General features: G+C 64.1%; 52 protein-coding genes (1 of these 52 only partly in view). 13 read left to right on the forward strand and 39 right to left on the reverse strand.

The window, feature by feature from the left end; translation table 11 throughout:
- Window positions 1-154 precede the first annotated feature (154 nt).
- Window positions 155-1081 (forward strand): LysR family transcriptional regulator, encoded by a 927-nt coding sequence (locus IB256_RS22180; RefSeq protein WP_081517925.1) that lies wholly within the window; start codon window positions 155-157, stop codon window positions 1079-1081.
- Between the two features lie 115 nt (window positions 1082-1196).
- Here IB256_RS22180 and IB256_RS22185 read toward each other — a convergent pair whose 3' ends face one another.
- Together IB256_RS22185 and erdR are read right to left on the reverse strand one after the other, a co-directional pair.
- The gene (locus IB256_RS22185; RefSeq protein ID WP_024765290.1) at window positions 1197-1568 is read right to left on the reverse strand and encodes a diacylglycerol kinase; all 372 of its coding nucleotides are present in this window, start codon (window positions 1566-1568) and stop codon (window positions 1197-1199) included.
- A 108-nt stretch (window positions 1569-1676) separates the two neighbouring features.
- Window positions 1677-2327 (reverse strand): response regulator transcription factor ErdR, encoded by a 651-nt coding sequence (erdR, locus tag IB256_RS22190; protein ID WP_024765291.1) that lies wholly within the window; start codon window positions 2325-2327, stop codon window positions 1677-1679.
- 265 nt (window positions 2328-2592) lie between these two features.
- Between erdR and IB256_RS22195 the strand changes: the two genes are divergently transcribed.
- A complete protein-coding gene (locus IB256_RS22195) occupies window positions 2593-3477 on the forward strand; it encodes a DMT family transporter (RefSeq protein ID WP_081517924.1) in 885 nt (294 codons plus the stop codon).
- A gap of 67 nt (window positions 3478-3544) precedes the next feature.
- Here IB256_RS22195 and IB256_RS22200 read toward each other — a convergent pair whose 3' ends face one another.
- Together IB256_RS22200 and IB256_RS22205 are read right to left on the reverse strand one after the other, a co-directional pair.
- Window positions 3545-4261, reverse strand: a complete 717-nt coding sequence (locus IB256_RS22200) for a tRNA-uridine aminocarboxypropyltransferase (RefSeq protein WP_192404077.1) — start codon at window positions 4259-4261, stop codon at window positions 3545-3547.
- A 137-nt stretch (window positions 4262-4398) separates the two neighbouring features.
- Window positions 4399-6096, reverse strand: a complete 1698-nt coding sequence (locus tag IB256_RS22205; RefSeq protein WP_192404079.1) for an OmpP1/FadL family transporter — start codon at window positions 6094-6096, stop codon at window positions 4399-4401.
- Between the two features lie 331 nt (window positions 6097-6427).
- Here IB256_RS22205 and IB256_RS22210 point away from each other — a divergent pair, with 331 nt between their 5' ends.
- Together IB256_RS22210 and IB256_RS22215 are read left to right on the forward strand one after the other, a co-directional pair.
- Window positions 6428-6835 carry a quorum-sensing-regulated virulence factor family protein gene (locus IB256_RS22210; RefSeq protein WP_017518004.1) on the forward strand — a complete coding sequence of 136 codons (408 nt, stop codon included), beginning with the start codon at window positions 6428-6430 and terminating at the stop codon, window positions 6833-6835.
- A 9-nt stretch (window positions 6836-6844) separates the two neighbouring features.
- On the forward strand, window positions 6845-7060 hold the full coding sequence (locus IB256_RS22215) for a DUF3820 family protein (RefSeq protein WP_045210039.1): 216 nt from the start codon (window positions 6845-6847) through the stop codon (window positions 7058-7060).
- Window positions 7061-7100: 40 nt separating this feature from the next.
- Here IB256_RS22215 and IB256_RS22220 read toward each other — a convergent pair whose 3' ends face one another.
- Complete coding sequence (locus IB256_RS22220) at window positions 7101-9506, reverse strand: xylulose 5-phosphate 3-epimerase (RefSeq protein ID WP_192404080.1); 2406 nt, start codon at window positions 9504-9506, stop codon at window positions 7101-7103.
- Between the two features lie 125 nt (window positions 9507-9631).
- On the opposite strand from IB256_RS22220, the gene IB256_RS22225 reads away from it, so the two are divergent.
- Window positions 9632-11053, forward strand: a complete 1422-nt coding sequence (locus IB256_RS22225) for an MBL fold metallo-hydrolase RNA specificity domain-containing protein (protein WP_192289309.1) — start codon at window positions 9632-9634, stop codon at window positions 11051-11053.
- A gap of 167 nt (window positions 11054-11220) precedes the next feature.
- Window positions 11221-12294 (forward strand): TIGR00730 family Rossman fold protein, encoded by a 1074-nt coding sequence (locus tag IB256_RS22230; protein ID WP_192404081.1) that lies wholly within the window; start codon window positions 11221-11223, stop codon window positions 12292-12294.
- A 61-nt stretch (window positions 12295-12355) separates the two neighbouring features.
- On the opposite strand, the gene recX is transcribed toward IB256_RS22230, so the two are convergent.
- The 3 genes from recX to IB256_RS22245 form a co-directional block, all read right to left on the reverse strand.
- Window positions 12356-12820, reverse strand: a complete 465-nt coding sequence (recX, locus tag IB256_RS22235) for a recombination regulator RecX (protein WP_192289313.1) — start codon at window positions 12818-12820, stop codon at window positions 12356-12358.
- A gap of 5 nt (window positions 12821-12825) precedes the next feature.
- Window positions 12826-13881: a recombinase RecA gene (recA, locus tag IB256_RS22240; protein WP_081517917.1), complete on the reverse strand. Its 1056-nt coding sequence runs from the start codon at window positions 13879-13881 to the stop codon at window positions 12826-12828.
- A gap of 85 nt (window positions 13882-13966) precedes the next feature.
- On the reverse strand, window positions 13967-14479 hold the full coding sequence (locus IB256_RS22245; protein WP_192404082.1) for a CinA family protein: 513 nt from the start codon (window positions 14477-14479) through the stop codon (window positions 13967-13969).
- Window positions 14480-14561: 82 nt separating this feature from the next.
- Between IB256_RS22245 and mutS the strand changes: the two genes are divergently transcribed.
- Both mutS and fdxA read left to right on the forward strand, forming a co-directional pair.
- On the forward strand, window positions 14562-17135 hold the full coding sequence (gene mutS, locus IB256_RS22250; RefSeq protein WP_192404083.1) for a DNA mismatch repair protein MutS: 2574 nt from the start codon (window positions 14562-14564) through the stop codon (window positions 17133-17135).
- Between the two features lie 65 nt (window positions 17136-17200).
- Entirely contained in the window at window positions 17201-17524 is a 324-nt protein-coding gene (gene fdxA, locus IB256_RS22255; RefSeq protein ID WP_015476292.1) for a ferredoxin FdxA, read from the forward strand.
- Window positions 17525-17958: 434 nt separating this feature from the next.
- Here the strand turns inward: fdxA and rpoS are convergent, their stop codons facing one another.
- The 8 genes from rpoS to IB256_RS22295 form a co-directional block, all read right to left on the reverse strand.
- The gene (gene rpoS / locus IB256_RS22260) at window positions 17959-18963 is read right to left on the reverse strand and encodes an RNA polymerase sigma factor RpoS (RefSeq protein ID WP_045210031.1); all 1005 of its coding nucleotides are present in this window, start codon (window positions 18961-18963) and stop codon (window positions 17959-17961) included.
- A gap of 95 nt (window positions 18964-19058) precedes the next feature.
- Window positions 19059-19925: a peptidoglycan DD-metalloendopeptidase family protein gene (locus IB256_RS22265; RefSeq protein WP_192404084.1), complete on the reverse strand. Its 867-nt coding sequence runs from the start codon at window positions 19923-19925 to the stop codon at window positions 19059-19061.
- 56 nt (window positions 19926-19981) lie between these two features.
- Window positions 19982-20617 (reverse strand): protein-L-isoaspartate(D-aspartate) O-methyltransferase, encoded by a 636-nt coding sequence (locus tag IB256_RS22270; protein WP_139791561.1) that lies wholly within the window; start codon window positions 20615-20617, stop codon window positions 19982-19984.
- Between the two features lie 25 nt (window positions 20618-20642).
- Entirely contained in the window at window positions 20643-21401 is a 759-nt protein-coding gene (gene surE, locus IB256_RS22275; protein WP_192404085.1) for a 5'/3'-nucleotidase SurE, read from the reverse strand.
- Entirely contained in the window at window positions 21389-22447 is a 1059-nt protein-coding gene (gene truD / locus IB256_RS22280; RefSeq protein ID WP_081517911.1) for a tRNA pseudouridine(13) synthase TruD, read from the reverse strand. The genes surE and truD overlap by 13 nt, the downstream gene beginning before the upstream one ends.
- Window positions 22444-22917, reverse strand: coding sequence for a 2-C-methyl-D-erythritol 2,4-cyclodiphosphate synthase (gene ispF / locus IB256_RS22285; protein ID WP_081517910.1), 474 nt, complete (start codon window positions 22915-22917; stop codon window positions 22444-22446). The genes truD and ispF overlap by 4 nt, the downstream gene beginning before the upstream one ends.
- Before the next feature lie 59 nt (window positions 22918-22976).
- A complete protein-coding gene (fghA, locus tag IB256_RS22290; RefSeq protein ID WP_192404087.1) occupies window positions 22977-23828 on the reverse strand; it encodes an S-formylglutathione hydrolase in 852 nt (283 codons plus the stop codon).
- Window positions 23829-23873: 45 nt separating this feature from the next.
- Complete coding sequence (locus IB256_RS22295) at window positions 23874-24986, reverse strand: S-(hydroxymethyl)glutathione dehydrogenase/class III alcohol dehydrogenase (RefSeq protein ID WP_138522672.1); 1113 nt, start codon at window positions 24984-24986, stop codon at window positions 23874-23876.
- Between the two features lie 216 nt (window positions 24987-25202).
- Between IB256_RS22295 and IB256_RS22300 the strand changes: the two genes are divergently transcribed.
- The 3 genes from IB256_RS22300 (at window position 25203) to yedF (ending at window position 27605) form a co-directional block, all read left to right on the forward strand.
- Window positions 25203-26096: a LysR substrate-binding domain-containing protein gene (locus tag IB256_RS22300; RefSeq protein ID WP_192404089.1), complete on the forward strand. Its 894-nt coding sequence runs from the start codon at window positions 25203-25205 to the stop codon at window positions 26094-26096.
- 68 nt (window positions 26097-26164) lie between these two features.
- Window positions 26165-27391, forward strand: coding sequence for a selenium metabolism membrane protein YedE/FdhT (yedE, locus tag IB256_RS22305; protein WP_192289325.1), 1227 nt, complete (start codon window positions 26165-26167; stop codon window positions 27389-27391).
- Window positions 27357-27605: a sulfurtransferase-like selenium metabolism protein YedF gene (gene yedF, locus IB256_RS22310; protein ID WP_192289327.1), complete on the forward strand. Its 249-nt coding sequence runs from the start codon at window positions 27357-27359 to the stop codon at window positions 27603-27605. Before yedE ends, yedF begins: the two co-directional genes overlap by 35 nt.
- A 91-nt stretch (window positions 27606-27696) precedes the next feature.
- On the opposite strand, the gene ispD is transcribed toward yedF, so the two are convergent.
- From ispD to rpsB, 23 genes are all read right to left on the reverse strand, one after another.
- On the reverse strand, window positions 27697-28395 hold the full coding sequence (gene ispD / locus IB256_RS22315; protein WP_192289329.1) for a 2-C-methyl-D-erythritol 4-phosphate cytidylyltransferase: 699 nt from the start codon (window positions 28393-28395) through the stop codon (window positions 27697-27699).
- A complete protein-coding gene (gene ftsB, locus IB256_RS22320; protein ID WP_017521200.1) occupies window positions 28392-28676 on the reverse strand; it encodes a cell division protein FtsB in 285 nt (94 codons plus the stop codon). Before ftsB ends, ispD begins: the two co-directional genes overlap by 4 nt.
- A 75-nt stretch (window positions 28677-28751) precedes the next feature.
- Window positions 28752-30041 carry a phosphopyruvate hydratase gene (eno, locus tag IB256_RS22325; RefSeq protein WP_081517903.1) on the reverse strand — a complete coding sequence of 430 codons (1290 nt, stop codon included), beginning with the start codon at window positions 30039-30041 and terminating at the stop codon, window positions 28752-28754.
- Window positions 30042-30148: 107 nt separating this feature from the next.
- Complete coding sequence (gene kdsA / locus IB256_RS22330; RefSeq protein WP_192289331.1) at window positions 30149-30994, reverse strand: 3-deoxy-8-phosphooctulonate synthase; 846 nt, start codon at window positions 30992-30994, stop codon at window positions 30149-30151.
- A 2-nt stretch (window positions 30995-30996) separates the two neighbouring features.
- Window positions 30997-32625, reverse strand: coding sequence for a CTP synthase (locus tag IB256_RS22335; RefSeq protein WP_024766069.1), 1629 nt, complete (start codon window positions 32623-32625; stop codon window positions 30997-30999).
- A gap of 171 nt (window positions 32626-32796) precedes the next feature.
- Window positions 32797-34116: a tRNA lysidine(34) synthetase TilS gene (tilS, locus tag IB256_RS22340; protein WP_192404091.1), complete on the reverse strand. Its 1320-nt coding sequence runs from the start codon at window positions 34114-34116 to the stop codon at window positions 32797-32799.
- A 69-nt stretch (window positions 34117-34185) separates the two neighbouring features.
- Entirely contained in the window at window positions 34186-35136 is a 951-nt protein-coding gene (accA, locus tag IB256_RS22345) for an acetyl-CoA carboxylase carboxyl transferase subunit alpha (protein WP_081517900.1), read from the reverse strand.
- A 114-nt stretch (window positions 35137-35250) separates the two neighbouring features.
- Complete coding sequence (dnaE, locus tag IB256_RS22350) at window positions 35251-38781, reverse strand: DNA polymerase III subunit alpha (RefSeq protein ID WP_192289335.1); 3531 nt, start codon at window positions 38779-38781, stop codon at window positions 35251-35253.
- 154 nt (window positions 38782-38935) lie between these two features.
- A complete protein-coding gene (gene rnhB, locus IB256_RS22355) occupies window positions 38936-39547 on the reverse strand; it encodes a ribonuclease HII (protein ID WP_192289337.1) in 612 nt (203 codons plus the stop codon).
- The gene (lpxB, locus tag IB256_RS22360) at window positions 39547-40689 is read right to left on the reverse strand and encodes a lipid-A-disaccharide synthase (RefSeq protein ID WP_192404093.1); all 1143 of its coding nucleotides are present in this window, start codon (window positions 40687-40689) and stop codon (window positions 39547-39549) included. The genes rnhB and lpxB overlap by 1 nt, the downstream gene beginning before the upstream one ends.
- Before the next feature lie 2 nt (window positions 40690-40691).
- Window positions 40692-41468, reverse strand: a complete 777-nt coding sequence (gene lpxA, locus IB256_RS22365) for an acyl-ACP--UDP-N-acetylglucosamine O-acyltransferase (RefSeq protein WP_192404095.1) — start codon at window positions 41466-41468, stop codon at window positions 40692-40694.
- On the reverse strand, window positions 41465-41905 hold the full coding sequence (gene fabZ, locus IB256_RS22370; RefSeq protein ID WP_081517895.1) for a 3-hydroxyacyl-ACP dehydratase FabZ: 441 nt from the start codon (window positions 41903-41905) through the stop codon (window positions 41465-41467). Before fabZ ends, lpxA begins: the two co-directional genes overlap by 4 nt.
- Window positions 41906-41953: 48 nt before the next feature.
- Window positions 41954-43015, reverse strand: coding sequence for a UDP-3-O-(3-hydroxymyristoyl)glucosamine N-acyltransferase (gene lpxD / locus IB256_RS22375; protein ID WP_192289343.1), 1062 nt, complete (start codon window positions 43013-43015; stop codon window positions 41954-41956).
- On the reverse strand, window positions 43015-43518 hold the full coding sequence (locus IB256_RS22380) for an OmpH family outer membrane protein (RefSeq protein WP_081517893.1): 504 nt from the start codon (window positions 43516-43518) through the stop codon (window positions 43015-43017). The genes lpxD and IB256_RS22380 overlap by 1 nt, the downstream gene beginning before the upstream one ends.
- A gap of 48 nt (window positions 43519-43566) precedes the next feature.
- Window positions 43567-45957, reverse strand: a complete 2391-nt coding sequence (bamA, locus tag IB256_RS22385; RefSeq protein WP_192289345.1) for an outer membrane protein assembly factor BamA — start codon at window positions 45955-45957, stop codon at window positions 43567-43569.
- Between the two features lie 73 nt (window positions 45958-46030).
- Window positions 46031-47383: a sigma E protease regulator RseP gene (rseP, locus tag IB256_RS22390; protein ID WP_192404097.1), complete on the reverse strand. Its 1353-nt coding sequence runs from the start codon at window positions 47381-47383 to the stop codon at window positions 46031-46033.
- Between the two features lie 16 nt (window positions 47384-47399).
- Window positions 47400-48590, reverse strand: a complete 1191-nt coding sequence (gene ispC / locus IB256_RS22395; RefSeq protein WP_192289349.1) for a 1-deoxy-D-xylulose-5-phosphate reductoisomerase — start codon at window positions 48588-48590, stop codon at window positions 47400-47402.
- Entirely contained in the window at window positions 48587-49402 is an 816-nt protein-coding gene (locus tag IB256_RS22400) for a phosphatidate cytidylyltransferase (protein WP_192404099.1), read from the reverse strand. The genes ispC and IB256_RS22400 overlap by 4 nt, the downstream gene beginning before the upstream one ends.
- On the reverse strand, window positions 49396-50151 hold the full coding sequence (uppS, locus tag IB256_RS22405; RefSeq protein WP_192289353.1) for a polyprenyl diphosphate synthase: 756 nt from the start codon (window positions 50149-50151) through the stop codon (window positions 49396-49398). Before uppS ends, IB256_RS22400 begins: the two co-directional genes overlap by 7 nt.
- Window positions 50152-50167: 16 nt before the next feature.
- Window positions 50168-50725 carry a ribosome recycling factor gene (frr, locus tag IB256_RS22410; protein ID WP_045210004.1) on the reverse strand — a complete coding sequence of 186 codons (558 nt, stop codon included), beginning with the start codon at window positions 50723-50725 and terminating at the stop codon, window positions 50168-50170.
- 1 nt (window position 50726) lies between these two features.
- Window positions 50727-51464: a UMP kinase gene (gene pyrH / locus IB256_RS22415; protein ID WP_017521181.1), complete on the reverse strand. Its 738-nt coding sequence runs from the start codon at window positions 51462-51464 to the stop codon at window positions 50727-50729.
- A gap of 206 nt (window positions 51465-51670) precedes the next feature.
- Entirely contained in the window at window positions 51671-52540 is an 870-nt protein-coding gene (gene tsf, locus IB256_RS22420) for a translation elongation factor Ts (protein WP_017521180.1), read from the reverse strand.
- Window positions 52541-52665: 125 nt separating this feature from the next.
- Window positions 52666-53406 (reverse strand): 30S ribosomal protein S2, encoded by a 741-nt coding sequence (gene rpsB / locus IB256_RS22425; RefSeq protein ID WP_045210003.1) that lies wholly within the window; start codon window positions 53404-53406, stop codon window positions 52666-52668.
- A gap of 304 nt (window positions 53407-53710) precedes the next feature.
- On the opposite strand from rpsB, the gene map reads away from it, so the two are divergent.
- Both map and IB256_RS22435 read left to right on the forward strand, forming a co-directional pair.
- Entirely contained in the window at window positions 53711-54508 is a 798-nt protein-coding gene (gene map / locus IB256_RS22430) for a type I methionyl aminopeptidase (RefSeq protein ID WP_225594795.1), read from the forward strand.
- 143 nt (window positions 54509-54651) lie between these two features.
- Window positions 54652-57099, forward strand: partial view of a [protein-PII] uridylyltransferase gene (locus IB256_RS22435; protein ID WP_192210123.1) — the 5' portion only. Its footprint extends 252 nt past the window's final position; only the first 2448 of its 2700 coding nucleotides appear in the window; the start codon lies at window positions 54652-54654; the stop codon falls past the right edge of the window.

A 57099-nucleotide genomic window follows, 5' to 3' on the forward strand; every position in this document is an offset into this window, starting at 1 on the left:
TATAGGCGGCGACAATATCCGCAAAATAAATTATCTGGATATTGCTAATCCAAAACGCAGATAAGGCCGCCCAGTCGCCGCGAAAGGATACCGTCAGGTGCTTCCTACGCCGGGGTGACGAAATGTCGCGCAGCCTTCTCCGGAGCCCCACAGCATGAAGTTCACCCTGCGCCAGCTCGAAGTCTTCGTCGCCGTCGCCCAGCAGGAAAGCGTCTCCCGCGCGGCCGAAGCCCTGTCCATGTCGCAGTCGGCCACCAGTACCTCGCTGGGCGAGCTGGAGCGACAGTTCGACTGCAAATTGTTCGACCGCTCCGGCAAACGCCTGACGCTCAACGCCCTCGGCCGCCAGCTGCTGCCCCAGGCGGTGGCCCTGCTCGACCGCGGCAGCGAGATCGAGAACATGCTCAACGGCAAGAGCGCCTTCGGCTCGCTGGACCTGGGCGCCACCCTGACCATCGGCAACTACCTGGCGACGCTGCTGATCGGCACTTTCATGCAGCGCCAGCCGGACTGTCGGGTGCGTCTGCACGTGCATAACACCGCCCATGTGGTGCAGCGCGTGGCTCATTACGAGCTGGACCTGGGTCTGATCGAAGGCGACTGCCAGCACCCGGACATCGAGGTGCAGCCATGGATGGAAGATGAACTGGTGGTCTTCTGCGCGCCGCAGCACCCGCTCGCCCGTGAAGGCCGCGCGAGCCTGGAGCGGCTGACGGAGGAAGCGTGGATTCTGCGGGAACAGGGCTCAGGCACACGGCTGACCTTCGACCAGGCCATGCGCCATCACGTGGAGCCGTTGAACGTGCGACTGGAGCTGGAACACACCGAGGCGATCAAGCGTGCGGTGGAGTCGGGGCTGGGCATCGGCTGCATCTCGCGCCTGGCCCTGCGCGACGCTTTCCGCCGTGGCAGCCTGGTACCGGTGGAAACGCCGGATCTGGACCTGCGCCGGCAGTTCTACTTCATCTGGCACCGGCAGAAGTACCAGACCGCGACCATGCGCGAGTTCCTCGAACTGTGCCGCAGCGAAACCGCCGGGGTGACGCGCAGCGACGACATCGTCCTGCCGATGATCCCCTGACGCGAAACCGAACGCTGCGTAGGGCGAATAACCTGGAACAGGTTATCCGCCGGCTCTTGCTGGCGGATAACGCTGACGCGTTATTCGCCCTACGAAAGCCCCTGCAGAAAACCGTTTAGCCGAGCAGGATGCCCGCCCAGGTCACGGTGATGATGGTCAGCGCGACGAACTGGGCGGCGCTGCCCATGTCCTTGGCGTTCTTCGACAGCGGGTGACGCTCCAGGGAAACCCGGTCCACCACCGCCTCGATGGCGGAGTTGAGCAGCTCGACGATCAGCGCCAGCAGGCACACGGCGATCATCAGCGCGCGTTCGCCGCGGGTCACGTCGCAGAAGAACGACAGCGGAATCAGGATGACGTTGATCAGCACCAGCTGGCGGAAGGCCGCTTCACCCTTGAAGGCGGCGGCGAAGCCGGCCAGGGAGTAGCCGGCGGCGTTGAAGATGCGTTTCAGGCCGGTCTGGCCCTTGAAGGGGGAGGCGGACACGTGTGGTTCTCACAGGCAAAGGTCGCGGCACTCTATACCAGCGATCGTCAAAAAGGGGTCAAGGCCATTACAGAATGTGACGACCTCAGGGGCTGAGTGTGACGGGTCTCAGGCCCCCGGCACCGACTCCATCTGCGCCAGCAGCAACGCCGCCTGGGTACGGGTGCGCACATTCAGCTTGCGGAAGATCGCCGTCACGTGAGCCTTCACCGTGGCTTCGGAGACACTCAGCTCGAAGGCGATCTGCTTGTTCAGCAGACCTTCGCAGACCATGGTCAGCACACGGAACTGCTGCGGGGTGAGGCTGGCCAGACCGGCGCTGGCGGCGCGCACGTCGTCGCTCATCTCGGTCACGGCGTCCACCTGCGGCGGCCACCAGACATCGCCATCGAGCACCGCGCGTACAGCCTGCTGCAGCACGCTCAGCTCGCTGGACTTGGGAATGAAACCGCTGGCGCCAAACTCGCGTGAGCGCTGCACCACGGCGGCGTCTTCCTGGGCCGAGACCATCACCACCGGAATCTGCGGGTACTGCCCGCGCAGCAGCACCAGGCCGGAGAAGCCATAGGCGCCGGGCATGTTCAGGTCCAGCAGGACCAGGTCCCAGTCGGCCTTCTCGTTCAGGCGCGTCTCCAGCTCCGCGATACTCGCCGCCTCCGACAGCCGCGCCTCGGGGCCGAGACCGATGGTCAGGGCCTGGTGCAGGGCACTGCGGAACAGCGGGTGATCGTCAGCGATCAGGATCTCGTAGGAAGCCATGAATTTTCCTTGAAGGCCGCGCCGAAGTCCCGCCGCGGATAACAGCCAGACTTGCGCACGAAAGGTCGGAGCACGGATAGAGCACTACTTGTCACATTGTACGCAAAGAGCGGCTTCGCTGTCCGCCGCGAATACGTCCCTCGCAGTACATGCACAATGGCCTGAAAGCCCCTGCCACTGTGCCCGCCGGGAACCCTCTCCCCTTTCCAAAGGCCCGGCGTTACGGCAGAGTTCCGCTTTTTTTCCTGCCCGTTACGAGAACAAGATGAAAAGCCATGCGCTGCGCGCCGATTTCCTGATGCTGTTCACCGCGATGATCTGGGGGGTCTCCTTTGTCGCGCAACGCCTCGGGATGGATGCCATCGGTCCCTTCCTCTATACCGGCCTGCGCTTCACCCTCGGCGCCGTGGCACTGCTGCCCCTGCTGGCCTGGTCGAGCAAGCGCGGCGCCCAGCCGTTCAACCGCGGGCTGATCCTGGCGGGCCTGGCCATCGGCACCGCGCTGACCGTGGGGATCAACCTGCAGCAGGTCGGCTTGATGTTCACCAGCGTGACCAACTCCGGCTTCATCACCGGCCTGTACGTCATCATCGTGCCGCTGCTCGGCCTGCTGATCGGTCATCGCGCCGGCACGGGCACCTGGATCGGCGCGGCTCTGGCGGTGACCGGCATGGCGATGCTGAGCATCGGCCCGGACTTCCACGTCGCTTCCGGTGACTGGCTGCAACTGACCGGCGCCTTCGTCTGGGGCGGCCACGTCCTGCTGGTGGGCCTGTTCGCCAGCCGCTACGACCCGATCCGCCTGGCCTTCCTGCAGTTCGCCACCTGCGCGGTGGTGAGCATGATCCTGGCGCTGGTGTTCGAGGAGATTCACCTCGACGCCATCCTCCAGGCCGGCCCTGCCCTGCTCTACGGCGGCCTGTTCGGCGTCGCCACCGGCTTCACCCTGCAGGTCATCGCGCAGAAGCACGCCATCGCCTCCCACGCGGCGATCATCCTTTCGCTGGAAGCCGTGTTCGCCGCCATCGCCGGCGCGCTGTTCCTCAACGAAACCCTGCATGTACGCGGCTACTTCGGCTGCGCGCTGATGCTCGCCGGCATGCTGGTTGCTCAGCTTTGGCCGAAGAAGGCTGACGCCAAGGCGGCTTGAAACACCGAATCCCCCCTGCAGGCGCGGGCCTGGCCCGCGCCTGCAAAGGTTGCGTTGGCGAGTCAGGTTATCGCTGGGTAAACGGCCTCAACGCCTGATGCGCCGGACTCTGTTCGTCCAGCGGCTGCTGGCGCTTGGAGCCCAGGTAGCGTTCGCTGAACACATCCAGGTAGGCATCCAGCGCATCGCCGGCGCGGCGGTCGCCGGCCAGCCCCAGGCACAGCGCGGCAACCTCGGCGGTGCACAGGTGTTCGTCGAACTTGGAGCGGCGCAGGCGATAGCGCGACAGCGCATCGGGGGTGATGCTCAGCACCGGGAAACGGTCCAGGTAAGGGCTCTTGCGGAACATCTTGCGCGCCTCGTTCCAGGTGGCGTCGAGCAGGATGAACAGCGGGCGCTTGCCGTCCTGCGGCTCCACCGTGGTGACCACGCGCTCGGGCTGGACGAACTCGCCAGGGAACACCACGTACGGCTGCCACTGCGGATCGTCGAGCAGCGCCAGCAGCACCGGGTCGACCTCGATGCGCGACCAGCCGAAAGCCCAGGTCTCGGGCACGGTTTCGGCGATCAGCCAGCCGGTGTTGCTGGGCTTGAGCGGTTCGGTGTCGAACATCACCAGGCACATCGCCGAGTTGGACTCGACCTGCGGGCGCAGGCTGCACATGCAGTAGTTCGGCCGCAGGCGGCAGCCGGGGCAACGCGGCGAGCGTGAGCCACGGGCGAAGAACGGCTTGATGCAACGGGCCAGGCGTTCATCACGAAGGCGGGCAACGGCGTGGCTCATGCTGCAGCCACCGGGATGAGGAAAAGCGGACGGGACATCGAAGGCTCGAACGGGACGACGGTTGCGGACCGCCGATTGTACCAGAGCCGCCGCCCACCTCCCTGCGGACGGCGCGGTGGCTTCGAGATAAACGACCTTCAGAAGCTGTGGTTGAGCGCCAGGCCGATGAACTGGATCTGCTGCTTGTATTCGCCCTTGTAGTTGCCTCCGTTACCGGTGCAGCGCACGCCGCTGTCGACGTAGAGCCCTCCGGAACCGGGCGCCCAGCCAGCCGGCGAGCAGCCGTCGGCGTAGTCCATCTTGCCGCTGTCGAACTTCACAAAGCTGTAGGCCAGGTCCACCGAGGTGTCCTTGGTGAACTGGTAGTTGGCGCCCAGCGACAGCCACTTGCGATTGGCGTCGGGAAAGGCCGGGTGGCGCAGGCCATCACCGCTGACCGGGGTCTTGTCGTAGGCGATGCCGCTGCGCAGCAGCAGGTCGTCGTTGAACTGGTAGTTCATCCCCAGGGAGACCTTGTAGGTGTTCTTCCAGTCCTGCTTGACGCTCAGGTCCCCCTCGTTGACGCCATTGAAGTACGGGTAGCCCTGCACCTGGTCGATGCCGATATCCACCGAGTCCAGCCGCGAGTGGCGCGTCCAGGTCACGTCGGCCATCAGCGCGACCTTGTCGTTGAGCTGGTGGAAGCCGTTGATCGACAGCGATTCGGGCGTGTCGATGGTGACCTTGGCCTTGGAGTTGGGGTGCAGCCGGGTGGCGGCGAACTGGCCGGGGTTGACCCACTGGTCCGGGTCGAACAATTGCTGGATGGCGTCCTTGGGCGGCAGTTCGATGATGCCCAGGTCCAGGCCGCCGCTGAGGTCGGTATCCGGCGAGGGCACCGTACCCTGCACGTCGGAGAAGCTCCACTTGGTCTTGCCTTCCAGCTCATGCTTGATCCGCGAGCGGTAGGCGATACCAAAGCGCGTGCTCTCCGTGGGTTCCCACAGGTAGCCGAGGTTCCAGCCGTAGCCCCAGTCGTCGCCCTTCACGCGGAAGTAACCGTCGCCCTGGACGTTGTCGGAGAAGTTCTTCGCCACGCAGTCGACAAAGGCATCACCGCTCTGGCCGTTACAGCTGGTCACCTCCTCCGGCACCTGCACGCCGTAGACCAGCGGGATCACCGCCTGCCCCAGGGGCGAAGCGGCCAGTTCGGTGACATCCTGGTTCTCCTTGACGAACTGTCCGGCCAGTTGCCGCGAGGCGCCCTTCACGTCGGCCGCGCCGCGCTGGATGGAGCGGATGTACTGGGCCGAGACGCCGAAGCCGACGCTGTGGTGTTCGTTGAGGCGGAAGGAAATGCTCGGGTTGAAGGTGACGGTTTCCAGCGAGGCCGACTGGATACCGTAGCGGCCGCTCCAGTCCTTCTCGTAATCGAGCTTGGCGCCATAGGGTGTGAAGATGCCCAGTCCGATGTTGATGGTGTCGTTCACCTGGTGGGAGAAGTAGAAGTTCGGCGCGGCGGCCGCGTCCGGCAGGTAGGAGCCGGCGTCGCCGTCGCCCTCGCCGGTGCGGTTGCCGAACACGTCGGTGGAGCCGTCGTCATCGTACTCGCCCTTGGGCAACAGAATGGTCAGGCCCCCGGTGACCTGATTGCCGGGCAGGCGGGCCATGCCGGCGGGGTTGTAGAAGATGGTCGAGGCGTCGGCCGCTTCGGCGCCGTTGGCATGGGCCGTGCCCTGGGCGGACACTGACTGTGAGCCGAAGTGATAACCGGACGCCTCGGCCTGCTGCGCGGGAACCGCGATCAGGCACCAGGAGCCCAGGGCAAGCGGCCAGGGGCGCAATACTCTTGTCATTGTTCTTCTCCTGCGATGGGATGATTCGCCCGACGCATCGACAAGAGTCCGCCCTACCGCAGAAGCAGCATGAAAATGGCACCGCCTTGCGCGGCGGCTGGACCTCCCGATGGTCGACCCTCCCGCTTGGAGGGCAGAGGTTGTGACCGGAGAGCGGCGCCATCCTCCCCCCATCCTTTGACGGGGTTGGCCGCCCGGCGGCGCAGCCTGGGGTCTGAGGTAACAGTTCCTCGGCACGCGCGCCGTTTTAAGGGACAATAGGCGGCTTGAATGACCGTCGAACCCGGAAGGCTCGCCACGGTCGAATCGGCACCATTGTCAGGAGATGCCCATGCTGCGCCTCACCGCCCTCGCCCTCTGCCTCGTCATTCCCGTCGCGCACGCCGCGTCGAAGAAGGACTTCGAACTGACCCAGACCCTGGAAAAGGTCGCCAAGGAAAGCAGCGAAGGCACCCCGCGCGCCATCAACGAGGACATCCTCGACCAGGGCTACACCGTCGACGGCCCGCAGTTGATCAACCACCTGAGCGTGCGCGCCAGCCATGCCGAGCGCATGCGCGAGAACCCCGACAGCGTGCGCAGCCAGCTGGGCGACAGCGTCTGCAGCAACACCGCCTACCGCCAGTTGCTGGCCGAGGGCGCGATCCTCACTTACAGCTTCACCGAGTACAAGACCAACGCCCCGGTCGCCACCGAGCGCTTCGACGCTGGCAGCTGCAAGATCAAGCTGAAGAAGTAAGCCGCACCCATGCTCGACAAGGAAATGCTGCTGAAGATCGCGCGTACGCCGATGCCCTTCGGCAAGTACCAGGGTCGCATGCTGGTGGACCTGCCTGACGAGTACCTGCTGTGGTTCCACAAAAAGGGGCAGTTTCCGGCCGGCGAATTGGGCCGGCTGATGCAGCTGACCCTGGAACTGAAGATCGATGGCCTGGACGACCTGATCAAAGCGCTCAAGCGCTGAGGCCCGCGCAACCGCCCTGTGGCGGTTGCGCCAGCGCTTGTCAGCGCAGCACGGACGGATTCTCCTTGCCGGCCACCGCCGCCGCTTCGTCCGGCGCCAGCAAGGCGCTGCGCGGCACATCCAGCAACCGCGCGCAGGCCGCCAGCACGTGGGCCCAGCTGCAGCGGTTGGCAAACAGCATGCCCGCCTCGTCCAGCGTACCGCCCTGGTTGCGATAGCCCAGCACCGCCGTCTTCAAGGCGTCCGGCAGAATCGGCCAGAGGTGCCCGCGCGCCACTTCCGGACGCATGTGAGTGAGCAGCACGCGGCGCTGGTAATGGTCTGGGAACAAACGCATGGCCACGGACTCATCCGTCAGCGCCTGCAACTCCCAGTTGTCACGCGGCGCGCGGAAGCGCCCCGGCTCCTGCAGATAGACCAACCGATACGGATAACCGGCCTCCTCCAGCCGCAACGCGGCGCGACGCATCTCGGCCAGTTGGTAGCTGCCGTTGGCGATCAGCAGCAGCGGCTCGGCGCCGGGATGTTCGTCCATCAGGATCGCGCCATCGCGGGCCAGCTGTTCCGACTGGGCCTGGTTGAATACGGCCGGACGCTCGCGCTTGGGCGCCACGATACAGGCCAACTGCCCGCGACTGCGGTAGATGTCCGGCAGCAGAGCCAGGTGACTGTTGTGGTCGGCCGGGAAGACCACCCGAACCATGTCGCTCATCTCGCCCAGCAGCGCCTCGCAGAAGGTGGTGTCCTGGTGCGACTGCTGGTTCTTGCCGTTCTCCCAGGTATGCGAAGTCGCCACCAGCGGCCAGCCAAGCCAGCCAGCCGGGCGCCCGGCTTCCTTCTGCTGACGGGCGAAGATCAGCGTCTGGCGCACGGCCCCGAGCATCTTCACGCAGAAGGCTTCGTAGCTGGCCACCAGGTTCAGCCCGCCCTGGTTGGCCAGGCAGGCGGAAACCACCGCCTCCTCGTTGAGTGCGGTGATGATCCGGCCATCCACGGCCTCGAGATCGCTTTCCGGCTCGCTCACCCGGTGCCGCAGCGCCTTGAGCACGCCGCCCAGGCGGTTGCTCGCCAGCTCGTCCGGGTTGCCGACGCGAGCGCGCAGGTCCGGGTTGGCGCCGCACAGGTCAACGAAAAAGCGATCCAGCGCGGCCATGGGCGAGCATTCGTCGTTGCGGTAATGCAGCGGCGGGATCGAAGGTTCGATGGGCCGACGCACGGCCAGCGGGTTGTCCCGCTCCATTACGCGGCCGCTGCGCGAATCGGCAAACATCCGGCATGCTTCGGCCAGTTCTTCCGGCTCGACCCACAGCGGCGCCGCATGCTGGTTGAACAGCTCGCGCGCCTCGGCGTCCACGCTGGGGTTACCTGGCAGCGGCAGGTTGTGTGCGGCGTTGCTGCCGGCCCCGTAGAAGCCGTAACCCTTGGTCGTCTCGGCAATGCCATAGGGAATCGGCAGCGGATAGCGCAGGATGCCGCGCGCCTTCTCGTCGACGCGGTGTTGCAGGCGCTCTTCCATTTCCCACAGGGCGCAGACGAATGCCGCCGGGTCACGCCCATCGAAGCTGATCGGGTCGAAGCCACAGCGCCGCAGGTGCAGCTTGAAGCCTTCCAATCCTTCGTGGCTGCCCAGGTCGGTACGCTGCTCGATGCGCCGGCCGTTGGCGATCATCACCGGCAGCGCGGTGCCGCAATCCTCGGCGCGCCACCAGCGGGGAATCCAGTCGCTGCCGCGTTGCTCCTCGGCGGCGCCGTCGGAAAGGAAGGCCACCAGGGTTTCGCCCGGTAGCGGCATATGCGCATACATCAGCTCGGCGAAGCCGAGGTAGCCACCTTCGGCAATGCCGCCAGCGGTATGCGGGTTGACATGGCTGCCCAGCGGCGCGGCGACCTTGCCGTCCGGCTGCTGCGCGTAGCTGTAGAAGTCCTGCATCAGCCGATCCAGCCCAGCCGCGCCGCTTCCATAGGCGACAGCCTGATCCGGATGCAGGTTACCGGTGAGCACGTTGAGCGCGTCGATCGCTGCCACACAGTGCCCCTGCCCCATCAGCCAGCCGCGGGTCTTGCCGCTCAGGGCATTCAGGGCGAGGTAACCGGCGTAGGCTGGCACCATGTTCAGCGCGCCGCCGGTGTGACCTTCCGGCTGAGCCTTGAAATCCTCCACCTGCAACGGTGCGCCATCGAGGCGGACGCGCGTGGCATAGGTCATGTGCGCCACCAGCCAGAGGCCGGCGCAGGTCAGCCGGTCCAGCGCGCCGAACAGCCGGTAGATGCTGGGCAGATCAGGCTGCAAGCCGTACTGGACCAATTGATGAGCGACACGAAAGACCGCCGCCTGGGTCTGCGGGCTATGCTGAAGCGGTCCACGGCCTTGCCGCCAACGGGCAAACTCCGGCTCGGCTGCCGCGTGGCTGTCGAGTTCCTCGGGACTGGGCAGTATCTGTGGCATCTCGGCTCTCCCTTGGCTTTGCAGGAAAGTCTAGGTCGCCACGGATCGGACCGGCGCTGACATGTATCAACGAGCGCCCCGACCATTCGAGCAAGGCTGAAAGAGAATTCCCACAAGGAGACGACATGGCGCTTCTCACTTTCATCGGCGCGATCCAGGAAGTCACCGGTTCCTGCTACCTCCTGGAAACCCGCGACGGCGTCCGCGTGCTGCTCGAATGCGGGATGCGCCAGGGGCGCGGCGGCAACACGGGTACCCGCGAAAACGAAGCGACCAACCGCACGCCCTTCCCTTTCGACCCGAAGGAACTCGATGCCGTCGTCCTGTCCCACGCCCACCTGGACCACAGCGGCCTCCTGCCGCGCCTGGCGAAGGAAGGCTACAAGGGTCCGATCTACGCCACCGAATCCTGCTGCGACCTGCTGGAGCTGATGCTGATGGACTCGGCGCACCTCCAGGAGAAGGACGCCGAATGGGAGAACAAGTGGCGCGCGCGCCTGGGCAAGCCGCCCGTCAAGCCGCTGTACACCGTCGAAGACGCTTCCCGCGCCCTGAACCAGCGCCGCCGCGTCAGCTATGGCAGCACGGTAGACGTAGCGCGCGGCATCCGCGTGACCTTCCACAACGCCGGGCACATCCTCGGCTCGGCCATCGTCGAACTGGAAATCCATGAGTTCGGCTCGACCCGCCGCCTGGTGTTCTCCGGCGACCTGGGCAGCACCTGCTCGCCACTGATGCGCACGCCGACCCCGCTGACCCGCGCCGACGTGGTGCTACTGGAATCCACCTACGGCGACCGCGACCACCGCGACGCCAACGAAACTCTGCTGGAACTGGCCGGCATCCTGCAACGCGCGCAGAACGAAGGCGGCAACGTGCTGATCCCGTCGTTCGCCGTCGGCCGCACCCAGGACCTGATCTACTACCTCGGGCGCTTCTACCAGGAAGGTCGCCTGCCGCAGCAGGTGGTCTACCTCGACAGTCCCATGGCCGCCCGGGCCAACAACATCTACCTGCAACACATCGGCGAGATCGCCGACGTCGACCGCGAGTACATGCGCGGTACCGGCACGGCCAAGGTCGGCGAGTGGCTGCCGATCCTGCGCACCACCCAGAGCGCCGATGAATCCATGGCGCTGAACCGGATCAAGAGCGGGGCCATCATTATCGCCGGCAGCGGCATGTGCACCGGAGGGCGCATCGTCCACCACCTCAAGCACAACCTCTGGCGCGAGGAATGCCATATCGTCTTCCCTGGCTTCCAGGCCAAGGGCACGCTGGGCCGCGCCATCGTCGACGGCGCCCAGACGGTGCGCATCCTGCGCCAGCGCATCAGCGTGAAAGCGCAGATCCATACCCTCGGAGGGTTCTCCGCTCATGCGGGACAATCACAATTAATTCAGTGGGTTGGCCACTTCGAGAACAAACCCGAGCTATACCTGATACATGGCGAGCGGGAAAAGATGGATGTACTCAAGGGTGCACTCCAGGATCGCCTGAACTGGACGGCCAACATTCCGGAGCCCGGAGACCGGATCGCCATCTGAAATCGGGGCCTCACCGACTGTCACACCCCGCGTGCCAGACTGGGCAGGCCTCCTGCTGAACCCTGTGCGTGCGGCGAAGCGCCAATGCGTCAACGCCAGAGCCACCTTGCGTGGCCGGCGCCGCCCACGGACAGGCGATCAGGGGTTGATGAACAAGGAGTATCAACATGCCCTATGAGCCCGACGACTACCTCTCCAGACACTTCCAGACCAGCGGCACCGACCTCGCACAGAAGATCGAGGAACTGGCCGAACTGGCCGCCCCCGGCAACAGCCAGAACCTGCCGCTGTACCGCGAGATGCTCACCACCGTGGCCCGCATGGCCCAGGCCGACCGCAACCGCTGGGACGCCAAGATCATGCTGCAGACCCTGCGCGAGATGGAGCACGCCTTCAGCACCCTGGAGCAGTTCAAGCGTCGCCGCAAAGTCACGGTGTTCGGCTCGGCCCGTACACCGGCCGACCACCCCGTCTACGCTCTGGCCCGCGAGCTGGGCGAAACCCTTGCCCGCTACGACCTGATGGTCATCACCGGCGCTGGCGGCGGCATCATGGCCGCGGCCCACGAAGGCGCCGGGCTGGAAAACAGCCTTGGCTTCAATATCACGTTGCCCTTCGAACAGCACGCCAACCGCACCGTGGACGGCACCAGCAACCTGCTGTCCTTCCACTTCTTCTTCCTGCGCAAGCTGTTCTTCGTCAAGGAGGCCGATGCCCTGGTGCTCTGTCCGGGCGGCTTCGGCACGCTGGACGAAGCGCTCGAAGTACTGACGCTGATCCAGACCGGCAAGAGCCCGCTGGTACCGATCGTGCTGCTGGACCAACCGGGTGGACACTACTGGGACCACGCCCTGGAGTTCATCAAGGAACAGCTTGAAGACAACGGCTACATCCTGCCCAGCGACATGAACCTGATGAAACTGGTGCACACCGCCGAGGACGCCGCCGAGGAAATCGCCCAGTTCTACAGCAACTTCCACTCCAGCCGCTGGCTCAAGGATCGCTTCGTGATCCGCCTGAACCACCCGCTGAGCGTACGCGCATTGCAGTTGCTGGAGCGCGAGTTCGGGAGCCTGTGCGTCACCGATGGCTTCCACCAGCAGCCCTACAGCGAATCGGAACTGGACGAGCCGGAGTTCTCCCACCTGACCCGCCTGGCCTTCGCCTTCAATGGCCGTGACCAGGGGCGCCTGAGGGAATTGCTGAACTTCATCAACCAGCCGGAGAACTGGGAGCGCTGATTTCCTGGGCAACTTCCAGAGCAAGGAAACAAAAAAGGCACCCGGTGGGTGCCTTTTTCGTTCAATCATCTGATCGTCGACCGCTCAGAAGCCGGCTGATGGCTTCCATCGAGTAGCCCCGATAGCTCAGGAACCGGCCCTGCTGGGCTCGCTCGCGAGCGTCCTGCGGCAATCGGGCGAACTTGCGGCGCCAGACTTCACGCAGGTTTTCACTCCAGTCGACACCCGACTCGCTCAGCGCACCGTCGATCTCGCTACGAGGCAAACCACGTTGCGACAGCTCCTCGCGAATCCGCACCGGACCGTAACCGGCCCGCGCACGGCTGGCGATGTAGCTTTCCAGGTAGCGGCTTTCGTTGAGCAGCCCCTCCTCGGCCAAACGGTCGAGGGCTGGGTCGATCACGTCCTGCGTGGCACCGCGTTGCCGCAGCTTGCGCGAGAGCTCCGCCCGGCCATGCTCGCGTCTCGCCAGCAGGTCCATGGCGACCCGCCGCACCGCGACGGGGTTATCGAGCTCGACGGCCATGGCTATCAGTAGTCGGCTTCAGCTTCTGCTTCGGCTTCCGCCGCAGCGAGCTCAGCCTTGGTCGGCGGAGTCTGCTTGGACAACAGTTGGTCACGGATAGCCTTGTCCAAGGTGGTGCAGACCTCGGCGTTGTCTTCCAGGAACTTGGCGGCGTTCGCCTTGCCCTGGCCGATCTTGCTGCCCTGGTAGCTGTACCAGGCACCGGACTTCTCGATCAGCCCCAGCTGTACACCCAGGTCGATGATCTCGCCGGTACGGTAGATGCCGCGGCCGTACATGATCTGGAACTCGGCCTGACGGAACGGCGGAGCAACCTTGTTCTTCACGACCTTGACGCGGGTTTCGCTGCCGACCACCTCGTCACCTTCCTTCACCGCGCCGGTACGGCGGATGTCGAGACGGACGGAGGAGTAGAACTTCAGTGCGTTACCACCGGTGGTGGTTTCCGGGTTGCCGAACATCACGCCGATCTTCATGCGGATCTGGTTGATGAAGATAACCAGGCAGTTGGCGTTCTTGATGTTGCCGGTGATCTTGCGCAGCGCCTGGGACATCAGGCGGGCCTGCAGGCCGACGTGCTGATCGCCCATCTCGCCTTCGATTTCGGCTTTCGGTACCAGGGCGGCCACGGAGTCGACGATGATCACGTCAACGGCATTGGAGCGCACCAGCATGTCGGTGATCTCCAGAGCCTGTTCGCCGGTGTCCGGCTGGGAAACCAGCAGGTCGTCGACGTTGACGCCCAGCTTGCCGGCGTAGTCCGGGTCCAGGGCGTGTTCGGCGTCGACGAAGGCGCAGGTGGCGCCGATTTTCTGGGCCTGAGCGATGACCGACAGGGTCAGCGTGGTCTTACCCGAAGATTCCGGGCCATAGATCTCGACGATACGGCCACGCGGCAGACCACCAATGCCCAGCGCGATGTCCAGCCCCAGCGAGCCGGTGGAGATGGCGGGAATTGCCTGGCGCTCATGGTCGCCCATGCGCATGACAGCGCCCTTGCCGAATTGGCGTTCGATCTGTCCCAGGGCCGCGGCCAGGGCGCGCTTCTTGTTGTCGTCCATTGAAGTCCTCGCGAAGTCAGGCGGCCGGGCGGCCACGAACAACTGTATAAGTAGCCAGTATTATTCCACAGGGCAAGCCGCTCGCCTACCCCTGAATCGGATTTTCACCGTCCGCCAGTCGCAATAGTCCTTCCAGAGCGGTCGCCACGGTCTGCCGGCGAACAGCTTCCCGATCACCGACATACAAGCGGCGTGAGCTGAACACCTGTCCGCCCTTCATCCAGGCCAGCCAGACGGTGCCCACGGGTTTCTCGGCAGAACCACCATCCGGCCCCGCAATACCGCTGACTGCTACGGCAATATCCGCTCCACTTCGCGGCAGCGCGCCGGCGACCATCGCCTCGACCACTTCACGGCTCACCGCGCCGACTTGCGGGAACAGCTCGGCCGGCACATCCAGCTGACGAGTCTTCTGGCGGTTGGAGTACGTGACGTAGCCTGCCTCGAACCAGGCGGAGCTTCCGGCTATACGGGTGATCGCCTCGGCAATGCCGCCACCGGTGCAGGATTCGGCAGTCGTGACGCGCAATTTGTTGGCAGCCAGCCGCGCGCCAAGCAGGGAGGAGAGTTCAGTAATAAAGGAATCGGTAACGGGCACAGAGCGCTCCGGGGTTAAAGAAGGCCAGGCGGATACCGTACACTAGGCGCTTTTGCATGTTGAAGCCGGACAGCCAGAAGCCATGAGTCAGAGCGACCTTTCCGCCCACACACCGATGATGCAGCAGTACTGGAGGCTGAAGAACCAGCACCCGGACCAACTGATGTTCTACCGCATGGGCGACTTCTACGAGCTGTTCTACGAGGACGCCAAGAAGGCCGCCAAACTGCTGGACATCACACTGACCGCACGCGGCCAGTCCGCCGGCAACTCCATTCCCATGGCCGGCATTCCCTTCCACTCCGCCGAAGGCTACCTGGCCAAGCTGGTGAAGCTCGGCGAATCGGTGGTGATCTGCGAACAGATCGGCGACCCGGCCACCAGCAAGGGACCGGTTGAACGCCAGGTTGTACGCATCCTGACCCCCGGCACCGTCAGCGACGAAGCGCTGCTCGACGAGCGCCGCGACAACCTGATCGCCGCAGTGCTGGGCGACGAGCGCCTGTTCGGCCTTGCCGTGCTGGACATCACCAGCGGCCGCTTCAACGTCCAGGAAATAAAAGGCTGGGAAACCCTGCTGGCCGAACTGGAGCGCCTGAACCCCGCCGAGCTGCTGATCCCCGACGACTGGCCCCAGGGCCTGCCGGCGGAAAAGCGCCGTGGCGCGCACCGCCGCGCGCCCTGGGACTTCGATCGCGACTCGGCGAAGAAAGGCCTGTGCCAGCAGTTCGGCGTGCAGGACCTCAAGGGCTTCGGGTGCCAGGAGCTGACCCTGGCCATCGGCGCCGCGGGCTGCCTGCTGACCTACGCCAAGGAAACCCAGCGCACCGCCTTGCCGCACCTGCGCAGCCTGCGTCACGAGCGGATCGACGACACCGTGATCCTCGACGGCGCCAGCCGCCGCAACCTGGAGCTGGACACCAACCTCGCCGGCGGCCGCGACAACACGCTGCAGTCGGTAGTCGACCGTTGCCAGACCGCTATGGGCAGCCGCTTGCTGACCCGTTGGCTAAACCGACCGCTGCGCGACCGAGCCGTGCTCGAAGCCCGTCAGGAATCGATTGCCTGCCTGCTGGAGCGCTATCGCTTCGAAGTCCTCCAGCCGCAGCTGAAGGAAATCGGTGACGTCGAACGAATTCTTGCCCGAATCGGCCTGCGCAATGCCCGCCCGCGCGACCTCGCGCGCCTGCGCGACGCCCTCGCCGCCCTGCCGCAACTGCAGAGTGGCATGACCGAGCTGGAAGCCCCGCACCTGGGCGAACTGGCCGTCAGCATCCGCACCTACCCGGAACTGGCCGACCTGCTGGCCCGCGCAGTGATCGAGAACCCGCCGGCGGTGATCCGCGATGGCGGTGTCATCGCCCGCGGCTACGACGCCGAGCTGGACGAACTGCAGATGCTCAGCGAAAACGCTGGCCAGTACCTGATGGACCTGGAGACTCGCGAAAAGGCCCGCACCGGCCTGCCGAACCTGAAGGTCGGCTACAACCGCATCCACGGCTACTACATCGAACTGCCCCGCGTGCAGGCCGAACAGGCACCCGCCGACTACATCCGCCGCCAGACCCTGAAAGGCGCCGAGCGCTTCATCACGCCGGAACTGAAGGCCTTCGAAGACAAGGCGCTGTCGGCCCAAAGCCGTGCCCTGGCTCGCGAGAAGCAACTCTACGAAGAACTGCTGGAACTGCTGATCGGCCAACTGGCGCCACTGCAGGACACCGCTGCCGCCCTGGCCGAACTGGACGTGCTATCCAACCTCGCCGAGCGTGCACTGAACCTCGACCTGAACCGCCCGCGCTTCGTCGAAGAGTCCGGCATCCTCATCGAGCAAGGCCGCCACCCGGTGGTCGAGCAGGTGCTGGATACGCCCTTCGTCGCCAACGACCTGAACCTCGACGAAGACACCCGCATGCTGGTGATTACCGGCCCGAACATGGGCGGTAAATCGACCTATATGCGACAAACAGCGCTGATCGTGCTGCTAGCGCACATCGGCAGTTTCGTCCCGGCCGCGCGTTGCGAACTGTCCCTGGTGGACCGAATTTTCACCCGTATCGGCTCCTCCGACGACCTCGCCGGTGGCCGCTCCACCTTCATGGTGGAGATGAGCGAAACCGCGAACATCCTGCACAACGCCAGCGACCGCAGCCTGGTGCTGATGGACGAAGTTGGCCGTGGCACCAGCACTTTCGACGGCCTGTCGCTGGCCTGGTCCGCCGCCGAACACTTGGCCAAACTGCGCGCCTTTACCCTGTTCGCGACGCACTATTTCGAGCTGACCGTGCTACCCGAAAGCGAACCGGCGGTGGCCAACGTTCACCTGAACGCCACCGAACACAACGAGCGCATCGTGTTCCTGCACCACGTACTGCCCGGTCCTGCCAGCCAGAGTTATGGCCTCGCGGTTGCGCAATTGGCCGGTGTGCCGGGTGCGGTAATTCAGCGCGCCCGCGAGCATCTGTCGCGCCTGGAAACCACCAGCCTGCCCCATGAAGCGTCGCGTTCGACCGACCCGAAAAGCCCGGCCCCCCTGCAAAGCGACCTGTTCGCCAGCCTGCCGCACCCGATCGTCGAAGAGCTGATGCATGTCAGCCCTGACGACCTGACACCGCGTCAAGCTCTCGATTTGTTATATGCATGGAAGATGCGGGTCTGACGGACCGCTGGACAAGCTGCTAGAATCGCGCGCGCTTAGCCGCCCGCCTGAGGAGAAAATTAGAAATGACCTTCGTCGTCACCGACAACTGCATCAAGTGCAAATACACCGACTGCGTGGAAGTATGCCCGGTGGACTGCTTCTACGAAGGCCCGAACTTCCTGGTCATCCACCCGGATGAGTGCATCGACTGCGCCCTGTGCGAACCGGAGTGCCCGGCACAGGCGATCTTCTCCGAGGACGAGGTCCCGGATGGCATGCAGGAGTTCATCGAGCTGAACAAGGATCTGGCCGATGTATGGCCGAACATCACCGAGAAGAAGGATTCCCTGCCGGACGCCGAAGAGTGGGACGGCAAGCCGAACAAGATGCAGTATCTGGAGCGCTGATTTCCAGCACCTCCGGAAATAGAAAAGGCCCGCCTAGTGCGGGCCTTTCTGCATCTGGGGCTTCACTTTTCTGCAGGCAAAAAAAGGGGCGGGATAACCCGCCCACTCTTTCTTCCCTTCTTCATCATCCTGATGAACCGCATCCTGCGGTGGGTCCTGACCGACATCCTTACCGGCCTGCGCCTTTCCGTGTACGCAGGAGTGATATTACCCGCCTGCAGGAACGCGGCAACTGGGACACTTCCGCGCATTCACCGCTGACGGCATCCCATCATTGAAATAAAACACTTATAAAACAATAAGATACGAAAAACCTACGTCAAGACTGGCGGCACTTTAAGCTGAACACTCACACACTGTGTAAGCGAATGCTTACATCGCGGCGCATAAAAAAGCCCGGAATCATCCGGGCTTCTTCGTTGTCGGCCTGCACGCTACTGGAACAGTGCGTCGCTCGACAGGCCGTTCTTCTCGAGAATCTCGCGCAGACGCTTGAGGGCCTCGACCTGGATCTGCCGAACCCGCTCGCGGGTCAGGCCGATCTCCTGGCCAACTTCCTCCAGGGTACTGCTTTCATGGCCGCGCAGGCCGAAGCGGCGAATCACCACCTCGCGCTGCTTGTCGGTCAGTTCCGACAGCCAAAGATCGATGCTCTCGCTGAGGTCGTCGTCCTGCAGCAGTTCGCAGGGATCAGTGGGGCGGTCGTCGGTCAGGGTATCGAGCAGGGTCTTGTCCGAGTCCGGGCCGAGGGAAACGTCCACCGAAGTGACCCGCTCGTTCAGACCGAGCATCCGCTTGACCTCTTCCACCGGCTTCTCGAGCAGGTTGGCGATTTCCTCGGGCGACGGCTCATGGTCCAGCTTGTGGGTCAGCTCGCGAGCGGCCCGCAGGTAGACATTGAGCTCCTTCACCACATGGATCGGTAAACGGATAGTTCGGGTCTGATTCATGATGGCCCGTTCGATGGTCTGACGAATCCACCAGGTTGCATAGGTGGAGAAGCGGAAGCCACGTTCGGGGTCGAATTTCTCCACCGCGCGGATCAGCCCGAGGTTGCCCTCTTCGATCAGGTCGAGCAGGGAAAGGCCGCGGTTGACGTAACGCCGCGCGATCTTCACCACCAGACGCAGGTTGCTTTCGATCATTCGCCGCCGCCCGGCTGGGTCGCCCTTCTGCGCGAGACGCGCGAAATGGACTTCCTCTTCCGGAGTCAGGAGCGGCGAGAAACCGATTTCATTCAGATACAGCTGGGTCGCGTCGAGCGCGCGGCTGTAGTCGATGTGCTTGTGTTGCTTGAGAGACGAGAGTGAGGTGGCTTTAGGAGTGACTCGAAGCGATACCTGCTCTTCGGCAAATGACTCTTCGAGGATGATGCCAGGCTCCAGCAGGAGCACTTCATCATCGACGTCAAACTCCGGCCCTTCTTTTTTAAGTGCCATGTCGTTATCCCTTGCTGAGTTCGACAACAAGCCCAGGTGCGTCCTTATCCTTAGGACACCTAGGCCCGCTCACCCACGCAGGGGAACAGCAAGCATCAACGACTTGGCAGGTATTGCAGCGGATCTACAGGTTTACCCTGGCGGCGAATCTCGAAGTGCAGCTTCACCCGGTCGGTCCCTGTGGAGCCCATCTCGGCAATGTTCTGCCCGACTTTGACCTGTTGCCCTTCCCGCACCAGCAACCTGCGGTTGTGACCGTAGGCGCTTACGTAGGTATCGCTGTGCTTGATGATCACGAGTTCGCCGTAGCCCCGCAAACCACTACCGGCGTACACCACCGTGCCATTAGACGCAGCCAGGACAGGCTGGCCCAATTGCCCGCCTATATCAATCCCTTTATTCAAACTGCCGTTTGATGCAAAACGCCCAATAAGAGTGCCATTGGTCGGCCATATCCAGCCCCCCGGAGCCCCCCCTGCGACCGCCGGAGTTCCGACGCTGGCGGGGGGCTGCGCCGGAGCCGTGACAGCAGGAGTGGTCGGTTTGCTGGCGGTTGCCGGCGTGGATGTCGGTTTGTTGACTACGATCGGAGCGACAGGCGTCGTATTTTTTGCGACAGACGGTGCTGTCGACGAGCCACCATCGAAGCGTATGGTTTGGCCGGGGCGAATGGTGTACGGCGCGGAGATGTTGTTGCGCGCGGCCAAGGCTTTCCAGTCCCAGCCGTAACGGAAGGCGATGGAGTACAGCGTGTCACCGCGACGCACCAGATACTGCCCGCTGGTGACAGCCGGCTTCTGCTGGGCATTGCGGTCCACCACGGTCGTGGTGCTGCGCGAAGTCGAAGAACAGGCCGCCAGCAGAGAGCAGACGGCGATGGCCACCACAGCGTGGCCCAGGCCCTTGATCCAGTTCCGTTGACACAGGGTCGCTGTCAAGCTCACCCATCCCCCCTTATCCATGAATTGACGTCCAGCCTCACTGGCCGGCAGTTACCGCAGCCTTGACCGGCTTGCTCTCAGCCTAGCGGACCGTTGAGCAGCGGGACGAAGCGTACGGAATCCAGCACCTGGCGCTGGAATCCGTCCTCAGTGCGGACGATCAGCATCAGCTGCTGCACCTCGCCGCCACCGACCGGAATCACCAGCCGCCCCCCCGGCGCCAGCTGGTCCAGCAGCGCCTGCGGGACCTCAGCCGCTGCCGCAGTGACGATGATGCCGTTGTACGGCGCCAGAGCCGGCCAGCCTTCCCAGCCATCGCCCCAACGAAAGACAACATTTCTCAGGTTTAGCTCCGCAAGTCGCTCCTTGGCGCGATCCTGCAGGGCCTGGATGCGCTCGACGGAGAACACCCGCTCCACCAGTTGCGACAGCACAGCAGTCTGGTAGCCGGATCCGGTGCCGATCTCCAGCACCTTGTCGAGCGGGCCGGCGGCCAGCAGCAACTCGGTCATCCGCGCCACCATGAAGGGCTGCGAGATGGTCTGGTTGTGCCCGATGGGCAGCGCGGTGTCTTCGTAGGCGCGGTGCGACAGTGCCTCGTCGACGAACAAGTGGCGCGGCGTACGGCGGATCACTTCCAGCACGCGGGCGTTGGAAAGGCCCTCTTCGTACAGACGCTGGATCAGACGCTCGCGGGTGCGCTGGGAGGTCATGCCGATCCCGCCGCGACGCGACAATTCATTGGCCATGGTCGAGCCCTCCGAGCCAGTCGCCAAGGACATTGAACGCCTCCCGGAAGGTCCGGTCCATCTGCAGCGGCGTGATCGACACGTAGCCCTGCATGACCGCGTGGAAATCGGTGCCCTCGCCGCCATCCTCGGCATCGCCGGCAGCGGCGATCCAGTAGCCTTCCTTGCCGCGCGGGTTGACCACCTTGACCGGCGGCTTGGCGCGGGCACGATGCCCCAGGCGGGTCAGCTGGATGCCCTTGATACGCTCCAGCGGCAGGTTGGGAATGTTCACGTTGAGCACGGTGCGCGGCGGCAGCTCGAGCTTCTCGTGGGACTCCACCAGCAGGCGGGCGAAGTGCATGGCGGCCGGCAGGTTATCCGTCAGGCGCGAGCACAGCGAGAAGGCGAAGGCCGGGCGGGACAGGGAGCGCCCTTCCAGGGCTGCTGCCACAGTACCCGAATAGAGCACGTCGTCGCCCAGGTTGGCGCCGAGGTTGATGCCCGAGACGACCATCTCCGGCACTTCTTCGAGCAGGCCGTTGAGGCCCAGGTGCACGCAGTCGGTCGGGGTGCCGTTGAGGCTGATGAAACCATTGCCCAGGCGATGGGGATGCAGCGGCCGATCCAGCGTCAGCGAACTACTCGCTCCGCTACGATCGGCTTCCGGGGCGATCACGATGCAGTCCGCATAGTCGGACAGCGCGTCGTGAAGCGCGGCGATACCGGGTGCAGTGACCCCGTCGTCGTTGGCAATCAATATGCGCATGGGCTTTCCGTCTGCCCTGCCGGCACGAGGTCGATCAGCTCGCGCACTACCACGGTGGCGAAGCAGCCAGCCGGCAGGACGAATTCCAGTTGCAGAATGTCAGGGGCGGGATAATGCCATGTAAGACCCGGGATGGGGAGGCGCAGAATGCGCCGTTCGTGCGCCATGTCCGCACTGGCGAGCCACTGGCAAAGCGCCATCTCGGCCTGCTGTACGCTGCTTTCGATCTCTCCGGGCTGGTTCGTCGCCGGTGAATCGCCCTCGCCCCACATCGGACCGGTGGGGTGCAGGTCGAGTGCGGCGAGGCGCGGGTCGGAGCACTCCGCTTCGCCAGCGGGGAAGAAGCTGCGGCTGTCGGTGAACGCCAGCAGGTCGCCAACCCGCGCCTGGTTCCAGGTGCCTTCCGCGACGCGGCGGGCCAGCACCTGATTGAAGATGAAGCTGCGGGCCGCCGAGAGCATCCGCGAGCGCATGTTGCGATGTTCCGGCAACTTGCCGCGCTCGGCGAAACCACGGGCGTCGAAGACGTTGCCGCCGTCATGGCCGAAACGCTGGGTACCGAAGTAGTTCGGCACGCCCTGGGCGACCAGGGCCTTCAGGCGCGCTTCGAGTTGTTCGCGATCGGCCTGCAACTCGGTCAGGCGCAGGGTGAAGCCGTTGGCCGAATGCGCGCCGCGTTGCAGCTTGCGGCGATGGCGATTGCGCTCGAGGATGCGCAGGCTGTCGTCCTCGGCGGCAGCCAGGTCCGGATCGGACTTGCCCGGCAGGTGCAGACTGAACCACTGACGGGTCAGCGCCTGGCGATCCTTGAGGCCGGCGTAGCTGATCATCTTCACCGGCACGCCGGCAGCACGGGCCAGGCGACGGGCGGCTTCCTCGGTATTCAGGCCGCGCTTCTCGACCCACAGCCAGAGGTGTTCGCCGTCACCGGAGAGCGGGATGTCCAGCACTTCGTCGACCTGGAAATCTTCCGCCACGGCCTTGAGCACAGCGCTTCCGCAGGCATCGCCATGGGCGCGCGGGCCCAGCAGTTCCAGCTCCGTCATGCGCGAACCAGCAGGGCGACTGCGTGGACCGCGATGCCCTCTTCTCGGCCGGTGAAGCCGAGTTTCTCGGTGGTGGTGGCCTTGACGTTGACCTGGTCCAGCTCGACCTTCAGGTCGGCGGCGATACTCTCGCGCATGCTCTGGATGTGCGGCGCCATCTTCGGCGCCTGGGCGATGATGGTGGTGTCGACGTTCTCCACCTTCCAGCCCTTGGCCTCCACCAGGCTCAGCACGTGACGCAACAGTGCGCGGCTGTCGGCGCCCTTGAACTGTGGGTCGGTGTCGGGGAAGTGCTTGCCGATGTCGCCCAGCGCGCAGGCGCCCAGCAGAGCATCGGAAAGAGCGTGCAGCAGCACGTCGCCGTCGGAGTGGGCGACGAGCCCGAACTTGTGGGGAATACGCACGCCGCCGAGGGTGATGAAGTCGCCCTCGCCAAAGCGGTGCACGTCGTAGCCATGTCCGATACGCATGAAAAAACGCCCTGTAGATGTCAGGGCGTCGATTCTACCGGATCACTGCCCCGAGGGTGTCAGCCACAGAGCGCCGCAGCGTGGTGGCGCAGGTGATCATCGATGAAGCTCGCAATGAAGTAGTAGCTGTGGTCGTAGCCGGGCTGCAGGCGCAGGTCCAGCGGATGGCCGACCGCAGCGGCCGCTTCGCGCAGGGCTTCGGGCTTGAGCTGCACAGCGAGGAAGTCGTCGCGCTCGCCCTGGTCCACCAGGATCGGCAGGCTCTCACTGGCATTCGCCAGCAGTTCCACGGCATCCCACTCACGCCAGGCCACCGGATCTTCTCCGAGGAAGCGGCCCAGGGCCTTCTGACCCCACGGGCAATCGCTGGGATGGGTGATGGGCGCAAAGGCCGACAGCGACAGGTAGCGGCCCGGGTTGCGCAGGGCGCAGATCAGCGCGCCATGGCCACCCATGGAGTGCCCGCTGATGCCGCGCTTCTGGGAAACCGGGAAATTCGCCTCGATCAGCGCAGGCAATTCCTGCACCACGTAATCGTGCATCCGGTAGTGGCGCGCCCAGGGTTCCTGGGTGGCATTGACGTAGAAGCCGGCACCAAGGCCGAAGTCCCAGGCGCCATCTGGATCGCCCGGCACTTCCGGCCCGCGCGGGCTGGTGTCCGGCGCGACGATGACAATCCCCAGCTCTGCAGCCATGCGCTGCGCGCCGGCCTTCTGCATGAAGTTCTCGTCGGTGCAGGTCAGGCCGGACAGCCAGTACAGCACCGGCAAGCCCGCCTCGGGCTCGGCCTGGGGCGGCAGATAGACCGCGAAGACCATGTCGCAGCCGAGGGTGGCGGAACGGTGGCGGTAGCGCTGATGCCAGCCGCCGAAGCTCTTCTGGGTACTGATGAGTTCGATGGAATCCGTCATGGAGCCTCCTGTGAGGCCGGGCGCGCAGGACGCCCGGCGGTTCGATCAGTAATGGATGACGGAGCGGATGCTCTTGCCTTCGTGCATCAGGTCAAAGGCCTCGTTGATCTTCTCCAGGCCCATGGTGTGGGTGATGAAGGTATCCAGCGGGATTTCGCCCTTCTGCGCCTTCTCCACGTAGCTCGGCAGCTCGGTGCGGCCTTTCACGCCGCCGAAGGCGGAACCGCGCCAGACGCGACCGGTAACCAGCTGGAACGGACGGGTGCTGATTTCCTGGCCAGCACCGGCGACGCCGATGATGGTGGATTCGCCCCAGCCCTTGTGGCAGCACTCCAGCGCCGCACGCATCAACTGGACGTTGCCCACGCACTCGAAGGAATAGTCCACGCCGCCATCAGTCATTTCGACAATGACTTCCTGAATCGGCTTCTGATGATCCTTCGGATTGACGAAGTCGGTGGCGCCCAGTTCCTTGGCGATGTCGAATTTCGCCGGGTTGATGTCCACCGCAATGATGCGCGAGGCCTTGGCCATCTTCGCACCGATGATCGCCGCCAGACCGATGCCGCCCAGACCGAAGATGGCGACGGTGGCGCCCTCTTCCACCTTGGCGGTGTTCAGCACCGCACCGATGCCGGTAGTCACGCCGCAACCGAGCAGGCAGACCTTCTCCAGCGGCGCTTCCTCGGGGATCTTCGCCAGGGAGATTTCCGGCAGCACGGTGTACTCGGAGAAGGTCGAGCAGCCCATGTAGTGGAAGATCGGCTCGCCCTTGTAGGAGAAGCGGCTGGTGCCGTCGGGCATCAGCCCCTTGCCCTGGGTGGCGCGTACGGCTTGACAGAGGTTGGTCTTGCCGGATTTGCAGAATTTGCACTCGCGGCATTCGGCGGTGTACAGCGGGATCACGTGGTCGCCCACTTTCAGCGAGGTCACGCCCTCGCCAACCGCTTCGACGATGCCGCCACCCTCGTGGCCCAGGATGCATGGGAACACGCCCTCGGAATCCTGGCCGGACAGGGTGTACGCGTCGGTATGGCAGACGCCGGTGGCGACGATTCGCACCAGCACTTCGCCTTTCTGCGGCGGCGCCACATCCACTTCGACGATTTCCAACGGCTTGTTGGGGGCGAAGGCGACGGCGGCACGGGACTTGATCATCGGGAAACTCCTGAACGAAGGAAACGACAACGCCCGCCTGGGGCGGACGGGTTCGGCGCGGTGGCCGAGAAACCGGGACGGGCCTGGGCCACGTCGGGGAGCGTTCGGGGCGGCGCGGCAAAAGCACTCCCCAAAGCCTTGGAAGTGTAGAAAACCCCGTTTCAGGGAATAATCAGGCAATAATCAAAACATTATTGCCATACAGGGATAATCCAGATGCACCGCTGGGAAGGACTGGACGAATTCGTCGCCGTCGCCGAAACCGGCCAATTCACCGCCGCCGCCGAACGCCTCGGGGTTTCTTCGTCCCACGTCAGCCGCCAGGTCGCGCGACTGGAAGAGCGGCTGCAGACGCGCCTGCTCTACCGCAGCACGCGCAAGGTGACGCTGAGCGAAGCCGGGCAGACCTTCCTGCAGCATTGCCGGCGCCTGCAGGACGCCCGCGAGGAAGCACTGCGCGCGGTCAGCGATCTGTCCGCCGAGCCCAAGGGCCTGCTGCGCATGACCTGCGCCGTGGCCTATGGCGAGCGCTTCGTAGTGCCGCTGGTGAACGAATTCATGGCGCAGTTTCCGCAACTGCGGGTGGAGATCGAGCTGTCCAACCGTCAGCTTGATCTGCTCCACGAAGGCTTCGACCTGGCAATCCGCCTCGGCCGCCTGAGCGATTCGCGGCTCGTGGCGACGCGCCTGGCGCCGCGCGTGATGTATCTCTGCGCTACCCCGGACTATCTGGCCCGTCACGGCGCACCACAGAGCGTCGCGGAGCTGGCGCAACACAACTGCCTGGTGGGCAGCAGCGACCAGTGGAGCTTCCTCGAGGACGACCGCGAAACCCAGCACCGGGTGCAGGGCAACTGGCGCTGCAACAGCGGCCAGGCGGTGCTCGATGCAGCGCTACGCGGCTTCGGCCTGTGCCAGCTGCCGGATTACTACGTGCTGGAACACCTGCGCAACGGCCGTCTGGTCTCTCTGCTGGAAGCCCACCAGCCGCCCAACACCGGGGTCTGGGCACTTTATCCACAGCAACGGCACCTGTCGCCCAAGGTGCGGCAACTGGTGGATCATCTGAAGGAAGGCCTGCAGCATCTTCAACCCACTCCATTGCCCTGAAACAAGCGCCTGAAAGACGCGTTGGCTAGAATGGGCGGTTTCCCACCCTTCGGATCAAGGACGACGAGATGTCAGCCCTTTCTTCTTTCCGGGAGCGCTATCTGCTGCGCTTCTGGTCGCCCCTGCCGACCCTGGTTGCCCTGGGCGTCATCTCCGCCTACTACTTCGCCATGACCGGCACCTTCTGGGCGGTAACCGGCGAGTTCACCCGCTGGGGCGGCCACGTGCTGTCCTGGTTCGGCCTGCAGCCCCAGGAATGGAGCTACTTCAAGATCATCGGCCTGCAAGGCTCGCCGCTGGATCGCATCGATGGTGTGATGATCATCGGCATGTTCCTCGGCGCGCTGGTCTGCGCACTCTGGGCCGGCAACGTCAGTCTGCGCTGGCCGACCAGCAAGCGGCGCCTGCTGCAAGGCCTGATCGGCGGAGTGATCGCCGGATTCGGCGCGCGCCTGGCGATGGGCTGCAACCTGGCTGCCTTCTTCACCGGCATCCCGATGTTCTCCGTGCACGCCTGGGCCTTCATGTTCTCCACCGTGATCGGTGCCTGGTTCGGCGTGAAGATCAGCCTGCTGCCCTTCCTGCGCATTCCGCTCAAAGTCGGCGGCAAGGCTGCCGCCTTGCCAAGCTCCGAAGCGCTCGCTCGCCGTGCCAAGCTGCAATGGCGCCTGGGCATGGGCGTGCTGGCGATCGCTGCGCTGTTCGCAGTCTGGCGCTTCGAAGTCTCGCTGGTGCTGGGCATGGCCTGCCTGTTCGGCCTGCTGTTCGGCGGCCTGATCGAGCGCGCGCAGATCTGTTTCACCAGCGCTGCCCGCGACCTCTGGACCACCGGCCGGACCCAGGCCGCACTGGGTATCCTGCTGGGCATGGCGGCCGCCTGCGTCGGCACCTTCGCAGCGATCCACAACGGCCTGCCACCGAAGATCTTCTGGATGGGCCCGAACGCCGTGATCGGCGGCGTGCTGTTCGGCATCGGCATCGTGCTGGCCGGCGGCTGCGAGACAGGCTGGATGTATCGCTCGATGGAAGGCCAGGTGCACTTCTGGGTGGTGGGCGTCGGCAACGTCATCGGCGGCACACTGGTCGCGGTGTACTGGGACCAGCTCGGCACCAGCCTTGCCCTGCCCTATCCCAAGCTCAACCTGCTGCAGGAGTTCGGCCCCGGTGGCGGCCTGCTGATCACCTTCGCCGGCCTCGCCCTGTGCATGCTGCTGGTACAACTCAACGCGCAACGCTTCACCCGCAAACGGAAACCGTCCGATGCCCGACACCAAGATGCCGACGCTATCGCTTGATCTGCGCGGCGAACACTGCCCCTACAACGCCATCGCCACCCTGGAAACCCTGGAGACGCTCGAGCCGGGCGATCTCCTGGAGGTGATCACCGACTGCTCGCAGTCGGTGCATGGCATTCCGGAAGACACCCAGCGCCATGGCTACCATTGCCTGGCGGTAGAGCAGCACGGGGCGCTGTTCCGCTTCCTGATCGAGGTACCACTGCTGGGCTGATGCCCGGCGCTCAATCTGTAGGAGCGGGCCGTGCCCGCGATCGTGCGCATGGCGCACCCCTACAGGGTGCTCCGCCCCGGCTGCGAAGGATTCAGTGCTTGGCGAAATTGCGTTGCAGGCGCTGCAGGTCTTCCGGGGTGGTGACCTTGATGTTGTCTACTCGCCCTTCCACCATGCGCGGCGCATAGCCCGCCCACTCCATGGCAGAAGCCTCGTCGGTGATGGCCGCATCGGCCACCAGCGCATCGGCGAGCGCGCGATGTAGCGCGCCGAGGCGGAACATCTGCGGGGTGTAGGCCTGCCAGACCACGCTGCGGTCGATGGTTTCCACCACGCGGCCGTCGGCACCTACACGCTTGAGGGTATCCCGTGCGGGTACGCCGAGCAGGCCACCCACGGCGTCGAACTCCAACTCGCCCAGCAGGCGATCCAGATCCGCGCGAGCCAGATTGGGCCGGGCGGCGTCATGCACCAGCACCCAGTCGTCGCTGCCTGCGCCCAACTCGGTCAGACGCAGCAGGCCATTGAGCACGGAATCGGCGCGCTCGCGGCCACCGTCTGCACGCTGGATCAGTTCGTTGGAAGCACTCGGCAAGATCGGCCACCAGGGATCGTCGGCGGCCAGGCACACCACCAGCCCCTTCAGCCGAGGATGGCCGAGGAAACAGTCGAGGGTGCGTTCGAGAATGCTGCGACCGGCAAGGTCGAGGTATTGCTTGGGGCGGTCGGCGCGCATCCGCGAACCGATGCCAGCGGCCGGGATCACGGCCCAGAAGGCGGGTGTGGTCATTGCGCGAGCTGGTAGAGGGTTTCCTTGTCCTTGACCATACCGAGTTCGTGGCGGGCACGTTCCTCGACGGTCTCGGTGCCTTTCTTGAGCTCGGCGACTTCCGCCTCGAGGATGCGGTTACGCTCGAGCAGGCGCTCGTTCTCGCCCTGCTGGTCGGCGATCTGCTTCTGCAGGTCGCGTACCTGCGCCAGGCTGCCATCACCAACCCACAGGCGATACTGCAGGCCGGCCAGCGCCAGGATCAGCACGACGAACAGCCAGTAAGGGCTACGTAACCTCAAACCATCAGCTCCATGTACGCAAAGGGGTGGCTCCTGCCACCCCTTCACCGTACCAGACTAGTATCAGGATCAGGATCAGCCGCGGAATTCCGCGCGACCACGGTACGGCGCCTTGGCGCCCAACTGCTCTTCGATGCGCAGCAGCTGGTTGTACTTGGAAACACGGTCGGAGCGGCAGAGGGAACCGGTCTTGATCTGACCAGCGGCAGTGCCGACAGCCAGGTCAGCGATGGTGCTGTCCTCGGTTTCGCCCGAACGGTGCGAGATCACCGCGGTGAAGCCAGCGGCCTTGGCCATCTGAATGGCTTCCAGGGTCTCGGTCAGCGAGCCGATCTGGTTGAACTTGATCAGGATCGAGTTGCCAATCTGCTCGTCGATGCCGCGCTTGAGGATCTTGGTGTTAGTCACGAACAGGTCGTCACCGACCAGCTGTACCTTCTCGCCGATCTTGTCGGTCAGGACTTTCCAGCCAGCCCAGTCGGACTCGTCCATGCCGTCTTCAATGGAGATGATCGGGTAGCGCTGGGTCAGGCCGGCCAGGTAGTCGGCGAAACCTTCGGCGCTGAACACCTTGCCTTCGCCTTCCAGGTCGTACTGGCCGTCCTTGAAGAACTCGGACGAGGCGCAGTCCAGGGCCAGGGTGACGTCGTCGCCCAGCTTGTAGCCGGCGTTGGCGACAGCTTCGGCGATGGCGGCCAGGGCGTCTTCGTTGGAAGCCAGGTTCGGCGCGAAGCCACCTTCGTCACCTACGGCAGTGTTCAGGCCACGGGCCTTCAGCACGGCTTTGAGGTGGTGGAAGATCTCGGCGCCCATGCGCAGTGCGTCGGCGAAGTTCTTGGCGCCAACCGGCTGAACCATGAATTCCTGGATGTCGACGTTGTTATCAGCGTGCTCGCCGCCGTTGATGATGTTCATCATCGGAACCGGCATGGAGTACTGGCCCGGAGTACCGTTCAGGTCGGCGATGTGCGCGTACAGCGGCACGCCCTTGGCCTGAGCGGCGGCCTTGGCGGCAGCCAGGGAGACGGCCAGGATGGCGTTGGCGCCCAGCTTGCCTTTGTTCTCGGTGCCGTCGAGGTCGATCATCGCGTGATCCAGACCTTTCTGGTCAGCCGCGTCCTTGCCCAGCAGCAGGTCGCGGATCGGGCCATTGATGTTGGCCACGGCTTTCAGCACGCCCTTGCCCAGGTAACGGCTCTTGTCGCCATCGCGCAGTTCGAGAGCCTCGCGGGAACCGGTGGATGCACCGGACGGGGCGCAAGCGCTGCCGACGATGCCGTTGTCCAGGATCACGTCCGCTTCAACGGTCGGGTTGCCGCGGGAGTCCAGGACCTCACGGCCCTTGATGTCGACGATCTTTGCCATTCTTGATAACACTCCGAAGATAGAGATAAACGGGGCGGCTGGTGAGACATCAGAACCTGCCCGATGCCCCGCCGAGCTTGACGCTACGGGGGACATCGGGCGGATTCTCAGGCAGTCTCGATAGTGGGGAAACTCTTGACCAGGTCGTCCAGCTGCTTGAGCTGGGACAGGAAAGGCTCGAGCTTGTTCAGGCGCAGGGCGCACGGACCGTCGCATTTGGCGTTCTCGGGGTCCGGATGGGCCTCCAGGAACAGGCCGGCGAGGCCCTGGCTCATGCCGGCCTTGGCCAGGTCGGTGACCTGGGCGCGGCGGCCGCCGGCGGAATCGGCGCGACCGCCCGGCATCTGCAGGGCGTGGGTCACGTCGAAGAACACCGGGTACTCGAACTGCTTCATGATGCCGAAGCCGAGCATGTCCACCACCAGGTTGTTGTACCCGAAGGAGGAGCCACGCTCGCAGAGGATCAGCTGGTCGTTACCCGCCTCCTCGCACTTGCGCAGGATGTGTTTCATCTCCTGCGGCGCGAGGAACTGGGCCTTCTTGATGTTGATCACCGCTTTGGTCCGGGCCATGGCCACGACCAGGTCGGTCTGCCGGGACAGGAAGGCCGGCAGCTGGATGATGTCGCAGACCTCGGCCACCGGAGCAGCCTGGTAAGGCTCGTGCACATCGGTGATGACCGGCACGTTGAAGGTCTTCTTGATCTCTTCGAAGATCTTCAGCCCTTCTTCCATGCCCGGACCACGGTAGGACGTGATCGAGGAACGGTTGGCCTTGTCGAAGCTGGCCTTGAACACGTAAGGGATACCGAGCTTCTCAGTGACCTTGACGTACTCTTCGCAGACCTGCATCGCCAGGTCGCGCGATTCCAGCACGTTCATGCCGCCAAACAGCACGAACGGCAGGTCGTTGCCGATCTGGATATCACCGACGCGGATGATCTTCTGGGTCATGTTCAGGCTTTCCCGGCTTGCTTCAGGGCGGCGTTGACGAAGCCGCTGAACAGCGGGTGACCATCACGCGGGGTGGAAGTGAATTCCGGGTGGAACTGGCAGGCCACGAACCACGGGTGGTCCGGCGCTTCCACGACTTCCACCAGCGCACCGTCGCCAGAGCGGCCGGAAATCTTCAGGCCAGCGGCTTCCAGTTGCGGACGCAGGTTGTTGTTCACTTCGTAGCGGTGACGGTGACGCTCGACGATCACTTCCTTGCCGTAGCAGTCGTGCACCAGGGTGCCGGCGGAGAGCAGGCATTCCTGGGCGCCCAGGCGCATGGTGCCGCCCAGGTCGGAGGCTTCGGTGCGCACTTCGGTCGCGCCGGTAGCGTCCTGCCATTCGGTGATCAGGCCGACGACCGGGTGGCCGCTGGACTTGTCGAACTCGGTGGAGTTGGCATCGGTCCAGCCCAGCACGTTGCGGGCGTATTCGATGACAGCCACCTGCATGCCCAGGCAGATACCCAGGTACGGAACCTTGTTCTCGCGAGCGTACTGCACGGCGGTGATCTTGCCTTCCACGCCGCGCAGGCCGAAGCCGCCCGGAACCAGGATGGCGTCAGCGCCTTCGAGCAGGCTGGTGCCCTGCTGCTCGATGTCCTCGGAGTCGATGTAGCGCAGGTTGACCTTGGTGCGGCTCTGGATGCCGGCATGGGTCATGGCTTCGATCAGCGACTTGTAGGCGTCGAGCAGTTCCATGTACTTGCCGACCATGGCGATGGTGACTTCACGCTCAGGGTTGAGCTTGGCGTCGACCACGCGGTCCCATTCGGACAGGTCAGCCGGGCCGCACTCCAGGCCGAAGCGCTCGACGACCAGGTCGTCGACGCCCTGGGCGTGCAGTACGGACGGAATGCGGTAGATGGTGTCGACGTCTTCCAGCGAAATGACCGCGCGCTCTTCCACGTTGGTGAAGAGGGCGATCTTGCGGCGGGAGGACACGTCCACCGGATGGTCGGAACGGCAGATCAGGATGTCCGGCTGCAGGCCGATGGAGCGCAGTTCCTTGACCGAGTGCTGGGTCGGCTTGGTCTTGGTCTCGCCAGCGGTGGCGATGTACGGGACCAGCGTCAGGTGCATCAGCATGGCGCGGCGCGAACCGATCTCCACGCGCAGCTGGCGGATAGCCTCGAGGAAGGGTTGCGACTCGATGTCACCGACGGTGCCGCCGACTTCAACCAGGGCCACGTCGGCATCGCCGGCGCCCTTGATGATGCGACGCTTGATCTCGTCGGTGATGTGCGGGATGACCTGCACAGTGGCGCCCAGATAGTCACCACGGCGCTCCTTGCGCAACACGTCCATGTAGACGCGGCCGGTGGTGAAGTTGTTGTTCTGGGTCATCGTGGTACGAACGAAACGCTCGTAGTGGCCCAGATCGAGGTCGGTCTCAGCGCCGTCGTGGGTGACGAACACCTCACCGTGCTGGAACGGGCTCATGGTGCCCGGATCGACGTTGATGTAGGGGTCCAGCTTGAGCATCGTGATCTTCAGGCCACGCGCTTCCAGAATGGCAGCCAAGGAAGCCGAGGCGATGCCTTTCCCCAATGAAGAAACAACACCACCCGTGACGAAGATGTAGCGCGTCATGAAAAGCCCTGAATGTCAGCGTTTAGGCGGCTCGGCCGCCGGGGAAGCGAAGGTGTCGGGCACAAGACCCGGCTCACGACTTCGTCGTGAAAATAGCGAACTCCCACTGATTCGAAGGCGAATCAACAGGAGCGGTACAAGACGGGAGCGTAGTCTACCGGAAAGCCGCTATCAGCTCAAACCCGAGTCATTCGTCGGAGGTGTCCAGCGCAGAGTCCAGCCCTGCCCCGCCTCCACCCGCAAGTCCGGCAGCAGGGCCACGCCGAGCAGTTCGTCGGCTCGCCAGAGCAGCGGCAGACGACCACGCAGGAAGGCCGGCACGGCTGCTTCATTGAGCAGGCGCTTGAGGTCACGGGAGCCTCGACCGGCCAGCAGCATGACCTCCCCACCCTGTCGGTAGCGAACCTCCAGCGGCCCGTCCGGCGGTTCGCCCTCGAAATGCAGCGAGCCGTTTTCCGGCAGCGAAAGCGGCTGCGATGGATCATGCCAGGCCTGATTCACCGGTACGAAGCCGAGCCAGGGGTTGGCCAGCCACCAGAGCCGGCCATGGGCACGGCGCAGCTCACCGTCGGCGAGGCGCCAGATCGGTTCGGCGTCCTCCCGGGCATCGCGCAGGTCTCGCCAGCCGGCCCAGTGCGCGCTGTCAGGCAATCGCGCCAGAGGAGCAAGCCAGTGGCGCAACGCATTGCGCTGGCGAGGCTCGCTCAGCTCCACCAGCGCAGCGATGGCCAGCGAGGGCAAGCGCATGCCGATGTATTCGTTGCGCGCCCCGGCGGAAATCAGGTCGCTTTGTGCCAGCTCGCCCAGCAGCCCGTCGGCTTCCGCCAGGTGCTCGGCGCTGCGAGCGATGGTCTCAACGGCCGACGGCCAGCGCTGGACGATGCCCGGCAACACCCGGTTGCGCAGGTAGTTGCGGTCGTAATCGTCGCTGGCGTTGGACGGGTCCTCCACCCAGATCAGCCCATGGCAGTGGGCGTACCGCTCCAGTTCCGCGCGACTGAAACCCAGCAACGGACGCAGCAGCATTCCAACGCCAAACGGACGACTGACCGCCATGGCGGACAGGCCCCGCACCCCGGCGCCGCGGAGCAGCCGGAACAGAACGGTTTCCGCCTGATCGTCACGGTGCTGGCCGGTCAGCAGGCATTCGCCCTCCCCTAGCGCTGCGGCGAAAGCCGCATACCGCGCCTCGCGCGCCGCGCGCTCCTGGCTGGCGCCGTCATCGACTTGCACGCGCGCCACCTGCATTGGCACGCCAAGGGAGTCGCAGAAACGCTGGCAATGCTCCGGCCAGGCATCAGCGACAGCCTGCAGGCCGTGGTGCACGTGAATGGCGGAAATCGGCGGCAAGGCCTCGCGGGCAGCGAGTTGCGCCAGGAGATGCAGGAGAACGGTGGAATCCAGCCCGCCGGACAAGGCGACACGCCACGCCGGCGCGGTGCGCCAGGGCGCGAGAAAAGTCAGCAGTCGGGATTGGAAATCAGCAGACATGGCGCAGATCGGCAGGGTCGGGGACGAGGCAAGGATACCTCGTCACCCGCGCTGCGCCGAAGGCGTCGATCAGGCGACGCCGTAGCTCATCAGGCGCTCGTAACGGCGCGCCAGGAGCTCTTCGCTGCTCAGCTGGTTCAGCGTGTCGAGCTGGCCGAGCAGGGACTTGCGGATGGTCTCGGCCATCGCGGCCGGGTCGCGGTGGGCACTGCCCAGCGGCTCGGGGATGACGCTGTCGACGATACCCAGGTCCTTCAGGCGGTTGGCGGTAATGCCCATGGCTTCAGCCGCTTCCGGCGCCTTTTCGGCGGTACGCCAGAGGATCGAGGCGCAACCTTCGGGCGAGATCACCGCGTAGGTGGAGTACTGCAGCATGTTCAACTGGTCGCACACGCCGATGGCCAGTGCGCCGCCGGAACCGCCTTCGCCGATCACGGTGGCGATGATCGGAGTCTTCAGACGCGCCATGACGCGCAGGTTCCAGGCGATCGCCTCGCTCTGGCCACGTTCTTCGGCGTCGATGCCCGGGTAGGCGCCGGGAGTGTCGATGAAGGTCAGGATCGGCATCTTGAAGCGTTCGGCCATTTCCATCAGGCGGCAGGCCTTGCGGTAGCCTTCCGGACGCGGCATGCCGAAGTTGCGGCGCACCTTCTCGCGCACTTCGCGGCCCTTCTGGTGGCCGATGATCATCACCGGCTGGTCTTCCAGGCGGGCAACGCCACCGACAATCGCGGCGTCGTCGGAGAAGTGGCGGTCACCGTGCAGCTCTTCGAACTCGGTGAAGATGTGCTCGATGTAGTCCAGGGTGTAGGGGCGACGCGGATGGCGCGCGAGCTGGGCGATCTGCCAGCTGGACAGGTTGCCGAAGATGTTCTCGGTCAGCGCCTTGCTCTTCTCCTGCAGACGGGAGATCTCGTCGGTGATGTTCAGGGCGTTGTCGTTACCGACCAACCGCAGCTCTTCGATCTTGGCGTGCAGGTCGGCAATGGGCTGTTCGAAATCGAGAAAATTCGGGTTCATGGGCTATCCGTCGTTCTGTTGGCGGCTGGGCCTGGTCCGTAGGCGCCCTACCTTACGGTATCGGGCGCCAAGGGTCGAGACTGGCGGGCGGGCGGCCTTTGGCCACCGGCCTCACTAGCGGTAGTTGAGGAAGACGTTGTCGCGGCCGAACTGGTCACGCAACGCTTGAATCAGGTTGTCTGCGGGATCGATCCGCCATTGCTCGCCGAACTGCAACAGGGCGCGCGCCTGCTCGCCACTGTAGTCGACGGTGACCGGGCAGCTGCCGCGGTGACGGGTGCACAGGTCGGCCAGCCAGCGCAGACGGTCGCCCTTGAGCGCATCGGCATGGACGCGCACGCGCAGGCTTTCCGCCAGCGAGGTGCGCGCCTCTTCCAGGCCCATCACGCGCTTGGCGCGCAGGCGCAGGCCGCCGGAGAAATCGTCCTGACTGACCTCGCCCTCGATCACTACCAGCGCGTCGGTCTGCAGCAGCGCCTGGTTGGCGGCGAAGGCTTCGGCGAACAACGAGGCTTCGATACGGCCGGAGCGGTCATCGAGGGTCACGAAGCCCATCTTGTCGCCGCGCTTGTTCTTCATCACCCGCAGGTTGACGATCAAGCCGGCGACGGTCTGGGTATCACGCGCGGGCTTCAGCTCGACGATGCGCTGGCGGGCAAAACGTCGCACCTCACCTTCGTACTCGTCGATCGGGTGACCGGTCAGGTACAGGCCGAGGGTGTCTTTCTCGCCCTTCAGGCGCTCCTTGAGGTTGAGCTCCTTGACCTTGCGGTGGTTGGCGTAGACATCCGCCTCGGGCTCGGCGAACACGCCACCGAACAGATCCATGTGGCCGCTGTCATGGCTGCGCGTGGTCTGCTCGGCAGCCTTGACGGCTTCTTCCATGGACGCCAGCAGCACGGCGCGGTTGATGTCGACGTGGGCGTGGTAGGCCTTCTGCTCTTCATGGAAGTGCGGGCCGAGGCGATCCAGCGCACCGGCGCGGATCAGCGCCTCCAGGGTGCGCTTGTTGACGCGCTTGAGGTCAATGCGGTCGCAGAAGTCGAACAGGGTCTTGAAGGGCCCGCCCTCGTTGCGGCACTCGGTGATGGCTTCCACCGGACCTTCGCCGACGCCCTTGATCGCGCCCAGGCCGTAGACGATCTGGTTGTCCTCGTCGACGGTGAAGCGAAACTCGGAGTTGTTCACGTCCGGCGCCAGGATGCGCAGCTTCATGTGGCGGCACTCTTCGATGAGCGTCACCACCTTGTCGGTGTTCTGCATATCCGCAGTGAGTACTGCGGCCATGAACGGGGCTTTCCAGTGGGTCTTCAGCCAGGCGGTCTGGTACGACACCAGGCCATAGGCGGCCGAGTGCGACTTGTTGAAGCCGTAGCCGGCGAACTTTTCCACCAGGTCGAAGATGTTGCCCGAGAGGTTTTCGTCGATGCCATTGCTGGAGCAGCCTTCGATGAAGCCGCCGCGCTGCTTGGCCATTTCCTCGGGCTTCTTCTTGCCCATGGCGCGGCGCAGCATGTCCGCGCCGCCGAGGCTGTATCCCGCCATCACCTGGGCGATCTGCATCACCTGTTCCTGGTACAGGATGATGCCGTAGGTCGGCTTGAGCACGGGTTCGAGGCCGGCGTACTGGTAATCCGGGTGCGGGTAGGAGATCTCCTCACGACCGTGCTTACGGTTGATGAAGTCGTCCACCATGCCCGACTGCAGCGGACCGGGACGGAACAGCGCCACCAGTGCGATGAGGTCTTCCAGGCAGTCCGGCTTGAGCTTCTTGATCAGCTCCTTCATACCGCGCGATTCAAGCTGGAAAACCGCAGTGGTCTCCGCCTTCTGCAGCAGGTCGTAGGTCTTCTTGTCGTCCAGCGGAATGCGATCGATGTCGACCAGATCGGTCTCGCCAGCCTTCTGCTGGATGCGATGGATGATTTCCATCGCCCATTTGATGATGGTCAGGGTACGCAGGCCGAGGAAGTCGAACTTCACCAGGCCGGCGGCCTCCACATCGTCCTTGTCGAACTGGGTCACCAGACCGGCGCCCTCTTCGTCACAGGCGATGGGAGCGAAATCGGTCAGCTTGGTCGGCGCGATCACAACGCCACCGGCGTGTTTGCCGGTACCACGGGTCACACCTTCCAGCTTGAGCGCCATGTCCCAGATTTCCTGGGCTTCCTCGTCGGTCTTGAGGAAGTCGCGGAGCATTTCCTCCTGCTCGAAGGCCTTCTCCAGGGTCATGCCCACTTCGAAGGGAATCATCTTCGACAGCTTGTCGGCCAGGCCGTAGGACTTGCCCTGCACCCGCGCCACGTCGCGCACCACCGCCTTCGCGGCCATGGAGCCGAAGGTGATGATCTGGCTCACTGCGTTGCGACCGTAGGCGCCGGCCACGTAGTCGATCACCCGGTCGCGGCCCTCCATGCAGAAGTCGACGTCGAAGTCGGGCATGGAAATACGTTCGGGGTTCAGGAAGCGTTCGAACAGCAGGTCATAGGCCAGCGGGTCGAGGTCGGTGATCTTCAGCACATAGGCGACCAGCGAACCGGCACCCGAGCCCCGGCCGGGGCCCACCGGCACGCCGTTGTTCTTGGCCCACTTGATGAAGTCCATCACGATCAGGAAGTAGCCGGGGAAGCCCATCTGGATGATGGTACCCAGCTCGAACTCCAGGCGATCGACATAGAGCTGCCGTTTCTCTTCGTAGTTCGGCGTGGTGTCCTTCGGCCAGAGCACCGCCAGGCGCTCCTCCAGGCCCTCGTAGGAGACATGGCGCAGGTAGTCGTTGATGTCCATGTCATCAAAGGGGATCGGGAAGTTGGGCAGGAAGTACTTGCCCAACTGCACGTCGATGTTGCAGCGCTTGGCGATCTCGACGGAGTTTTCCAGAGCCTCGGGAATGTCACTGAACAGCTCGGCCATTTCTTCCGGGCTCTTCAGGTACTGCTGGTCGGAATAGCTGCGCGAACGGCGCGGGTCATCCAGGGCACGGCCTTCGCCGATGCAAACGCGGGTCTCGTGGGCCTCGAAGTCCGCTTCCTTGATGAAGCGCACGTCGTTGGTCGCCACCAGCGGCGCGCCGCTGCGCGCCGACAGGGCCACGGCGGCGTGCACGTGCTCTTCGTCGTTGACTCGGCTGGTGCGCTGGATATCCAGGTAGAAGCGGTCCGGGAAGACCTCCAGCCACTCGGCCAGCAGCGAGTCCGCCAGGGCGTCGTCACCCTCCAGCAACGCCATGCCGATCTCGCCTTCCTTGGAGCCGGACAGCGCGATCAGGCCTTCGGCGGCGTCCTTCACCCACTGCCGCTCGATGATGATCTCGCCATTGCGCTGGCCTTCCTGCCAGCCACGGGAAATCAGCTCGGTCAGGTTGCGGTAGCCCTTGGCGTTCATCGCCAGCAAGGTCAGGCGGGTCAGCGGGCCGTCCTCGTCGCGGTTGGCCAGCCAGATGTCGGCGCCGCAGATCGGCTTGATGCCGCCACCCATGGCCGTCTTGTAGAACTTCACCAGCGAGCACATGTTGCTCAGGTCGGTCACCGCCACCGCCGGCATGCCCGCCCCGCCGACCGCCTTGATCAGCGGCTTGACCCGTACCAGGCCGTCGACCAGGGAGAATTCGGTGTGCAGACGCAGGTGAACGAAGGTGGCGGTCATGGTGGTCCTTGGCAAACGCGAAAAACGGCAAGCCCCGGATTGTACCGGGGCTGTCCGCAAAGCTACAGGGATCAATGGGCCAGCCGTCGCGCCGGGTGTTTGAAGTCACCGGCGGGCCGCTGGCCGCGAGGAATTCCAGAGTAATAACAGGGTGTTACAGGATGCCGGCAGGGTTTTCCAGCAAGGCGCGCACCGGCCCGAAGGAGCGACGGTGGATGGGCGTCGGGCCCAGACGCTTGAGCGCCTCCAGGTGCACTGGCGTCGGGTAGCCCTTGTGGCCGCCGATGCCGTAGCCGGGGTACAGCGCCTCCATTTCCTGCATCTCGCGGTCACGGCTAACCTTGGCCAGGATCGAGGCAGCGGCGATGGCCGGAACCTTGGCGTCGCCCTGCACCACCGGTGCCGACGGCACCTGCAGTTTCGGGCAGCGGTTGCCGTCGATCAGCGCCAGTTTCGGCGTGACGCTGAGGCCTTCCACCGCGCGCTGCATGGCGAGCATGGTGGCGTGGAGGATGTTCAGCTGGTCGATCTCGTGCACATCGGCACGGGCGATGCACCAGGCCAGGGCCTTCTCGCGGATCTCGTCGAACAGCGCCTCGCGGCGCGCTTCGCTGAGCTTCTTCGAGTCGTTGAGGCCCTTGATCGGCCTAGCCGGATCGAGGATCACCGCCGCGGTGACCACGGGACCGCAGAGCGGACCACGACCGACTTCGTCGACACCGGCCACCAGTTCTTCCACCAGGGTGAAGTCCAGGCCCATCTGCATCAGCGTTTCTCCACCAGGGCGAGCACCGCTTCGGCGGCCTGCGCGGACGCATCCTGGCGCAGGGCGCGATGGATGGCGTCGAAGGATTCAGTCTGCACGCTGCCGTCGTCGAGCAGGGGCAACAAGGTCGTGGCCAGCGCCTCTGGAGTCGCCGCATCCTGGATCAGTTCGGGCACCAGCAGGCGGCCGGCCATCAGGTTCGGCAGCGAGATGTAGGGACTCTTCACCAGGCGCTTGAGGATGCGGTAGGTCATCGGCGCCACCTTGTAGGCGACGACCATCGGCCGCTTGTACAGCAGGGCTTCCAGCGTGGCGGTGCCGGAGGCGATCAGTACGGCGTCGCAGGCGGCGAACGCTTCGTGGGAAGCTCCGTCGAGCAATTGCACCGGCAGATTGCGACCCGCGAGCATTTCTTCGATCTGCACGCGGCGTTCGGGGCTCGCGCAAGGCAGCACGAAGCGCAGGTCCGGGCGATCCTGGAGCAGGCGCTGGGCGGTATCGAGGAACAACGCGCCGAGCTTGCCGACCTCCCCTCCCCGGCTACCGGGCAGGAGCGCGACGACGCTGGCTTCCTGCGGCAGACCGAGACGCTCGCGCGCACCGGCGCGGTCGGCTTCCAGCGGAATGGTGTTGGCCAGCGGATGCCCGACGAAACGCACCGGCACCGCATGTTCTTCGTAGAAGCGCGCCTCGAAGGGGAAAAGCGCGAGCATGAGGTCGCAGGCTTCCTTGATCTTCAGCACACGCTTCTGCCGCCAGGCCCAGACCGAGGGGCTGACGTAGTGCACCGTACGGATCCCCGCGCGGCGCAGCTTCAATTCAATGTTCAGGTTGAAATCCGGCGCATCGATGCCGATGAACACGTCAGGCCTGGCCGCGATCAGCATCTTCACCAAGTCCTTGCGCCGGCGCAGCAGTTCGCGCAAGCGACCCAGCACCTCGACCAGGCCCATGACGGCCAGGCGCTCCATCGGGAAATGCGACTGCAGCCCTTCGGCCTGCATGCGCGGACCGCCGACGCCGATGAACTCGATATCGGGGTGGCGCTGTTTGAGCGCCTGCATGAGGCCGGAGCCGAGGATATCGCCGGACGCCTCGCCCGCGACCAGGGCGACGCGCAGCTTGCGTGCGGTCGGTTGCATGGTCAGCGGGTGATGCCGCGGGTGGAGCTCTGGATGGAGTCGCGGAACACTGCGACTTCCGGGTACTGCTCGGAGACTTCGGCCAGCTCGCCGAGTGCCTCATCCACCGTCAGGCCCTGGCGGTAGACCACCTTGTAGGCACGGCGCAGCGCCTGGATCGATTCGGCGCTGAAACCGCGACGGCGCAGGCCTTCGAAGTTCATGCTGCGGGCCTCGGCGGGGTTGCCGAAGACCGTGACATAGGCCGGAACGTCCTTGCCGATGGTGGTGCCCATGCCGGAGAAGGCGTGCGCGCCAATGCGGCAGAACTGATGTACCAGGGTGTAGCCGGAGAGGATCGCCCAGTCATCCACATGCACATGCCCCGCCAGCGCGGTGTTGTTCACGAGGATGCAATGGTTGCCGATCACACTGTCGTGGCCGATGTGCACATAGGCCATGAGCAGGTTGTGATCGCCGATGGTGGTCTCCGAGCGATCCTGGATGGTGCCGCGATGGATGGTCACACCCTCGCGGATCACATTGTTGTCACCGATCACCAGGCGAGTCGGTTCGCCCTTGTACTTCAGGTCGGGGGTATCTTCACCCACGCTGGAGAACTGGAAAATCCGATTGTTCTTACCGATCTTCGTGGGGCCTTTGACTACCACGTGCGGACCGATCACCGTACCTTCGCCGATCTCCACATCCGGCCCGACCATGGACCAGGGGCCCACTTCTACGTCGTCAGCCAGCTTTGCGCGCGGGTCGATGATGGCGCGAGGATCGATCAAACTCATAGTTTGCGTTCCGCACAGATGATTTCGGCCGAGCATACCGGCTTGTCATCGACGGTGGCATGGCAATCGAACTTCCAGATGCCACGCTTGACGCTCAGGAACTGGGCATTGAGCTGCAGCTGGTCGCCCGGCAGCACCGGCTGGCGGAAGCGCAGCTTGTCGGAGCCGACGAAGTAATACAGGGTGCCATCGGCCGGCTTCACGTCGAGCATCTTGAAACCGAGGATGCCGGCCGCCTGGGCCATGGCCTCAATGATCAGTACGCCCGGCATGATCGGATGCTGCGGGAAGTGGCCATTGAAGAACGGCTCGTTGATGCTGACATTCTTGTAGGCGCGAATGCGCTTGCCTTCGATGTCCAGCTCGACCACCCGATCCACCAGCAGGAAGGGGTAGCGATGAGGCAGGTATTCGCGAATCTCGTTGATGTCCATCATGTTCAGGGGAGCCTGTTCAGAAAAGGGAAACGCCAAAAAATGCGTGGATCACGCATCTGATGGAGCGTCTCCGCTTGGGGTCACGGCGGCCACGCGCTTTTCCAGCTGCTGCAGACGACGGGCCATGTCATCCAGCTGACGAATGCGCGCGGCACTCTTCTTCCATTCAGCCGCAGGCTGCATGGCGGTACCGGACGAGTAGGAGCCCGGTTCGGTGATCGAACGGGTCACCATGGTCATCCCGGTGACGAAGACGTTGTCACAAATCTCGATGTGGCCGACCAGGCCGACACCGCCGGCGAGCATGCAATGCTTGCCGATCTTGGCGCTGCCGGAAATCCCGCAGCAGCCGGCCATGGCAGTGTGATCACCGATCTGCACGTTGTGGGCGATCATGATCTGGTTGTCCAGCTTCACGCCATTGCCCACCAGGGTATCGGACAACGCACCACGGTCGATGGTGGTGTTGGCGCCGATCTCGACGTCGTCACCCAGGGTCACGCCGCCAATCTGGGCGATCTTCTGCCAGATGCCCTTGTGGTTGGCGAAGCCGAAGCCCTCACCACCCAGCACGGCGCCGGACTGGATCACCACGCGCTTGCCGATGCGCACGTCGTGGTAGAGCGTCACGCGGGGCGCAAGCCAGCCACCCTCGCCAACCACGCTGCGCGCGCCGACGAAGCAGTGGGCACCGATGGTGACGTTGGCACCGATCTGCGCACCGGCCTCAATGACGGCATAGGGTCCGACGCTGGCACTCGCGTCGACCTGCGCACCTTCATCGACCACCGCGGTGGGATGAATGCCGACCGGCGCCTTGGGCTTGCGGTCGAACTGGTGGGACAGGCCGGCATAGGCCAGGTAGGGATTGGGGACGATCAGCGCATTGCCGGTATAGCCTTCGGCGTCAGCGGCAGTCAGCAGAACGGCGCTGGCCTGGCTGCCTTCGAGGAACTTGCGGTACTGCGGATTGGCCAGGAAGCTCAACTGACCGGCGCCTGCGTCCTGCAGGGTAGCCAGCCCGCTGATCACCTGAGCGGGATCGCCGCGCAACTCGGCATCGAGTTGCGCAGCCAGTTCGGCGAGGGTAAAGGACAGCTCGGTCATCATCAGCGCAGTTGGTTCATGCGCTCGATGACTTGGCGGGTGATGTCGTACTGCGGCTTGACGTCGACCACGGCACCACGCTCGACCACGAGGTCATAACCACCTTTCTTGATGGTTTCCTCGACGGCCTGGTCCAGCTTCGGCTTGAGCTTCTTCAGCATGTCGCGGTCGGCGACGGCCTTGGCTTCGTTCAACTCCTTGGACTGGAACTGGAAGTCACGGGCCTTCTGCTTGAAGTCACCTTCGGCCTTGTCGCGCTCGGAAGCGGACATCTTGCTGCCGCCGTTGACCAGCTTGTCCTGCAGGGCCTTGGCATCGGTTTCCAGGGCCTTGAGCTTGGTCAGCTGGGGGCCGAACTTCTTCTCGGCATCCACGGCGTATTGCTTGGCCGCATCCGACTCGAGGAGTGCCATCTGATAGTTGAGCACCGCGATCTTCATGTCGGCGAACGCGGGGCTCGCTGCCAGGGCGGCGGTGATCAGGACGAACTGGGTCAACTTACGCACAATGCACTCCTGCACAAAGCATGGTTGTCATTACAACGATACGGCCAATTAGAAGGTCTGCCCGAGGGAGAACTGGAAGATCTGGGTTTCGGCGTTATCCGGTTTCTTGATCGGAGTCGCCAGGCTGAAGCTCAGCGGGCCCAGAGCGGTGATCCAGGTCAAACCGACACCCGCGGACATGGCCATGTCCTGGAACTTGACGCCGTCGCAACCTTGGGTGGTGGAGGTCGGGCAGTCGGTGTCGAACACGTTGCCGATGTCATAGAACAGCACGGTGCGCAGTTGGCGCTGGTCCTTCACGAACGGCAGCGGGAACAGCAGTTCAGCGCCGCCGGTGATCAGGATGTTACCACCGAAGGCTTCCGGATCCTGATCCGGGTCGGTGTAGCGGCCGTTGGCATCCGGGCCCGAGACCACCGCACCAGTGCTTGGATCGGTTACCCGGCTAGGCGTACTGCGTGGGCCCAGGGAGCTGTCCTTGAAGCCACGCACCGAGTTGAAGCCGCCGGCGTAGTAGTTCTCGTAGAACGGCAGGCGATCGGTGTCGCCGTAGGCGCCGCCGTAACCGAGTTCGGTATGGAAGCGCATGGTGTAGTTTTCGGTGAGCGGCGCGAAGATCTGGCCACGGTAATCGAGCTTGTAGAACGACAGATCGCTACCCGGAATGGTGGTTTCCAGCACCAGGCTCTGCGAGTGACCGCGGTTCGCCAGCACGCCCTTGTTCAGGGTCGACTCGGACCAGCCGATGGACGCCTTGAAGTTGGTGAAGCTGTCGCCTTCCTTCTCGATGAAGTCGAAGATCTCGTCGACGGTATAGGCGCCAGTGTCGATGTCGTCGCGCTGCACGGTCAGGCCGTAGGTCAGGCGCGAGGTCTCACTGATCGGGTAGCCGATGCTGACGCCGGCACCCAGGCTGTTCACCGAGTAGCTGGAAACGTCAACATCGAGCTCGTCGTAGTCGGTCTTGCGGTAGAAGGCGTTGTAGCCCAGGCTCACGCCGTCGACGGTCCAGTAGGGGTCGACGAAGCCGAAGTTGTAGCGGGTCTGGTAGTCGGACTTGGTCAGGCCGATGCTGACCTTGTTACCGGTACCCAGGAAGTTGTTCTGGCTGATCGAGCCGCCGAGGATCAGACCGGCGCTCTGGGCGAAGCCCACGCTCGCGGTGATCGAGCCGGACGGTTGCTCTTCCACGCTGTAGTTGACGTCGACCTGGTCGTCGGTGCCCGGAACAGCCGGGGTTTCGACGTTGACTTCCTTGAAGTAGCCCAGGCGCTCGAGACGCTGCTTGGACTGGTCGATCAGGTAGGTCGAGGCCCAGCCGCCTTCCATCTGGCGCATTTCGCGACGGAGTACTTCGTCCTCGGTCTTGGTGTTGCCACGGAAGTTGATGCGGTTGACGTAGGCGCGCTTGCCCGGATCGACCACGTAGGTGATCGACACGGTCTTGTTCTCGTCGTTCGGCTCGGGAACGCCGTTGACGTTGGCGAAGGTATAACCCTCGTTACCCAGGCGACGGGTGATCAGGTCGGAGGTGGTGGTCATCACCTTGCGGGAGAACACCTGGCCCTTCTTCACCAGCAGGAGCTTCTTCACTTCGTCTTCCGGCACTTTCAGGTCGCCGGAGAGCTTCACGTCGCTGACGGTGTACTTCTCGCCTTCGTTGACGTTGACGGTGATGTAGACGTGCTTCTTGTCCGGGGTAATGGACACCTGGGTGGAGGCGATATCCATGTGGATGTAGCCACGGTCCAGGTAGTACGAACGCAGACGTTCCAGGTCACCGGAGAGCTTCTCGCGGGAATACTTGTCGTCGTTCTTGAAGAAGGACAGCCAGTTGGTGGTCTTCAGCTCGAACAGGTCGGTCAGGTCTTCCTCGGAGAAGACGGTGTTGCCCACCACGTTGACATGGGCAATGGCCGCCACGGTGCCTTCGTTGATGTTGATCTTCAGCGCAACGCGGTTGCGCGGCTGCGGCACGACTTCGGTCTCGATCTCGGCGGAGTAGCGGCCCTGGGCCACGTACTGGCGCTGCAATTCGTTACGCACGCCCTCGAGGGTCGCACGCTGGAAGATTTCGCCTTCGGAGAGGCCGGACTGCTTCAGACCCTTCATCAGGTCTTCGGTGGTGATGGCCTTGTTGCCCTCGATCTCGATGCTGGAGATGGACGGACGCTCGACCACGTTGACGATCAGCACATTGCCATCACGGCTGAGCTGGATGTCCTGGAAGAAGCCGGTCTTGAACAGCGAGCGGGTCGCTTCGACCAGGCGGCGATCGTCGATCTGCTCGCCGACGTTCAGCGGCAGCGCCGCGAACACGCTGCCGGCAGACACGCGCTGCAGGCCGTTGACCCGGATATCGGAAACAGTGAAGGACTCGGCGTGAACCTGGGCGATCATCAGCGCGGAAAGGGCCGCGGGAAGCAGAAAGCGTTTCATGGAGTCCTTTTATTCCAACTGACAAATAGAGAATCTGCCGCAAAGGGCGGCAGATCCGAAAACCAATGGGCGGCTACAGTCGACTCAGATCGTTGACCAGGGCCAACAACATGACCCCGACTACCAGGCTGATGCCAATCTGCATCCCCCAAGCCTGGACCCGCTCCGACAGTGGGCGACCTCGCACCCACTCGACCATGTAGAACAGCAGATGCCCGCCATCGAGGACAGGAATCGGCAACAGGTTGAGAACCCCCAAGCTGATGCTCAGATAGGCGAGGAAATGCAGAAAATCCCCTACGCCGGACTGGGCTGAAGCGCCCGCCACTTTAGCAATGGTTATCGGCCCGCTCAAGTTTTTTACCGAGAGCTGCCCGAGCACCATTTTCTTTAGAGAATCCAGAGTTAGCAGGCTCATGGACCAGGTTCGGGAGAGCGCCTGTCCCACCGCTGCCACCGGCCCATAGCTCACTTCGCGAAGCATTTCCGGCGGCCACTGACCACCGGCGACACCCGCGCCCAGGTAACCGGTGCGGGCCTTGCCCTCGCCTTTGGCCGCCAGGGTCAGGGCAAGCTCCTCGCGCTGCCCTGCGCGCTCGATACCCAGCGTCACCTTACCTTCAGGCATAGCGCGGACACGGGAGACCACTTCTTGCCAATCCGTGACCGACTGGCCATCCAGACTGACGAGACGGTCACCAATCTGCAGGCCGGCAGCCTTGGCAGGCCCTTTTTCGTCCAGCTCAGCAATTACCGGTGCGACAGCAGGTCGCCAGGGCTGGATCCCCAGACCGCCGATGGGGTCGGGATTATCTTCGTTCTTCAGCCAGGAGCTAATGCGCACCTGGTGCACGGCCGGAACGCTGGATCCCTGCTCCAGCACCGAAACGCTCAGCTCGCCGGTTTCACCGAGACGGCGCACCAACTGCAGGTTGACGCCACTCCAGCCGTCGACGGCCTCGCCATCCACCGCCACGACTTCCTGGCCAGACGCCAGACCGGCGATGGCCGCGGGACTGTTCGCCACCACGGAGCCGATGATCGGCTTGATCTGCTGGCTGCCCAGCATGGCCAGGACCCAGAAGAACAGGATGGCCAGCAGGAAATTGGCGATCGGCCCCGCCGCAACGATGGCGATGCGCTGGAACACGGTCTTGCGATTGAAGGCGCGGTCGAGCAGCTCGGCGGGGACATCGCCCTCCCGCTCATCGAGCATCTTCACGTAGCCACCCAGGGGAATGGCGGCGACGACGAACTCGGTGCCGTGGCGATCGTGCCAGCGCACCAGCGGCGTGCCGAAGCCCACGGAGAAGCGCAGGACCTTGACCCCGCAGCGGCGGGCAACCCAGAAGTGTCCGAATTCGTGGAAGGTGACCAGTACGCCCAGGGCGACAATCAATCCCACCACCATATAAAGGGCGCTCATCGCTACCTCCTCGGGCTCAATGCCCGCGCTCCTGCAACCACGCCTGTGCGGCGCCGCGTGCGCGCTGGTCGGCCGCCAGCACCGCATCGAGCGATTCGACCGGTGTGTGCGCCTCGCGGTTCAGCACTTCGTCGATGATAACCGGGATATCCGTGAAGCGGATGCGCCGCTCGAGGAACGCCGCGACGGCCACCTCGTTCGCCGCATTGAGCATCGCCGGCACGCTGCCACCTGCTTCAGCCGCTTGGCGTGCAAGGCGCAGGCAGGGGAAACGCTGCTCATCGGGCGCACTGAAGTCCAGGCGGGCGATGGAGAACAGGTCCAGCGGCGAAACGCCGGAATCGATCCGCTGCGGCCAGGCCAGGGCATGAGCAATGGGGGTCCGCATGTCCGGATTACCCAGTTGGGCCAGCACCGAGCCGTCAACGTAGTCCACCAGGGAGTGGATCACGCTCTGCGGGTGGATCACCACCTCGACCTTCGACGGCGCGGCGTCGAACAGCCAGCAGGCCTCGATCAGCTCCAGGCCCTTGTTCATCATGCTCGCCGAATCGACAGAAATCTTCCGCCCCATCGACCAGTTGGGGTGTGCGCAGGCCTGCTCTGGCGAAACCAGGCCCAACTGTTCCAGCGGCGTTTCGCGGAACGGGCCGCCCGAAGCCGTCAGCAGGATGCGACGAACACCCACTTGGCCCAGGCCGCGAGCATAGTCCGCCGGCATGCACTGGAAGATCGCATTGTGCTCGCTGTCGATCGGCAGCAGCACAGCGCCACTGGCTCGCACGGCATCCATGAACAGCGCGCCGGACATCACCAGCGCCTCTTTATTGGCCAGCAAGACCCGCTTGCCAGCCTCGACAGCCGCCAGAGTGGGCTTCAGACCCGCAGCACCGACGATGGCCGCCATCACCGCATCCACTTCGGGATGGGCGGAAACCTCGCAAAGACCAGCCTCGCCGACCAGCACCCGGGCTTCAAGCCCCGCGGAACTCAGGCGATCCTGCAGCGCACGGGCCTGTTCAGTCTCCGGCACCACGACAAACCGCGGTCGATGACGCAGGCAAAGCAACTCGAGTTCAGCCAGCCGGGAAAAGCCGCTGAGCGCAAAGACGCGGTAACGATCAGAGTGACGCCCGATGACGTCGAGGGTACTGAGGCCGATCGAACCGGTCGCCCCCAGCACGGTGATCCACTGCGGATGACTCACGGCGTACCCCAGCCCACGGCCCAGAGCAACGCGGTGAACACCGGGATGGCGGCGGTCAGGCTGTCGATGCGGTCCAGCACGCCACCGTGCCCGGGCAGCAGGTTACTGCTGTCCTTGAGGCCGGACTGGCGCTTGAACATGCTTTCGGTCAGATCACCGATCACCGACAGGGCCACCACGAGGGCCGCACACGGTAGCGCCAGCAGCAGCTCGCGGACAGTCCAGTCGCGGTAGATGGAGACAGCGACGGTGATCGCCAGGCACAGCACCATGCCGCCGAAGAAACCTTCCCAGCTCTTGCCCGGACTGACGCGCGGGGCCAGCTTGCGCTTGCCGAAGGCCTTGCCGGAGAAGTAAGCGCCGATGTCGGCAGCCCAGACCAGCACCATCACGGCAACGATCAGCCAATTGGACAGCGGCCATTGCTTGAGCAGCACCAGCCCCTGCCAGGCCGGCAGCAGGATCAGCAGGCCGATCAGCAGGCGGCGCCAGCGCCCACCCCAGCTCGACGCGCTATCCGGATAAGTCAGCACCATGACGGTCGCAAGCGCCCACCAGAGCAGGGCCAGCACCAGCACCGCTCCTGCCAGTTGCGGCAGCCAGGCCAATACCAGAATCAGCGCGGCGACGGTGGCAGCGTAACCGACGCGAGCGGGCTGTTCGTTGTAACCGGCCAGACGCGCCCATTCCCAGGCACCAAGGCTGACGACCAGACCGATGAACAGCGAGAACGCCGCGCCATCGAGCAGGAAGAAACCACCCAGCGCGATCGGCAACAGGATCAGCGCCGTGATGATTCGTTGTTTCAACATGACGGGGGTGCCTCGGCCTCGACCTGCTCGCTGGTCTTGCCGAAACGGCGCTGACGAGAGGCGTAGTCCTGCAACGCAGCCTGCATGGCTTCGTGCTTGAAGTCGGGCCAGTAGAGATCGGAGAAATACAGCTCGGCATAGGCCAGCTGCCAGAGAAGGAAGTTGCTGATGCGGTGCTCCCCACCGGTGCGGATGCACAGGTCGGGCAGCGGCTGGTCGCCGGTGGAGAGGCAACCCTGGATCAGCTCCGGGGTAATCTCCTCCGCCGCCAGATGGCCGGCCTGCACCTCGCGGGCAAGACGCTGGGCCGCCTGGGTGATGTCCCACTGGCCGCCATAGTTCGCCGCCACCTGCAGCAGCATGCTGCTGCCATTGGCGGTCAGCGCCTCGGCTTCGCGCATCGCCGCCTGCAACTCAGGAGCGAAGCGGCTGCGGTCGCCAATGATGCGCAGGCGGATGCCGTTGGCACTGAGCTTGCGCACTTCACGACGCAGGGCCATGAGGAACAGCTCCATCAGCGCGCCGACCTCATCGGCCGGGCGCTGCCAGTTCTCGCTGGAGAAGGCGAACAGCGTCAGCACCTCGACGCCCGCCTCGGCGCAGGTCTTGATCACCGCACGGACGGCATCCACGCCAGCCTTGTGCCCGGCTACCCCGGGCATCAGACGCTTCTTCGCCCAGCGATTGTTGCCGTCCATGATGATCGCGACGTGCCGGGGCACGTCCGTCACCTGCTTGGTCTTTTCCATGACGAGAGCCCGGCCGTCAAACGGCCATCAGGTCCGCTTCCTTGGCCTCGAGGGCCTTTTCGATCTCGGCAACGAACTTGTCGGTGATCTTCTGCACATCGTCACCAGCGCGACGCTCTTCGTCTTCGCTGATTTCCTTCTCTTTCTGCAGATCCTTCAGCTGAGCCAGCGCGTCACGACGGATGTTGCGCACGGAAACGCGGGCCTGCTCGGCTTCGGCGCGAGCCTGCTTGGTGAAGCCCTTGCGGGTTTCCTCGGTCAGGGCCGGCATCGGTACGCGAATGGTGGTACCGGCGGTCGCCGGGTTCAGGCCCAGGTCAGAGGTCATGATGGCCTTCTCGACCGCCTGGATCATGGACTTGTCGAAGACGCTCAGGGCCAGGGTACGGGAATCTTCCACGGTAACGTTGGCCACCTGGCGCAGCGGCGTGTCGGAACCGTAGTAGGACACCATCACGCTATCCAGGATGCTCGGGTGCGCACGGCCGGTACGAATCTTGGCGAAGGCATGGCCCAGGGCTTCCAGGGTTTTGCCCATACGATCCTGTGCTTCCTTCTTGATCTCGTTGATCATCTCAATCCTCCTCGATCAGGGTGCCTTCAGCACCACCTACAACAATATTCAGCAGCGCGCCGGGCTTGTTCATGTTGAACACGCGCAGCGGCATTTTCTGGTCCCGGCACAGGCAGATGGCGGTGAGGTCCATCACACCCAGCTTGCGATCGAGCACTTCATCGTACGTCAGACGTTCGAATTTCTCGGCATTCGGGTCCTTGAACGGGTCGGCAGTGTACACGCCGTCCACCTTGGTCGCCTTGAGTACTACGTCAGCATCTATTTCGATGGCGCGCAGGCAGGCGGCGGAATCGGTAGTGAAGAACGGGTTGCCGGTACCAGCGGAGAAGATCACCACTTCACCACTCTTCAGGTGGCGCATGGCCTTGCGGCGGTCGTAGTGATCGGTCACGCCGACCATGGAGATGGCGGACATGACGATGGCGGTGATGTTGGAGCGCTCCAGGGCATCACGCATGGCCAGGCCGTTCATCACGGTGGCGAGCATGCCCATGTGGTCGCCGGTGACGCGATCCATGCCGGCCGCGGACAGCGCCGCGCCACGGAACAGGTTGCCGCCACCGATCACCAGGCCGACCTGCACGCCGATACCGACGAGCTGGCCGATCTCCAGCGCCATGCGGTCCAGCACCTTGGGATCGATGCCGAACTCCTCGGAGCCCATCAGGGCTTCGCCGCTCAGTTTTAGAAGAATGCGTTTATAGCGAGGTTGACGAGCGCTCAGCTGCTGAGCCATGACCTTTTTCTCCTGCGGCGATTGAATGCTGTGCGCCTTGTGGGCGCTTGGCGGAAAGCTTGGACCAGCCAGCCTTACGGCGCCTTTAAACCCGCCTTGCGAGCCTGCGCCGTGGAAACCGCCCCTTTTGGTTTCCCCAGTTTGGCAAAGAGGCCGCGCGCGTTAGCGGGCAGCCTCTTGCGGGGCGACAGTCGTGAGACTGTCTATTACTGCTTGGAAGCGGCTACTTGAGCAGCAACCTCGGCAGCAAAGTCGGCTTCGACTTTCTCGATGCCTTCGCCTACTTCGAAGCGAACGAAGGAAACGATTTCAGCGCCGGCTTTCTTGGCCAGGTCACCGACCTTGACTTCCGGATCCTTGACGAACGCTTGCTCGACCAGGCTGGCTTCGGCCAGGAACTTCGAGATACGGCCTTTGACCATATTCTCGACGATGTTTTCCGGCTTGCCAGCGATCTTGTCGGCGTTCAGAGCGAGGAAGATTTCCTTCTCTTTGGCAACAGCTTCTTCGGAAACCTGCGACGGATCGAGGAACTGCGGGTTGCTGGCAGCGACGTGCATGGCGATGTCGCGAGCCAGTTCAGCGTTGCCGCCCTTCAGGGTGACCAGAACGCCGATGCGATGGCCGTGCAGGTAGGCGCCAACCACTTCACCTTCGGTGCGAGCCAGGCGACGGATGTTGACGTTCTCACCGCACTTGGCAACCAGGGCTTCACGGGCCGGCTCTTGTTCCGCGATCAGCGGAGCAGCATCGGTCAGCTTCTGGGCAACAGCCTTGTCCAGGCTGGCAGCGACGAAGTTCTTGAAGTCGTCCTGCAGGGCCAGGAAGTCGGTCTGCGAGTTGACTTCGATGATGGTGGCCGATTTGCCGTCGTCAGCCACTTTGGCGGCGATGGCGCCTTCGGCGGCGATGTTGCCAGCCTTCTTGGCAGCCTTGATGGCGCCGGAAGCGCGCATGTCGTCGATGGCCTTCTCGATATCGCCTTCGGCGGCTACCAGTGCCTTCTTGCACTCCATCATGCCCTGGCCGGTACGCTCACGCAGTTCCTTGACCAGTGCTGCAGTAATTTCTGCCATTTCGAAATCCTCTTGAGTTGTTCTCAAAACCAGATCGCCCGGATACCCGGGCGGAATTCTCAGGGTGGCAAAAAGGGGGCCTAGCCCCCTTCCTGCTCACCGTAGGACGTCTGGACGTCCTGGAATCAGCCTTCGGCGGATTCGGCCGGTGCTTCTTCGACGAACTCGTCAGCAGTCACGCCGCCGGCATTCTTGCCGCGCAGGACGGCTTCAGCCATCGAGCCCAGGTACAGCTGCACGGCGCGGATGGCGTCGTCGTTACCCGGGATAACATAGTCAACGCCTTCCGGGCTGCTGTTGGTATCGACGATGCCGATAACCGGGATGCCCAGCTTGTTGGCTTCGGTGATAGCAATGCGCTCGTGGTCAACGTCGATCACGAACAGAGCGTCCGGCAGGCCGCCCATGTCCTTGATACCGCCCAGGCTGCGATCCAGTTTTTCCAGATCACGGGAGCGCATCAGAGCTTCTTTCTTGGTCAGTTTGGCGAAGGTGCCGTCCTGGGACTGCACTTCCAGCTCGCGCAGACGCTTGATCGACTGACGGATGGTCTTGTAGTTGGTGAGCATGCCGCCCAGCCAACGGTGGTCGACGTACGGCATGCCGCAACGGGCGGCTTCTTCGCGAACGATCTTGCCGGCGGAACGCTTGGTGCCGACGAACAGGATCTTGTTCTTGCCCTGGGCCAGGCGCTCAACGAAGGTCAGGGCCTCGTTGAACATCGGCAGGGTTTTTTCGAGGTTGATGATGTGGATCTTGTTACGCGCGCCGAAAATGAACTTGCCCATCTTCGGGTTCCAGTAACGGGTCTGGTGGCCGAAGTGCACACCGGCCTTCAGCATATCGCGCATATTGACTTGGGACATGATAGTTCCTCGATAAGTCGGGTTAGGCCTCCATGCATCCCAACGGCCAACCCTCCGACTGTGTCGAAAGGCACCCAGGCCATCGTGTCGATGCATGTGTGGGTTAATGCCCCGAAATGGCCGTAGCCTTCAGAGCGGGGCGCTTTATACCACAACCTCGGCCAGAACAAAACCCGGCAAGGACGCCCGGCACCTCCCCCGCCGCCTCGGCCGACCAGCCCCGCTAGCCACCCACCCTTAATAGAAAGGCGCCAAATCTGATAGACTTGCGTATTCCTCTCATTTACCCGCGCGTACGCAGCGCCTGAAGAGAAGTCGCATGACCGTCACCATCAAGACGCCCGAAGACATCGAGAAAATGCGCGTCGCCGGCCGTCTGGCCGCCGAAGTGCTGGAAATGATCGGCGAACACGTCAAGCCCGGCGTCACCACCGACGAACTGGACCGCATCTGCCACGACTACATCGTCAACGTGCAGAAGGCCATTCCCGCGCCGCTGAACTACAAGGGCTTCCCCAAGTCCATCTGCACCTCGATCAACCATGTGGTGTGCCACGGCATCCCCAATGAGAAGCCGCTCAAGGAAGGTGACATCGTCAACATCGACGTCACCGTGATCAAGGACGGCTACCACGGCGACACCAGCAAGATGTTCTCCGTGGGCAAGACCCCGGAATGGGCCGACCGCCTGTGCCAGATCACCCAGGAATGCATGTACAAGGGCATCGACGTGGTCAAGCCGGGCGCTCGCCTGGGCGACATCGGCGAAGTGATCCAGAAGTACGCCGAGAAGAACGGTTTCTCCGTGGTGCGTGAGTACTGCGGCCACGGCATCGGCCAGGTGTTCCACGAAGAGCCTCAGGTGCTGCATTACGGCCGCGCCGGCACCGGCCTGGAGCTCAAGGAAGGCATGATCTTCACCATCGAGCCGATGATCAACCAGGGCCGCCCGGAAACCCGTTTGCTGGGCGACGGCTGGACCGCCATCACCAAGGACCGCAAGCTGTCCGCACAGTGGGAGCACACCGTGCTGGTCACCGCCGACGGCTACGAGATCCTGACCCTGCGTAACGACGAAAGCTTCCCGCGCACCTCGGCCTGAGGCGCGGTTTGCAATCTCGCCGACGGCTGGGTAGAACATAGAAATCCCGGCCCGGCACAGCCATCGGGCCTGGCGCCATGCGCACAGGCCCGGTTGCCCTCTTGCCCCTGCCCTCCCCTAAGCCATTGATCAGGAAGGCCGCCATGCCGCAGGTGGATCCCGAGTTGTTCGACCGTGGGCAGTTCCAGGCGGAACTGGCTCTCAAATCCAGCCCCATAGCCGCCTTCAAGAAGGCCATTCGTCAGGCCAACGAGGTGCTCGACGCCCGTTTCAACGGCGGCCGCGACATCCGCCGTCTGATCGAGGACCGCGCCTGGTTCGTCGACCAGATCCTGCAGCAGGCCTGGAATCGCTTCGACTGGGGCGACGACGCCGACATCGCGCTGGTCGCCGTGGGCGGCTACGGGCGCGGCGAGCTGCACCCGCACTCGGACATCGACCTGCTGGTCCTGCTCGACAGCGAGGACCAGGAAAGCTTCCGCGAGCCCATCGAGGGCTTCCTCACCCTGCTCTGGGACATCGGCCTGGAAGTCGGCCAGAGCGTGCGCTCGGTGGCCGAGTGCGCCGAGGAAGCGCGCGCCGACCTGACGGTGGTCACCAACCTGATGGAATGCCGGACCATCTCCGGCCCGGACAGCCTGCGCCTGCGCATGCTCGAAGCCACCAGCACGAAACAGATGTGGCCCAGCGGGCAGTTCTACCTGGCCAAGCGCAAGGAACAGATTCACCGCCACACCAAATACAACGACACCGAATACAACCTCGAACCCAACGTGAAGGGTTCGCCCGGCGGTCTGCGCGACATCCAGACACTGCTCTGGGTCGCCCGCCGCCACTTCGGCAGCCTCAACCTGCATGCCCTGGTCCGCGAGGGCTTCCTGGTGGAAAGCGAATGTGCGGTGCTGGCCTCCAGCCAGGAATTCCTCTGGAAGGTCCGCTACGCCCTGCACATGCTTGCCGGCCGCGCCGAAGACCGGCTGCTGTTCGACCATCAGCGGCGCATCGCCGGGATGCTCGGCTATGAAGGCAACGACGCCAAGCTGGCCGTCGAGCGCTTCATGCAGAAGTACTACCGCGTGGTGATGGCCGTTTCCGAGCTGAACGACCTGATCACCCAGCACTTCGAGGAAGTGATCCTGCGCGCCGGCGAGAACGGCCAGATCCAGTCGCTCAACAGCCGTTTCCAGCTGCGCGACGGCTACCTCGAAGTCACCCACGCCAACGTCTTCAAGCGCACCCCGTTCGCCCTGCTGGAAATCTTCGTGCTGCTGGCCCAGCACCCGGAGATCAAGGGCGTGCGCGCCGACACCATTCGCCTGCTGCGCGACAGCCGTCACCTGATCGACGACGACTTCCGCCACGACATCCGCAACACCAGCCTGTTCATCGAGCTGTTCAAGTGTCAGGAAGGCATCCACCGCAACCTGCGGCGAATGAACCGCTACGGCATTCTTGGCCGCTACCTGCCGGAATTCGGCCTGATCGTCGGGCAGATGCAGCACGACCTGTTCCACATCTATACGGTCGACGCGCACACCCTCAACCTGATCAAGCACCTGCGCAAGCTGCGCCGCCCGGACATGGCGGAAAAGTACCCGCTGGCCAGCAAGATCATGGAGCGCCTGCCCAAGCCCGAGCTGATCTACATCGCCGGCCTCTACCACGACATCGCCAAGGGCCGCGGCGGCGATCACTCGGAACTGGGCGCAGTGGACGCCGAGCACTTCTGCCAGCGCCACCAGCTGCCGCCGTGGGACACCAACCTGGTGTCCTGGCTGGTGCAGAACCACCTGATCATGTCCACCACGGCCCAGCGCAAGGACCTGTCCGATCCACAGGTGATCTACGACTTCGCCCAGCTGATGGGCAACCAGACCTACCTGGACTACCTCTACGTGCTCACCGTGGCCGACATCAATGCCACCAACCCGACCCTTTGGAACTCCTGGCGCGCCAGCCTGCTGCGCCAGCTCTACACCGAGACCAAGCGCGCGCTGCGTCGCGGCCTGGAGAACCCGGTGGACCGCGAGGAGCAGATTCGCCAGACACAGAGCGCGGCCATCGACATCCTGGTGCGCAGCGGCATCGACCAGGACGACGCCGAGCAGCTCTGGAGCCAGCTGGGCGACGACTACTTCCTGCGCCACAGCGCCGCCGACGTCGCCTGGCACACCGAAGCCATCCTCCAGCACCCGGACGACGGCACCCCGCTGGTGCTGATCAAGGAAACCGCCCAGCGCGAATTCGAGGGCGGCACGCAGATCTTCATCTATGCCGGCGACCAGCACGACTTCTTCGCCGTGACCGTGGCCGCGATGGACCAGCTCAACCTGAACATTCAGGACGCGCGGATCATCACGTCCACCAGCCTGTTCACCCTCGACACCTACATAGTGCTCGATGCTGACGGCGGCTCGATAGGCAATAATCCCAGCCGGGTCGAGGAAATTCGCGAGGGTCTGGTCAACGCCCTGAAGGACCCGGACGAGTACCCGACCATCATCCAGCGCCGCGTGCCGCGCCAGCTCAAGCACTTTGCCTTCAACCCGCAGGTGACCATCTCCACCGACGCGGCCCGCCAGGTCAGCGTG

Origin of the sequence: Pseudomonas sp. PDM17 (assembly GCF_014851985.1) — a bacterium.
GTDB lineage: Bacteria > Pseudomonadota > Gammaproteobacteria > Pseudomonadales > Pseudomonadaceae > Pseudomonas.

What these genes read in the sequence shown, in the direction of transcription:
- IB256_RS22180 (WP_081517925.1), top strand. Translation starts at nt 155, where the DNA reads ATGAAGTTCACCCTGCGCCAGCTCGAAGTCTTCGTCGCCGTCGCCCAG.
- erdR (WP_024765291.1), bottom strand. Translation starts at nt 2,327, where the DNA reads ATGGCTTCCTACGAGATCCTGATCGCTGACGATCACCCGCTGTTCCGC.
- IB256_RS22195 (WP_081517924.1), top strand. Translation starts at nt 2,593, where the DNA reads ATGAAAAGCCATGCGCTGCGCGCCGATTTCCTGATGCTGTTCACCGCG.
- IB256_RS22200 (WP_192404077.1), bottom strand. Translation starts at nt 4,261, where the DNA reads ATGAGCCACGCCGTTGCCCGCCTTCGTGATGAACGCCTGGCCCGTTGC.
- IB256_RS22205 (WP_192404079.1), bottom strand. Translation starts at nt 6,096, where the DNA reads ATGACAAGAGTATTGCGCCCCTGGCCGCTTGCCCTGGGCTCCTGGTGC.
- IB256_RS22210 (WP_017518004.1), top strand. Translation starts at nt 6,428, where the DNA reads ATGCTGCGCCTCACCGCCCTCGCCCTCTGCCTCGTCATTCCCGTCGCG.
- IB256_RS22215 (WP_045210039.1), top strand. Translation starts at nt 6,845, where the DNA reads ATGCTCGACAAGGAAATGCTGCTGAAGATCGCGCGTACGCCGATGCCC.
- IB256_RS22220 (WP_192404080.1), bottom strand. Translation starts at nt 9,506, where the DNA reads ATGCCACAGATACTGCCCAGTCCCGAGGAACTCGACAGCCACGCGGCA.
- IB256_RS22225 (WP_192289309.1), top strand. Translation starts at nt 9,632, where the DNA reads ATGGCGCTTCTCACTTTCATCGGCGCGATCCAGGAAGTCACCGGTTCC.
- IB256_RS22230 (WP_192404081.1), top strand. Translation starts at nt 11,221, where the DNA reads ATGCCCTATGAGCCCGACGACTACCTCTCCAGACACTTCCAGACCAGC.
- recX (WP_192289313.1), bottom strand. Translation starts at nt 12,820, where the DNA reads ATGGCCGTCGAGCTCGATAACCCCGTCGCGGTGCGGCGGGTCGCCATG.
- recA (WP_081517917.1), bottom strand. Translation starts at nt 13,881, where the DNA reads ATGGACGACAACAAGAAGCGCGCCCTGGCCGCGGCCCTGGGACAGATC.
- mutS (WP_192404083.1), top strand. Translation starts at nt 14,562, where the DNA reads ATGAGTCAGAGCGACCTTTCCGCCCACACACCGATGATGCAGCAGTAC.
- fdxA (WP_015476292.1), top strand. Translation starts at nt 17,201, where the DNA reads ATGACCTTCGTCGTCACCGACAACTGCATCAAGTGCAAATACACCGAC.
- rpoS (WP_045210031.1), bottom strand. Translation starts at nt 18,963, where the DNA reads ATGGCACTTAAAAAAGAAGGGCCGGAGTTTGACGTCGATGATGAAGTG.
- IB256_RS22265 (WP_192404084.1), bottom strand. Translation starts at nt 19,925, where the DNA reads ATGGATAAGGGGGGATGGGTGAGCTTGACAGCGACCCTGTGTCAACGG.
- IB256_RS22270 (WP_139791561.1), bottom strand. Translation starts at nt 20,617, where the DNA reads ATGACCTCCCAGCGCACCCGCGAGCGTCTGATCCAGCGTCTGTACGAA.
- surE (WP_192404085.1), bottom strand. Translation starts at nt 21,401, where the DNA reads ATGCGCATATTGATTGCCAACGACGACGGGGTCACTGCACCCGGTATC.
- truD (WP_081517911.1), bottom strand. Translation starts at nt 22,447, where the DNA reads ATGACGGAGCTGGAACTGCTGGGCCCGCGCGCCCATGGCGATGCCTGC.
- ispF (WP_081517910.1), bottom strand. Translation starts at nt 22,917, where the DNA reads ATGCGTATCGGACATGGCTACGACGTGCACCGCTTTGGCGAGGGCGAC.
- fghA (WP_192404087.1), bottom strand. Translation starts at nt 23,828, where the DNA reads ATGACGGATTCCATCGAACTCATCAGTACCCAGAAGAGCTTCGGCGGC.
- IB256_RS22295 (WP_138522672.1), bottom strand. Translation starts at nt 24,986, where the DNA reads ATGATCAAGTCCCGTGCCGCCGTCGCCTTCGCCCCCAACAAGCCGTTG.
- IB256_RS22300 (WP_192404089.1), top strand. Translation starts at nt 25,203, where the DNA reads ATGCACCGCTGGGAAGGACTGGACGAATTCGTCGCCGTCGCCGAAACC.
- yedE (WP_192289325.1), top strand. Translation starts at nt 26,165, where the DNA reads ATGTCAGCCCTTTCTTCTTTCCGGGAGCGCTATCTGCTGCGCTTCTGG.
- yedF (WP_192289327.1), top strand. Translation starts at nt 27,357, where the DNA reads ATGCCCGACACCAAGATGCCGACGCTATCGCTTGATCTGCGCGGCGAA.
- ispD (WP_192289329.1), bottom strand. Translation starts at nt 28,395, where the DNA reads ATGACCACACCCGCCTTCTGGGCCGTGATCCCGGCCGCTGGCATCGGT.
- eno (WP_081517903.1), bottom strand. Translation starts at nt 30,041, where the DNA reads ATGGCAAAGATCGTCGACATCAAGGGCCGTGAGGTCCTGGACTCCCGC.
- kdsA (WP_192289331.1), bottom strand. Translation starts at nt 30,994, where the DNA reads ATGACCCAGAAGATCATCCGCGTCGGTGATATCCAGATCGGCAACGAC.
- IB256_RS22335 (WP_024766069.1), bottom strand. Translation starts at nt 32,625, where the DNA reads ATGACGCGCTACATCTTCGTCACGGGTGGTGTTGTTTCTTCATTGGGG.
- tilS (WP_192404091.1), bottom strand. Translation starts at nt 34,116, where the DNA reads ATGTCTGCTGATTTCCAATCCCGACTGCTGACTTTTCTCGCGCCCTGG.
- accA (WP_081517900.1), bottom strand. Translation starts at nt 35,136, where the DNA reads ATGAACCCGAATTTTCTCGATTTCGAACAGCCCATTGCCGACCTGCAC.
- dnaE (WP_192289335.1), bottom strand. Translation starts at nt 38,781, where the DNA reads ATGACCGCCACCTTCGTTCACCTGCGTCTGCACACCGAATTCTCCCTG.
- rnhB (WP_192289337.1), bottom strand. Translation starts at nt 39,547, where the DNA reads ATGCAGATGGGCCTGGACTTCACCCTGGTGGAAGAACTGGTGGCCGGT.
- lpxB (WP_192404093.1), bottom strand. Translation starts at nt 40,689, where the DNA reads ATGCAACCGACCGCACGCAAGCTGCGCGTCGCCCTGGTCGCGGGCGAG.
- lpxA (WP_192404095.1), bottom strand. Translation starts at nt 41,468, where the DNA reads ATGAGTTTGATCGATCCTCGCGCCATCATCGACCCGCGCGCAAAGCTG.
- fabZ (WP_081517895.1), bottom strand. Translation starts at nt 41,905, where the DNA reads ATGATGGACATCAACGAGATTCGCGAATACCTGCCTCATCGCTACCCC.
- lpxD (WP_192289343.1), bottom strand. Translation starts at nt 43,015, where the DNA reads ATGATGACCGAGCTGTCCTTTACCCTCGCCGAACTGGCTGCGCAACTC.
- bamA (WP_192289345.1), bottom strand. Translation starts at nt 45,957, where the DNA reads ATGAAACGCTTTCTGCTTCCCGCGGCCCTTTCCGCGCTGATGATCGCC.
- rseP (WP_192404097.1), bottom strand. Translation starts at nt 47,383, where the DNA reads ATGAGCGCCCTTTATATGGTGGTGGGATTGATTGTCGCCCTGGGCGTA.
- IB256_RS22400 (WP_192404099.1), bottom strand. Translation starts at nt 49,402, where the DNA reads ATGTTGAAACAACGAATCATCACGGCGCTGATCCTGTTGCCGATCGCG.
- uppS (WP_192289353.1), bottom strand. Translation starts at nt 50,151, where the DNA reads ATGGAAAAGACCAAGCAGGTGACGGACGTGCCCCGGCACGTCGCGATC.
- frr (WP_045210004.1), bottom strand. Translation starts at nt 50,725, where the DNA reads ATGATCAACGAGATCAAGAAGGAAGCACAGGATCGTATGGGCAAAACC.
- pyrH (WP_017521181.1), bottom strand. Translation starts at nt 51,464, where the DNA reads ATGGCTCAGCAGCTGAGCGCTCGTCAACCTCGCTATAAACGCATTCTT.
- tsf (WP_017521180.1), bottom strand. Translation starts at nt 52,540, where the DNA reads ATGGCAGAAATTACTGCAGCACTGGTCAAGGAACTGCGTGAGCGTACC.
- rpsB (WP_045210003.1), bottom strand. Translation starts at nt 53,406, where the DNA reads ATGTCCCAAGTCAATATGCGCGATATGCTGAAGGCCGGTGTGCACTTC.